66 protein-coding genes, 1 pseudogene, 3 riboswitches and 1 other annotated feature are annotated in these 57,061 nt (G+C 33.2%); of the genes and pseudogenes, 21 read left to right on the top strand and 46 right to left on the bottom strand.

Going from position 1 to position 57,061, the window contains the following annotated elements; all coding sequences use genetic code 11:
* Positions 1-63: 63 nt before the first annotated feature.
* The gene (locus AC3B6G_RS07630) at positions 64-624 is read right to left on the bottom strand and encodes an ECF transporter S component (protein WP_489849818.1); all 561 of its coding nucleotides are present in this window, start codon (positions 622-624) and stop codon (positions 64-66) included.
* Between the two features lie 104 nt (positions 625-728).
* A riboswitch (TPP riboswitch) is annotated at positions 729-821 on the bottom strand.
* Between the two features lie 121 nt (positions 822-942).
* Positions 943-1,035, top strand: a riboswitch (TPP riboswitch).
* A gap of 94 nt (positions 1,036-1,129) precedes the next feature.
* Here AC3B6G_RS07630 and thiD point away from each other — a divergent pair.
* The 5 genes from thiD (at position 1,130) to AC3B6G_RS07605 (ending at position 4,543) form a co-directional block, all read left to right on the top strand.
* Positions 1,130-1,942: a bifunctional hydroxymethylpyrimidine kinase/phosphomethylpyrimidine kinase gene (gene thiD, locus AC3B6G_RS07625; protein WP_489849817.1), complete on the top strand. Its 813-nt coding sequence runs from the start codon at positions 1,130-1,132 to the stop codon at positions 1,940-1,942.
* Positions 1,929-2,570 carry a thiamine phosphate synthase gene (gene thiE, locus AC3B6G_RS07620; protein ID WP_489849816.1) on the top strand — a complete coding sequence of 214 codons (642 nt, stop codon included), beginning with the start codon at positions 1,929-1,931 and terminating at the stop codon, positions 2,568-2,570. Before thiD ends, thiE begins: the two co-directional genes overlap by 14 nt.
* A gap of 2 nt (positions 2,571-2,572) precedes the next feature.
* On the top strand, positions 2,573-3,355 hold the full coding sequence (thiM, locus tag AC3B6G_RS07615; protein WP_489849815.1) for a hydroxyethylthiazole kinase: 783 nt from the start codon (positions 2,573-2,575) through the stop codon (positions 3,353-3,355).
* A gap of 275 nt (positions 3,356-3,630) precedes the next feature.
* Entirely contained in the window at positions 3,631-3,951 is a 321-nt protein-coding gene (locus AC3B6G_RS07610) for an ArsR/SmtB family transcription factor (protein WP_489849814.1), read from the top strand.
* Positions 3,941-4,543: a cation efflux transmembrane domain-containing protein gene (locus tag AC3B6G_RS07605; RefSeq protein ID WP_489849813.1), complete on the top strand. Its 603-nt coding sequence runs from the start codon at positions 3,941-3,943 to the stop codon at positions 4,541-4,543. Before AC3B6G_RS07610 ends, AC3B6G_RS07605 begins: the two co-directional genes overlap by 11 nt.
* Before the next feature lie 91 nt (positions 4,544-4,634).
* Here AC3B6G_RS07605 and AC3B6G_RS07600 read toward each other — a convergent pair whose 3' ends face one another.
* The 4 genes and pseudogenes from AC3B6G_RS07600 to AC3B6G_RS07585 form a co-directional block, all read right to left on the bottom strand.
* Entirely contained in the window at positions 4,635-4,877 is a 243-nt protein-coding gene (locus AC3B6G_RS07600; protein WP_489849956.1) for a helix-turn-helix domain-containing protein, read from the bottom strand.
* 18 nt (positions 4,878-4,895) lie between these two features.
* Positions 4,896-5,045 (bottom strand): annotated as a pseudogene (locus tag AC3B6G_RS07595) (helix-turn-helix domain-containing protein); the annotation flags it as partial.
* Between the two features lie 105 nt (positions 5,046-5,150).
* On the bottom strand, positions 5,151-5,438 hold the full coding sequence (locus tag AC3B6G_RS07590; RefSeq protein WP_489849812.1) for a putative quinol monooxygenase: 288 nt from the start codon (positions 5,436-5,438) through the stop codon (positions 5,151-5,153).
* 283 nt (positions 5,439-5,721) lie between these two features.
* Positions 5,722-6,663, bottom strand: coding sequence for an NAD(P)-dependent oxidoreductase (locus AC3B6G_RS07585; RefSeq protein ID WP_489849811.1), 942 nt, complete (start codon positions 6,661-6,663; stop codon positions 5,722-5,724).
* A 97-nt stretch (positions 6,664-6,760) separates the two neighbouring features.
* Here AC3B6G_RS07585 and AC3B6G_RS07580 point away from each other — a divergent pair, with 97 nt between their 5' ends.
* Positions 6,761-6,967: a hypothetical protein gene (locus tag AC3B6G_RS07580; protein ID WP_489849810.1), complete on the top strand. Its 207-nt coding sequence runs from the start codon at positions 6,761-6,763 to the stop codon at positions 6,965-6,967.
* 365 nt (positions 6,968-7,332) lie between these two features.
* On the opposite strand, the gene AC3B6G_RS07575 is transcribed toward AC3B6G_RS07580, so the two are convergent.
* The 4 genes from AC3B6G_RS07575 to AC3B6G_RS07560 are packed head-to-tail and all read right to left on the bottom strand — an operon-like array spanning position 7,333 to position 8,295.
* On the bottom strand, positions 7,333-7,578 hold the full coding sequence (locus AC3B6G_RS07575) for a hypothetical protein (RefSeq protein WP_489849809.1): 246 nt from the start codon (positions 7,576-7,578) through the stop codon (positions 7,333-7,335).
* Positions 7,579-7,595: 17 nt separating this feature from the next.
* Complete coding sequence (locus AC3B6G_RS07570) at positions 7,596-7,814, bottom strand: hypothetical protein (RefSeq protein WP_489849808.1); 219 nt, start codon at positions 7,812-7,814, stop codon at positions 7,596-7,598.
* Between the two features lie 15 nt (positions 7,815-7,829).
* On the bottom strand, positions 7,830-8,066 hold the full coding sequence (locus AC3B6G_RS07565) for a hypothetical protein (RefSeq protein ID WP_489849807.1): 237 nt from the start codon (positions 8,064-8,066) through the stop codon (positions 7,830-7,832).
* Positions 8,059-8,295: a hypothetical protein gene (locus AC3B6G_RS07560; protein WP_489849806.1), complete on the bottom strand. Its 237-nt coding sequence runs from the start codon at positions 8,293-8,295 to the stop codon at positions 8,059-8,061. The genes AC3B6G_RS07565 and AC3B6G_RS07560 overlap by 8 nt, the downstream gene beginning before the upstream one ends.
* Before the next feature lie 54 nt (positions 8,296-8,349).
* Between AC3B6G_RS07560 and AC3B6G_RS07555 the strand changes: the two genes are divergently transcribed.
* The 3 genes from AC3B6G_RS07555 to AC3B6G_RS07545 all read left to right on the top strand — a co-directional run bounded on the left by AC3B6G_RS07555 (position 8,350) and on the right by AC3B6G_RS07545 (position 10,804).
* Entirely contained in the window at positions 8,350-8,874 is a 525-nt protein-coding gene (locus AC3B6G_RS07555) for a methylated-DNA--[protein]-cysteine S-methyltransferase (RefSeq protein WP_489849805.1), read from the top strand.
* Between the two features lie 129 nt (positions 8,875-9,003).
* Positions 9,004-9,120, top strand: a complete 117-nt coding sequence (gene rpmJ / locus AC3B6G_RS07550) for a 50S ribosomal protein L36 (protein ID WP_489849804.1) — start codon at positions 9,004-9,006, stop codon at positions 9,118-9,120.
* 172 nt (positions 9,121-9,292) lie between these two features.
* Positions 9,293-10,804, top strand: a complete 1,512-nt coding sequence (locus tag AC3B6G_RS07545) for an MFS transporter (RefSeq protein ID WP_489849803.1) — start codon at positions 9,293-9,295, stop codon at positions 10,802-10,804.
* Positions 10,805-10,835: 31 nt separating this feature from the next.
* On the opposite strand, the gene AC3B6G_RS07540 is transcribed toward AC3B6G_RS07545, so the two are convergent.
* The 7 genes from AC3B6G_RS07540 to AC3B6G_RS07510 all read right to left on the bottom strand — a co-directional run bounded on the left by AC3B6G_RS07540 (position 10,836) and on the right by AC3B6G_RS07510 (position 16,834).
* Positions 10,836-11,150, bottom strand: coding sequence for a carboxymuconolactone decarboxylase family protein (locus tag AC3B6G_RS07540; RefSeq protein ID WP_489849802.1), 315 nt, complete (start codon positions 11,148-11,150; stop codon positions 10,836-10,838).
* 1 nt (position 11,151) lies between these two features.
* Positions 11,152-11,568 carry a cupin domain-containing protein gene (locus AC3B6G_RS07535; RefSeq protein ID WP_489849801.1) on the bottom strand — a complete coding sequence of 139 codons (417 nt, stop codon included), beginning with the start codon at positions 11,566-11,568 and terminating at the stop codon, positions 11,152-11,154.
* Positions 11,569-11,572: 4 nt separating this feature from the next.
* Positions 11,573-11,986 (bottom strand): MerR family transcriptional regulator, encoded by a 414-nt coding sequence (locus AC3B6G_RS07530; RefSeq protein WP_489849800.1) that lies wholly within the window; start codon positions 11,984-11,986, stop codon positions 11,573-11,575.
* A gap of 10 nt (positions 11,987-11,996) precedes the next feature.
* Positions 11,997-12,629: an NAD(P)H-binding protein gene (locus AC3B6G_RS07525; protein WP_489849799.1), complete on the bottom strand. Its 633-nt coding sequence runs from the start codon at positions 12,627-12,629 to the stop codon at positions 11,997-11,999.
* 100 nt (positions 12,630-12,729) lie between these two features.
* The gene (locus AC3B6G_RS07520) at positions 12,730-14,514 is read right to left on the bottom strand and encodes an acid phosphatase (protein WP_489849798.1); all 1,785 of its coding nucleotides are present in this window, start codon (positions 14,512-14,514) and stop codon (positions 12,730-12,732) included.
* Positions 14,515-14,677: 163 nt separating this feature from the next.
* Positions 14,678-14,890: a helix-turn-helix transcriptional regulator gene (locus tag AC3B6G_RS07515; RefSeq protein WP_489849797.1), complete on the bottom strand. Its 213-nt coding sequence runs from the start codon at positions 14,888-14,890 to the stop codon at positions 14,678-14,680.
* 15 nt (positions 14,891-14,905) lie between these two features.
* The gene (locus AC3B6G_RS07510; protein ID WP_489849796.1) at positions 14,906-16,834 is read right to left on the bottom strand and encodes a S53 family peptidase; all 1,929 of its coding nucleotides are present in this window, start codon (positions 16,832-16,834) and stop codon (positions 14,906-14,908) included.
* A gap of 208 nt (positions 16,835-17,042) precedes the next feature.
* Between AC3B6G_RS07510 and AC3B6G_RS07505 the strand changes: the two genes are divergently transcribed.
* On the top strand, positions 17,043-18,401 hold the full coding sequence (locus AC3B6G_RS07505) for a glutamate--cysteine ligase (protein ID WP_489849795.1): 1,359 nt from the start codon (positions 17,043-17,045) through the stop codon (positions 18,399-18,401).
* A 99-nt stretch (positions 18,402-18,500) separates the two neighbouring features.
* The gene (locus AC3B6G_RS07500) at positions 18,501-19,052 is read left to right on the top strand and encodes an NADPH-dependent FMN reductase (RefSeq protein WP_489849794.1); all 552 of its coding nucleotides are present in this window, start codon (positions 18,501-18,503) and stop codon (positions 19,050-19,052) included.
* Positions 19,053-19,091: 39 nt separating this feature from the next.
* Here AC3B6G_RS07500 and AC3B6G_RS07495 read toward each other — a convergent pair whose 3' ends face one another.
* The 13 genes from AC3B6G_RS07495 to AC3B6G_RS07435 form a co-directional block, all read right to left on the bottom strand.
* Entirely contained in the window at positions 19,092-19,754 is a 663-nt protein-coding gene (locus AC3B6G_RS07495; protein WP_489849793.1) for a hypothetical protein, read from the bottom strand.
* A 21-nt stretch (positions 19,755-19,775) separates the two neighbouring features.
* Positions 19,776-21,068, bottom strand: a complete 1,293-nt coding sequence (locus tag AC3B6G_RS07490; protein ID WP_489849792.1) for an NRAMP family divalent metal transporter — start codon at positions 21,066-21,068, stop codon at positions 19,776-19,778.
* Between the two features lie 37 nt (positions 21,069-21,105).
* Positions 21,106-21,411, bottom strand: coding sequence for a metal-sulfur cluster assembly factor (locus tag AC3B6G_RS07485; protein WP_489849791.1), 306 nt, complete (start codon positions 21,409-21,411; stop codon positions 21,106-21,108).
* 10 nt (positions 21,412-21,421) lie between these two features.
* Positions 21,422-22,825 (bottom strand): Fe-S cluster assembly protein SufB, encoded by a 1,404-nt coding sequence (sufB, locus tag AC3B6G_RS07480; RefSeq protein WP_489849790.1) that lies wholly within the window; start codon positions 22,823-22,825, stop codon positions 21,422-21,424.
* Positions 22,825-23,277 (bottom strand): Fe-S cluster assembly sulfur transfer protein SufU, encoded by a 453-nt coding sequence (gene sufU, locus AC3B6G_RS07475; protein ID WP_489849789.1) that lies wholly within the window; start codon positions 23,275-23,277, stop codon positions 22,825-22,827. The genes sufB and sufU overlap by 1 nt, the downstream gene beginning before the upstream one ends.
* On the bottom strand, positions 23,264-24,496 hold the full coding sequence (locus AC3B6G_RS07470; RefSeq protein ID WP_489849788.1) for a cysteine desulfurase: 1,233 nt from the start codon (positions 24,494-24,496) through the stop codon (positions 23,264-23,266). The genes sufU and AC3B6G_RS07470 overlap by 14 nt, the downstream gene beginning before the upstream one ends.
* Positions 24,489-25,766 carry a Fe-S cluster assembly protein SufD gene (gene sufD / locus AC3B6G_RS07465; protein ID WP_489849787.1) on the bottom strand — a complete coding sequence of 426 codons (1,278 nt, stop codon included), beginning with the start codon at positions 25,764-25,766 and terminating at the stop codon, positions 24,489-24,491. Before sufD ends, AC3B6G_RS07470 begins: the two co-directional genes overlap by 8 nt.
* 14 nt (positions 25,767-25,780) lie before the next feature.
* Entirely contained in the window at positions 25,781-26,578 is a 798-nt protein-coding gene (gene sufC / locus AC3B6G_RS07460) for a Fe-S cluster assembly ATPase SufC (protein ID WP_489849786.1), read from the bottom strand.
* 27 nt (positions 26,579-26,605) lie between these two features.
* A complete protein-coding gene (gene leuD / locus AC3B6G_RS07455) occupies positions 26,606-27,190 on the bottom strand; it encodes a 3-isopropylmalate dehydratase small subunit (RefSeq protein WP_489849785.1) in 585 nt (194 codons plus the stop codon).
* A gap of 2 nt (positions 27,191-27,192) precedes the next feature.
* On the bottom strand, positions 27,193-28,566 hold the full coding sequence (gene leuC / locus AC3B6G_RS07450) for a 3-isopropylmalate dehydratase large subunit (protein ID WP_489849784.1): 1,374 nt from the start codon (positions 28,564-28,566) through the stop codon (positions 27,193-27,195).
* A 13-nt stretch (positions 28,567-28,579) separates the two neighbouring features.
* Positions 28,580-29,611, bottom strand: coding sequence for a 3-isopropylmalate dehydrogenase (leuB, locus tag AC3B6G_RS07445; protein WP_489849783.1), 1,032 nt, complete (start codon positions 29,609-29,611; stop codon positions 28,580-28,582).
* Positions 29,611-30,777, bottom strand: coding sequence for a 2-isopropylmalate synthase (locus AC3B6G_RS07440; RefSeq protein WP_489849782.1), 1,167 nt, complete (start codon positions 30,775-30,777; stop codon positions 29,611-29,613). Before AC3B6G_RS07440 ends, leuB begins: the two co-directional genes overlap by 1 nt.
* Before the next feature lie 579 nt (positions 30,778-31,356).
* Entirely contained in the window at positions 31,357-31,659 is a 303-nt protein-coding gene (locus tag AC3B6G_RS07435; protein WP_489849781.1) for a hypothetical protein, read from the bottom strand.
* Positions 31,660-31,844: 185 nt separating this feature from the next.
* Between AC3B6G_RS07435 and AC3B6G_RS07430 the strand changes: the two genes are divergently transcribed.
* The 6 genes from AC3B6G_RS07430 (at position 31,845) to brnQ (ending at position 36,804) form a co-directional block, all read left to right on the top strand.
* The gene (locus AC3B6G_RS07430) at positions 31,845-32,414 is read left to right on the top strand and encodes a hypothetical protein (protein WP_489849780.1); all 570 of its coding nucleotides are present in this window, start codon (positions 31,845-31,847) and stop codon (positions 32,412-32,414) included.
* 108 nt (positions 32,415-32,522) lie between these two features.
* Positions 32,523-32,843, top strand: a complete 321-nt coding sequence (locus AC3B6G_RS07425) for a PadR family transcriptional regulator (protein ID WP_489849779.1) — start codon at positions 32,523-32,525, stop codon at positions 32,841-32,843.
* A complete protein-coding gene (locus AC3B6G_RS07420; RefSeq protein WP_489849778.1) occupies positions 32,836-33,462 on the top strand; it encodes a DUF1700 domain-containing protein in 627 nt (208 codons plus the stop codon). Before AC3B6G_RS07425 ends, AC3B6G_RS07420 begins: the two co-directional genes overlap by 8 nt.
* The gene (locus AC3B6G_RS07415) at positions 33,462-34,463 is read left to right on the top strand and encodes a DUF4097 family beta strand repeat-containing protein (RefSeq protein ID WP_489849777.1); all 1,002 of its coding nucleotides are present in this window, start codon (positions 33,462-33,464) and stop codon (positions 34,461-34,463) included. The genes AC3B6G_RS07420 and AC3B6G_RS07415 overlap by 1 nt, the downstream gene beginning before the upstream one ends.
* A 60-nt stretch (positions 34,464-34,523) precedes the next feature.
* Entirely contained in the window at positions 34,524-35,003 is a 480-nt protein-coding gene (locus AC3B6G_RS07410; protein WP_489849776.1) for a hypothetical protein, read from the top strand.
* Between the two features lie 47 nt (positions 35,004-35,050).
* Positions 35,051-35,279 (top strand) — a binding site (T-box leader).
* Between the two features lie 127 nt (positions 35,280-35,406).
* Positions 35,407-36,804, top strand: a complete 1,398-nt coding sequence (gene brnQ, locus AC3B6G_RS07405; protein WP_489849775.1) for a branched-chain amino acid transport system II carrier protein — start codon at positions 35,407-35,409, stop codon at positions 36,802-36,804.
* Positions 36,805-36,895: 91 nt separating this feature from the next.
* Here the strand turns inward: brnQ and AC3B6G_RS07400 are convergent, their stop codons facing one another.
* The 6 genes from AC3B6G_RS07400 to lysA form a co-directional block, all read right to left on the bottom strand.
* Positions 36,896-37,975, bottom strand: coding sequence for an aspartate-semialdehyde dehydrogenase (locus AC3B6G_RS07400; RefSeq protein ID WP_489849955.1), 1,080 nt, complete (start codon positions 37,973-37,975; stop codon positions 36,896-36,898).
* Positions 37,976-38,072: 97 nt separating this feature from the next.
* Entirely contained in the window at positions 38,073-38,843 is a 771-nt protein-coding gene (gene dapB, locus AC3B6G_RS07395) for a 4-hydroxy-tetrahydrodipicolinate reductase (RefSeq protein ID WP_489849774.1), read from the bottom strand.
* Positions 38,836-39,759, bottom strand: a complete 924-nt coding sequence (dapA, locus tag AC3B6G_RS07390) for a 4-hydroxy-tetrahydrodipicolinate synthase (RefSeq protein ID WP_489849773.1) — start codon at positions 39,757-39,759, stop codon at positions 38,836-38,838. Before dapA ends, dapB begins: the two co-directional genes overlap by 8 nt.
* Before the next feature lie 12 nt (positions 39,760-39,771).
* Positions 39,772-40,923, bottom strand: a complete 1,152-nt coding sequence (locus tag AC3B6G_RS07385) for an N-acetyldiaminopimelate deacetylase (RefSeq protein WP_489849772.1) — start codon at positions 40,921-40,923, stop codon at positions 39,772-39,774.
* Between the two features lies 1 nt (position 40,924).
* The gene (dapD, locus tag AC3B6G_RS07380) at positions 40,925-41,638 is read right to left on the bottom strand and encodes a 2,3,4,5-tetrahydropyridine-2,6-dicarboxylate N-acetyltransferase (protein WP_489849771.1); all 714 of its coding nucleotides are present in this window, start codon (positions 41,636-41,638) and stop codon (positions 40,925-40,927) included.
* Between the two features lie 14 nt (positions 41,639-41,652).
* Positions 41,653-42,951 carry a diaminopimelate decarboxylase gene (gene lysA / locus AC3B6G_RS07375; RefSeq protein WP_489849770.1) on the bottom strand — a complete coding sequence of 433 codons (1,299 nt, stop codon included), beginning with the start codon at positions 42,949-42,951 and terminating at the stop codon, positions 41,653-41,655.
* Positions 42,952-43,077: 126 nt separating this feature from the next.
* A riboswitch (Lysine riboswitch) is annotated at positions 43,078-43,261 on the bottom strand.
* A 208-nt stretch (positions 43,262-43,469) separates the two neighbouring features.
* Here lysA and AC3B6G_RS07370 point away from each other — a divergent pair.
* Positions 43,470-44,828 (top strand): aspartate kinase, encoded by a 1,359-nt coding sequence (locus AC3B6G_RS07370; protein ID WP_489849769.1) that lies wholly within the window; start codon positions 43,470-43,472, stop codon positions 44,826-44,828.
* A gap of 10 nt (positions 44,829-44,838) precedes the next feature.
* Positions 44,839-45,816, top strand: a complete 978-nt coding sequence (gene dapF / locus AC3B6G_RS07365; RefSeq protein ID WP_489849768.1) for a diaminopimelate epimerase — start codon at positions 44,839-44,841, stop codon at positions 45,814-45,816.
* A 53-nt stretch (positions 45,817-45,869) separates the two neighbouring features.
* Here the strand turns inward: dapF and AC3B6G_RS07360 are convergent, their stop codons facing one another.
* The 5 genes from AC3B6G_RS07360 to AC3B6G_RS07340 form a co-directional block, all read right to left on the bottom strand.
* The gene (locus AC3B6G_RS07360; protein WP_489849767.1) at positions 45,870-46,652 is read right to left on the bottom strand and encodes an alpha/beta fold hydrolase; all 783 of its coding nucleotides are present in this window, start codon (positions 46,650-46,652) and stop codon (positions 45,870-45,872) included.
* 52 nt (positions 46,653-46,704) lie between these two features.
* Complete coding sequence (locus AC3B6G_RS07355; protein ID WP_489849766.1) at positions 46,705-46,947, bottom strand: hypothetical protein; 243 nt, start codon at positions 46,945-46,947, stop codon at positions 46,705-46,707.
* 33 nt (positions 46,948-46,980) lie between these two features.
* The gene (locus AC3B6G_RS07350; RefSeq protein ID WP_489849765.1) at positions 46,981-47,331 is read right to left on the bottom strand and encodes a hypothetical protein; all 351 of its coding nucleotides are present in this window, start codon (positions 47,329-47,331) and stop codon (positions 46,981-46,983) included.
* A 68-nt stretch (positions 47,332-47,399) separates the two neighbouring features.
* A complete protein-coding gene (locus AC3B6G_RS07345) occupies positions 47,400-48,029 on the bottom strand; it encodes a C39 family peptidase (RefSeq protein ID WP_489849764.1) in 630 nt (209 codons plus the stop codon).
* Positions 48,030-48,079: 50 nt separating this feature from the next.
* Complete coding sequence (locus AC3B6G_RS07340) at positions 48,080-48,781, bottom strand: triose-phosphate isomerase (protein WP_489849763.1); 702 nt, start codon at positions 48,779-48,781, stop codon at positions 48,080-48,082.
* Positions 48,782-48,974: 193 nt separating this feature from the next.
* On the opposite strand from AC3B6G_RS07340, the gene AC3B6G_RS07335 reads away from it, so the two are divergent.
* Entirely contained in the window at positions 48,975-50,648 is a 1,674-nt protein-coding gene (locus tag AC3B6G_RS07335) for a glycoside hydrolase family 13 protein (protein WP_489849762.1), read from the top strand.
* A gap of 865 nt (positions 50,649-51,513) precedes the next feature.
* On the opposite strand, the gene AC3B6G_RS07330 is transcribed toward AC3B6G_RS07335, so the two are convergent.
* From AC3B6G_RS07330 to AC3B6G_RS07315, 4 genes are all read right to left on the bottom strand, one after another.
* Positions 51,514-52,194, bottom strand: a complete 681-nt coding sequence (locus AC3B6G_RS07330) for a CPBP family intramembrane glutamic endopeptidase (protein WP_489849761.1) — start codon at positions 52,192-52,194, stop codon at positions 51,514-51,516.
* Positions 52,195-52,699: 505 nt separating this feature from the next.
* Positions 52,700-53,398 carry a CPBP family intramembrane glutamic endopeptidase gene (locus AC3B6G_RS07325; protein ID WP_489849760.1) on the bottom strand — a complete coding sequence of 233 codons (699 nt, stop codon included), beginning with the start codon at positions 53,396-53,398 and terminating at the stop codon, positions 52,700-52,702.
* 383 nt (positions 53,399-53,781) lie between these two features.
* Entirely contained in the window at positions 53,782-53,991 is a 210-nt protein-coding gene (locus tag AC3B6G_RS07320) for a hypothetical protein (protein ID WP_489849759.1), read from the bottom strand.
* 607 nt (positions 53,992-54,598) lie between these two features.
* The gene (locus AC3B6G_RS07315) at positions 54,599-54,964 is read right to left on the bottom strand and encodes a carboxymuconolactone decarboxylase family protein (protein ID WP_489849758.1); all 366 of its coding nucleotides are present in this window, start codon (positions 54,962-54,964) and stop codon (positions 54,599-54,601) included.
* 82 nt (positions 54,965-55,046) lie between these two features.
* On the opposite strand from AC3B6G_RS07315, the gene AC3B6G_RS07310 reads away from it, so the two are divergent.
* Positions 55,047-55,424, top strand: a complete 378-nt coding sequence (locus tag AC3B6G_RS07310) for a MerR family transcriptional regulator (protein WP_489849757.1) — start codon at positions 55,047-55,049, stop codon at positions 55,422-55,424.
* A gap of 11 nt (positions 55,425-55,435) precedes the next feature.
* Here AC3B6G_RS07310 and AC3B6G_RS07305 read toward each other — a convergent pair whose 3' ends face one another.
* Positions 55,436-56,002, bottom strand: a complete 567-nt coding sequence (locus tag AC3B6G_RS07305; protein ID WP_489849756.1) for an NAD(P)H-dependent oxidoreductase — start codon at positions 56,000-56,002, stop codon at positions 55,436-55,438.
* Positions 56,003-56,194: 192 nt separating this feature from the next.
* Positions 56,195-56,692 (bottom strand): TetR/AcrR family transcriptional regulator, encoded by a 498-nt coding sequence (locus AC3B6G_RS07300; protein ID WP_489849755.1) that lies wholly within the window; start codon positions 56,690-56,692, stop codon positions 56,195-56,197.
* Positions 56,693-57,061: the final 369 nt, after the last annotated feature.

Here is a 57,061-nt window from a genome sequence, read left to right as displayed (position 1 = left end):
TCAAATCATTATAGGTATAATCTCAGCCAGCTGGCACCCCAAAATTAATTCAATTTAATTAAACTATTTGTTCGCAATCTGGCTTCGATTCAGCAACTTATTAATCAACAATGGGAATGGGTCACTGAAAATCCAAATTGAAATAAATCTAACAATGAACATAACCACTAATAAGCCAAATGCGTATTCGTTGTAACCGTTCTTAAACCAATCCCAAGCAAACGTGATGATGGTGGTAAAAACAGCCCCAAGTGTTAAACTCACATGATTATATTTCTTATATCCAGTTAGGGCAAAACCTGCTTCAGCACCAGCACCTTGAATAATACCAGATACAACAGCCATTACGCCCCATTGACTTCCAACTAACATTTCAACTACTGCACCAAGTACTTCTCCAAACAAAGCTGCACCAGGTCGTCTCAAAATCAATCCTGCTAATGGTCCCGCAACAATCCAAAGTCCTAATAGCATATCGTTCGATAATGGTTGTAATCCAACTGGGGTTAATGCTAATTGTAACAGATTATAAGCAAAACCAGCTAACCAAAAAATAATCCCACAAACAATTGAAATCAAAGTTAGTAAAATAATTGATTTCAAATTCCATTTTTTTAATGCCATAACTCTTGTCTCCCAACAAATAATTTATAGATTTCAAATTATAACTCACTAAAAAAGGCACTCCTCGAAAAGGAGTGCCTAAAAATATCACTATTAATACATCGATATTTAAACATTCACTTTCCTTCCGCTAGTCCTGACTAGTTCAAGTTCAAAGGGTTCAATCTCAGCTATTTATAGCGCCCCTAGTGATTTATTAATTTGATTTTTAACAATTAAAATCTTAACTTAAAAAAGAATTAAATGCAAGTTAAAATAAAAAAGTAAAGTCGACAATTTTTTTAGATTGTGATATATTATTTTCGTAATTAAATAAATTAATGTCCACTGGGGTGCCATTAGGCTGAGATCATACCCATTGAACCTGACTCTAGATAATACTAGCGTAGGAAACGTGGTTAAATAATCGAATGTATTAGGCGATTAATTATAAGCAAATTCTGGAGTTAGTGCGGAATTTGCTTTTTTATTTTTCAGTGGAAATAATCATTTAGGAGGAATTCAAATGAAAGAATACCCAGAAGCTCTTACGATTGCTGGAACTGATTCTGGTGGTGGTGCTGGTATGATGGCTGATATTAAAACGATGCAGGAATGCCATGTTTTTAGTACAAACGTTGTCGTTGGTGTCACAGCCCAAAATACGCTTGGCGTTCAAGATGTTTATCCTTTACCCTTGGAAATGCTAGATAAACAGTTCAAATCAATTGATGATGACTTTCATATTAAGGCTTGTAAGACCGGTGCTCTGTTTGATGCCGAACACGTGAGAAACGTTGCTCAAAATATTAAAAAATACTCATTCGGAACTTTAGTAGTTGATCCAGTAATGGTTGCCAAAGGAGGTGCCAAACTACTTAGTGATGATGCAATTAATGTTGTTATCAATGAACTATTACCATTGGCGACAATCGTTACTCCCAATCTACCTGAAGCTGAAACAATCGTGAAACATTCGATAAATAATGATCAAGATATTATTAAAGCTGCAAACGAAATTAAAACTTTAGGAGCTAATAATGTTGTTATCAAGGGTGGTCATTCAAACGGTCCAGTAAATAAAGATTACGTTTTACTCGCAGATCGAACTCATTTTTGGATGAGCGGTCAACACGTCAATTCAAAAAGAAAACATGGTACTGGAGATACCCTTTCATCAGTTATGGTTGCGGAACTTGCTAAAGGATCTACGATTGAAAAAGCAATTAAAAAAGCTAAGAGATACCTTAATCAAATTTTGCAACATGAAATTCATGTTGGCCAGGGCCATGGTCCGTTAAATCATTGGGGAGCTGAAGAGTCTAATGTTGAAATTTAAACCAGAATATCTACAAGTATATTTTGTTGGTGGAACCCAAAATATTGATGGTAATGTTGAAAAATTTTTAAACCAAGTTGAACTTGCTTGTCAAAATGGGATTACAATGTTTCAATATCGTGAAAAAGGGCCTCATTCATTACCTGATAATAAAAAATTAATCGTTGGCTCAGCCATCAGAAAAATCACTAGTAAGTACAATATCCCGTTAGTAGTTGATGATGATATTCAATTAGCACATCAAATTGATGCTGATGGCATTCACGTTGGCCAATCAGATACGCCAATTCAAGAAACAATTAAAGAAGCTGACGGTTTATTTGTTGGGTTATCTGTACACGATTTAAAAGAATTATCACAAAGTAATCTTAAAAATGTTAACTACCTTGGTGTTGGTCCAATTTTTCAAACTCATAGTAAAGTTGATCCAAAACCTCAGATTGGAACTAAAGGATTAAGAACTGTGATGAATCATGTTTCTTTACCAATTGTTGCAATTGGGGGAATTAAAAGCTTTAATGTCAAAGAGGTTCTTCAAACTGGTGTCCAGGGAATTTCAGTCATTTCAGACATTATGAAATCTAGTAACTTAAAGGATACAATTTCAATGCTAAAAGGAGAAAAATAATTATGACTTCAAGACTAGAGATAAAGCAAAAATCCCCTGTCATTTTAAATGTTGCTAACATGGTTACCCCACAAAGAGTGGCTGACGCCATTAATTTCTTTGGGGGCTCCCCTATCATGTTCACTGACTCAAGAGAAGCAGAAGACTTAACTGCGATTTCTTCAGCTGTTGTATTTAATCTAGGTTCAACGAATAAAGAACGAATCGATAATATTTTAAAAAGTGGAAAAGTAGCTAATAAAAATAAAATCCCTGTAATTGTTGATCCTGTCGCTGTTGGTGCAACTCAATTACGTCACGAAAATTTCATGTTAATTAGCAAACAACTTCATTTTTCAGTTATTCGTGGTAATGCCGGTGAAATTGCCCATTTAGCAAATGTTCCTTGGCATGCCAATGGAATCGATGCTGGCAATGGTTCTGCAGATATTGCAAAAATATCAAAAATCGTTGCTAAAAAATATAATTGTTTTGTTGTTACATCTGGCCAATACGACATCGTAACTGATGGAACAGAAACTTATGAAGTAAAAAACGGTCATCCTTTTTTTAAGACCAATGTTGGTTCTGGAGATATGTTGGATGGTGTAATTGCAGCTGCTTTAGCATGTACAAACGATTTACAAACATTAGCTTGGGGCACTTCTCTTTTCAGCATTTGTGGTGAAATAGCTGGCAAAAAATATCCTAATGATCCAGCTTCTTTCATGCTTGAATTTTTTAATCAATTAGCAAAAATAGATGATAAAAAAATCAATGAAAATCAAAATATAATTACAATATAGGGATTAAGTCAAATGAATAATAAAAACTTCTTCGTTAGTTTGAGCCAACGAAGAAGTTTTTTAATTAAATATACCGATAAATACTGAATCTATAGTTTTATATCGTCAATAATGAGATTAGCTTTATCATCAATAAACTTAAAATTTTCTATATTCTATAATCAGATTTAGTAGTTTTATTGATAATTTCACTGAAGAATTCGTTAATGTCATTATCATACTTAGGTTTATGAACAAAAATATATGATATAGTTTTCATATGAGGAGAAATTCATATGAAAATAAATATTGATCAAAATCACTTAGAAGAAGTTAAAGATATCTTTCAAATGCTTAGTAATATTAATCGTTTAAAAATACTATATTTAATTGACCACAATCCGTTACCAGTAAATAGCATTGCTAATCAATTAAGCTTAGAACAATCAGCTGTTTCACATCAGCTGAAAGTTCTTCGTGATTTTCAACTAGTAAGCGTTAAAGCCATAGGCAAAAGCAAGGAATATCAAGTTGATGATCCGCATATTTTCGATATTATAAATGAAGCAATCGAACATTCAGATCACGTTATTAGGGGTGTTAAACATGGAAAATAGAGAACGACTAAGTTACAAAGCAATTCATATTGAAATTTTTTCTAATTTTTGGATGGCATTAGAATTTATTATTGCAGTAATCGCAGGTATTCAAGCCCACTCAATCCTATTAATTGCTTTCGGCTTAGATAGCATTCTAGAAGTAATTGCTGGTTGTATTTTAATCTGGCGGTTACATAAGGAATTTAAAGGCGCTGATATCAATAACATAAAAAAAGCTGAAGAAAAAACAGAATTATTCATTAACTGGATATTATTATTACTGATTGCTTACATTGTTATTAATTCTATCTATAACCTATGGACTCATGAAGTCCCAGATAATAGTACAAGTGGACTATTGATAACTCTTGGGTCGATTATTGTAATGCCAATTCTAATTAAATTAAAAAGGAACCTAGGTAAGAAACTAAATTCCCATGCACTAATTGAAGATAGTATATGTAATCTTACTTGTTTTGCATTAGCTACAACTGTTTTAATTGGATTGTTTTGTAACCAATTCTTTGGTTTCTGGTGGGCAGAATCAATTGCATCATTATTTGTAGCGATTTTAATTGCAAAAGAAGCAATTAATGAACTAAGAGAATAATCAATATTAAATTGTATTTCTACTATTAACTCGTTTAACTTAAAAACAGATTTATATTTAGCCCAGAGTAAAGACACTACTTTCGTTTTTTCTACATTTTTCCTTCCTTCTTCAACTGGGCAATCATTTTTAACGCTATGTAATCGATTTGATAACCTCTCAATTCTTTCTTCATTTTAGGCGATCTCACTTTAGGAACAGGTTTTAAGCCTTTAATACCTTCGGCATTAAAAATTATAATCCAAGAGTAAAATTGAGAAGCATTAATATCAAACTTAGCAGCAAATTTACTTAGACCCATCTTATGATTTAAATAATATTTAATCGTCTTTATTTTAAAAGATAAGTCATATTAGATCTTATGGTGTTTTACACGAAGACCAATATAGCCCTGTTCTTTCCACGTATTGATCCATCTCCTAATAACAGAAGAATCCGTATCAAGTTCTCTAGCAATAGAGTTCATTGATTTATCGTCATTTAAATAGGATTTAACAGCTTGATATTTATTTTGAAAATTATATTAGTCATAAAAAAGTGCTCCAAAATTATTAGATTTTGTCTAACAATTTTAGAGCACTTCATAAATTATAAGGGATGCTTCATTTTATTTATTTTCGCTCATAAACAATAATTCAGGATCTTTTACGGTATAGTCATTAATATGTTCTTTAAAATTAATTAAATGCGGGGTTTTTAAATGTGCATCGAGATCAGCTTGATTATCCCAATGTTCTAAAATTAAATATTTTTCAGTATTATTTATATCTTGATAATGTCCATAAGCAAGATTTCCTTTGTCCTTAAGTGACTTAGTAACTAAGTCTTCAATAAATGAAAGATACTCTGCTCGTTTATTAGCATCGATGGTAATTCTTACGTTTACAATAATCATGAAATCACCTCATATATTATATAATGATTTAATTTTATCATTATTTATCATTTAAACAGTGTACAATCGTTCAAAATTAAGATGATATTAATAATTACAATATATAAATCAACAGCCAGTAAAATAAAAATTAATAATTATAATAGCAAGCATCAAAAAACTTCCTAAACACAGTATTATAAAAAGCTTTCTTAATTTAGTATTTATAAAAGATAATATTAAAGAAAAAATAAAAATCATAAAAATTGGCATTATCATAAAATCATCTCTTTAATTTTAAATATTACTTTACAGCATTGACCGCATTTTCAGGTTTTTTACCATTTAATACAGCTAAGACATTATTCAACGCTTGGTTAGCCATCTTAGTCCATCCTTCTATTGAATGGCCAGCACAATGAGGCGTTAAGAAGACATTATCTAACTTACGAATCGGACTATCCATTGGTAATGGTTCTTTGTCATAAACATCTAGGGCTGCTCCAGCAATTTCTTTGCTTTTAATCGCATCAACAAAAGCGTCTTGATCAACCAATGGACCACGACCTAAGTTCAACAAATAAGCTGATTTTTTCATCATCTTAAATTCATCTTTTGAAACAGTGTTAATAGTTCCTTTAACTGCTGGTAAGTGTAAGGTAATGTAATCGCTGTTCTTAAATAACTCTTCTTTTGAAACAAATTTACCATAAGTTGTATTCTTAGGAGTTCGATTATAAATTAAAACATTCATTCCTAAAGCTTGGGCGCGCTTAGCCACTTCTTGACCAATATGACCAAGACCAACTACTCCTAGGGTTTTATCAGTGATTTGAGTGCTCATGATGGTTTGACCATAATCGCTGTCTCCCTCACGCATCTTGTTAGAGATGGTATAGGAATGTTTAGACAAAATCAACATATCAGTAATTACATTTTCAGCAACTGAAACCGCATTACCACCAGGTGTATTAGTTACCCAAATATTATGTTCAGCAGCGGCTTGAGTATCCACATTATCATAACCAACCCCTTGACGAGCAATGATTTTTAATTTAGGCATTTTATCATACATAGAATTAGGAAATGGTAATTCCATTAAAATAGCTGCATCAACATCACTTGCTTTATCTAAAATGGATTTTTCATCTTCAGATTTCAAGATTACTGGATCCAGACCATTATCAATGATTCGTTGATGAATAAGATTATCGATAACTGGTGTTAATAAAATTTTTTTACTCAAAATAATCCCTCCTAGTTTTAATTCACTATATTTTATATCTTAGTTCTAAACAATAAATTATGTCTAATAAAACAACTTGAAGAAATGATGTTAGAGAATGAATAAATTATCAATTATTAATGGTGGTGTGGCCTCCTCATCAATTTGGCAAGAAATGTTAAAAATAATCATAGTATTGGTCATCATTAATTTATGTATCATTTATATGACATTAAAATGTATTGTTTTTGCATTAATCGGAATTCCAGCAAAGTTTAATATAACTCCAAAAGATAATCAGCATATTGGATTAGGTTTGCTCTAAAAATTTGATTGGTAACATTATCTTTTCAGTCATCACAATAACCGTTTGTACGTTAATTTCTGGTAACTCTTGGGTCCTTATGTCGTTTTTCCCTGGATGCTTTGGTTTCTTTATGTTCTTCAAGTCTAATCACCAAAGCAAGGCAGAAAAACAAGCTCGTTTTGATAAATAAAATCATTATGCATTATATTGAACCTAAAAAAGGTGCCGTGAAATGGCATGAATAAATTAGTTAAAAAAGAGAAGGTAACAGTTTATGCCTTTGTTACCTTCTCTTTTATACCTAAACTCATCTTTAATTAATTTAACAATAATAACCCGCGGTATAAATGATATTTATTATATATATTCTTAACCTAGTTCATTTAGTCATCAAACGCTAGTTTATATATTTTATCATCAATTCGTTCTACTTCTATATTCCATAATGGAATAAATTTTAGTGAGGTGTTGGAAAATTGAATGATGATATTTGCATCATCATAAAATTGAACGCCACCACTATTATTTAAAACCCTCATAAATAATACATTATTATATCTCTTATCAAAAAAATAAGTCATATTATCAGCATATAAAAATATATAGTCGTTTAGAATAACTTTCTTCATATATCTAATCTCCTATTCTAATAAGATGACTCAATTTGGTACAGATTATCCTCGACCTCATAAATATTAACACTAACTCCTGGATGAAAAACAACTTCATGATCAACTATATCTATAACTAACTGCATTTCAGAACCTTGAATAAATGCCGCACGCTGATTTGAGTTATCAAAAAAACAAACCATCTCATCTTCGTCGTATTGAAAAGTAAACTTTTCAATTTTAATTGTCCTCATTTTTTACCTCGTTAATTATAATGAAATAATCTTATATTGAAAACCTAATAACGCAACTATTTTAAATTTTTGTATATCTACATGTTCAGTTGGAATAAACTCAACCTCATTTTCTGAAACAACAATTTTCAATAGCACATTTGAATAATCATCATCAAGAACTAATAATAAATTGTTATTATTGGTTATTAACGGATTATTTTCTTCATCGTAAAGAAATGAATACTTCCCAACTTTTATGTTATTAATCATCGTTCCCTCCATAATCTTCATTGGACATCAATATATATTCTCTAGTTTTACTTTTCCGAATGGTTACGCTATTTCTGGGTCTAAATAATAATTTACCATCATCAATTGAAATATTAATTCTTACTTCATCATCAAAATTAATTAGTGTTAAATTATTACTATAAATAATACAATTAGAAAGTGAATAATCGTAATAAAACGTGTATTCTTTAAATTTTATTTTTTTCATAAATATACCTACATTAATCTAAAATATCCCCTAGTCTATTTAAGGAGTGAAATCATGCTATTCAAAAATTTTTACAAGTCACCGATTGGTGAAATTGTATTATTAAGTGATGAATCAAATTTATTGGGATTATGGTTTAAAGATCAAATTAATTTCGGTGGAAGCTATAAGTTATCTGATGCCAAAGTCTATGCATCCACCCCCATCAAGATAGCAACAAAATGGTTAAACCTTTATTTTGATGGACAAAATCCGAATCCATTCAACGTCCCGGTCAAATTAAATGAAACCCCTTTTCGAAACAACGTTCTTAATAAATTAAAAAGGGTTTCCTATGGTCATACAGTAACCTATAAACAACTATCAGACAAAATGCAGGAAAACATCCCACATAAAGTCAATAAAGCTCGCGCAACTGGAAATGCAGTTGGTCACAATCCCATTTTGTTAATAATACCATGCCATCGTGTAATTGGAAATGATGGCAAATTAACCGGATACGCTGCTGGGATTCAAAGAAAAAGTTTCTTATTGGAACTAGAAAAGAACACCATTCATAATGGCCCTAATTCACTTTAGGTATAATAAATTTGCTTTCAATTTTATCATGTAAAATTATTTTGTGAGCGTTATATTAACTAATATTAAAAAAGTATGCTATTATAATAACTGCTTACAAATAATAAGTAATTTTTAGGAGGCCATATTATGAAAGTTAGAGCATCTGTGAAGAAACGCGATAAAGATAGTCAAGTTGTTCATCGTCGTGGTCATGTTTTTATTATCAATAAAAAGAATCCAAAGTTAAATCAACGTCAGGGATAAACCTATCAAAAGACTGCTAATCAGCAGTCTTTTTTAGTCTAATCAACTTAACGTGATATACTTATTTTATTAAATGACTTCCTAATTTCCTCGGCGGGTAAAAAACCAATTAATTGGCAGGCGGGTTCGTGTTAGATAGGCACGAAGGAAAATTTATTAAGGGAGTTTTATTATGCAAGATCGTAAAAAATGGTTTGCTTTAATTGCGGTTTGTTTAGGTTTTTTTATGGGTTTACTAGATGTAACTGTTGTTAACGTTGCTCTACCCACTATCCAAAAAAGTTTTAATAGTAGTTTTAGTCAACTTCAATGGGTAATTAATGCCTACACGTTAATTTTTGCTGCCATCCTATTTTTAATTTCAAAGTTAGGGGATTTAATCGGAAGGAAAATTATTTTTATTGCTTCGCTATTAATTTTTTCTACCTTTTCGCTTGCTTGTAGTTTAGCCCCTAGTATCTGGTTATTAATTATTTTTCGTGGCTGCCAAGCAATTGGTGGAGCTGGGATGCTTAGTCTTTCAATGAGCATTATTGCAGATACATTTACTGGTCGTTCAAGAGGCCTTGCCCTAGGAATCTGGGGGAGTGTAGCTGGGTTATCCACAGCATTAGGTCCTTTAATTGGTGGAATCTTACTAAGTTTCTTTAGCTGGGAATCTATTTTTTTAGTCAATCTGCCAATTGGAGTTATCGCTTTAATCATGAGTATTAGTTTCATTCCAAAATCAAAGACTTTCAATAGTGGAAAAGTTGATATTATTGGAATGCTTCTCTCAGTTGCATTCATGTTCTGCTTAATTTTAGGATTGATTCAAAAAGAAACCCATTATAATTATTCTTGGTTAAATTATCATGTTTCTTCATTATTAATTACGGGAATTGTTCTAATTATCATTTTTATTTTCTTAGAGAGTAGGATTCAAGCTCCAATGTTAGATCTAAGTCTATTTAAAAATAAGGCCGTTGTTGGTTGCGCAATTTCAAACTTGACCTTAGGAATGGCTATTTACGCTCTCTTTAGTTATCTAATTGTTTTATCTCAAGACTATATGGGATATTCTGCATTAGAAAGTGGATCTCAATTAATGGTAATAAGTGCTTTTTCTTTAGTTCTTGGACCTATTTCTGGAAAAATAGCTAGTCGAATTAATCCCGGTTACGTTATTACTGCAGTCTTATTTTTAGCAGGATTTGGAATGTTCATTTTACCTAAAATACTAGGTAATCATAATTCGTGGTTATTGTTTATTCCAACGTTCATTACAATTGGAATGGCAAATGCATTGATTAATCCACTATCATCTAATATTGCAGTTAGTGCTGTTAAACCTCAAGAAATTGGAATGACATCTGGGTTATTAAATGTTGGTAAACAATTTGGAACGAGTTTAGGATTAGTTATTTTAGGTCTCGCAATGACTAACACCTATGATGCTCATTTAGCAAGTTCCGTTTTACCAGGTAAATTAATTACTGTATTACAAAAAGCCGGTCCATTTTCAGGAAGTTCCTTAGCTCAAAAGATCGATCACTTTAACATTCAAAATATTGTCCACACTGCTTTTTTCAGAGGGATGGATAGTGTTTCACTTGTCGCAGGAAGTTTCTTTATTATATCTGGAATCATTTGTTATTTCTTATTATGCCATGGTAATAAAGTTATCCAAAAATCCAATTATTAAATAAAAAGCCCAACCAAATGGTTGGACTTTTTTAATATACTTCTTTTGCAATTTTAAATGCTGACCATGCCTTTGGCCACCCAACATAAAATGACAAGTGGGTAATAATCTCACTAATTTCTTCCTCAGTTATTCCATTTTGCTTACCAAGTGTTAAATGTGCTTTTAACTGAGCAAAATTACCACCACTAATAATTGCTGAAATTGTAATCATACTTCTGTCATGAGCAGATAACTTATCAGTTCTCGACCAAATTTGACCGAACAATACATCATCATTAATTTTTGCAAATTCAGGTGCAAATGATCCTAAGTTATCTCTTCCAGCCGTTTGTTTCTTTACCATTTTAATTCTCCTTTACTTGTTCAAAAGCTTCGCTGAATTGTTCATCGGAAACAATTTCTAGCCATTCTGGTGTTCCTGTAGTGATTGCCACATGAGCGAACCAACTATTTGGTGTTGCTCCATGCCAATGCTTAATTCCATCATGAGTTACCACTACATCACCTGGATTCAAAAGACGAGCTGGTTTGCCAGCTTCTTGATATAATCCCTGTCCATCAGTAACTAATAAGATTTGATATCCATCATGATGAATATGCCAATTATTTCGGCACCCAGGTTCAAAAGTTACATTTCCCACTCCAACATTTACTTCATTTTGTGCTTTTACTAACATTTTTAAATAACTTTGTCCTTGAAAATACTTAGCATAAGCATCATTTTTTTGTCCTAATCTGAATAAACTATCATTTTTTGTCATTTTGTCATTCCCCTTCATTAAATTGTTTTAAATAATTTTCAAAATCCTCAGAAATCGTATGATTTAACTTTCCATCATACCAATCAATTTTATGCGTAAGAATTTTTAAATTAGCTTTAGTTTCCCTAATTTTATCCTCGCTTCGTGCTTTAACATTTGATAGTAGAGACCGGCGCTCGGAAATAGTACTATCTCCTTGTGATCTTAAACGAACATATTTAATCATTTCTTGCATAGTCATCCCTGTCCCCTTCAAATGTAACAAAAATCCAATCCATTTAATATCGTGTTCAGTGTAATAACGATTATTATTGCTATCCCGATGAGGAAGAATTAAATGTTCTTTTTCATAATATCTAAGAGTATATGTTGTTAATCCTACATGACTAGCAAATTCGCCAATTGAATATTTCTTCATCTCTAACTCCTTAGTAAGGGCGATCCCCATCTGTACCAGGTTGATCAATACCAACACTACTTCTTTGATCTATCTCAGGATTTTGAATTACTTTAACGATATAATCAGCGATGCTTACCCTAGAAACAATTGTTCCTTTAAATGGCTCACCTTTCTGAGTTGTTTCATAATTAATTTTGGAATTATTATTCATGTATGCTGCTCTAATAATCGTATAGTCCAAGGTTGATGCTTCAATGATTGCAGCAGCTCTTCTTGTATCATCCATGATGACACTTCCAAGACTCTTTTCAATCCAACGACCAAATTCACCTGGGACTTCATGATACAATCCCAATCCTGTAACATAAATTAATCGTTGAACTTTGTCTGTCTGCATTGCTTTAACAATGTTCTTAGCCATTGGTTCAAAACGACCACCTAAATTAGCATAAACGATATCTTGACCGACGATTGCTTTAGACAACGTTTCAAAATCATTCACATCACCCTCAACTACTTTTTCTCTTTTTAAATCAACATCCTTTAAACGCGATGCATTTCGTAAATATAGTGTCAGTTGAACATCTGTTTCTTTTAATAGGCGTTGTCTTACAATCCGTGCAATTTGACCATAAGCACCTAAAATAATTATCTTTTTCATAATGACTCCTCCTTTATTTATTTCATAGTGTATTCCTTAGAGTTAACTGTAAGTCAATTAAAAACAAAAAACAATCTGAATTCAGATTGTTTTTTGTTGGTTATTTTTTAGCAATACTAATGTCATGACCCTTGTAAATAATGTGTAAGTGCTTACTCAATCCAGATACCTTACTAAATTTACCCTTCCGTTGATTGTAATGAATAATCTTATCACCTGCTTTAAGATGATCACCATTCAATTTAAGGGTTCCACCTAACTTTGCTGTTTTTTTAGTTACTAAACTATCACCATTTGAAATTTGAGTTATTCCCTTTTGTGATTGACTATAATTTCCCTTGATAACAACTCCTTTTTGGCTTAATTTTAAGGTTCCTTTATTAACGTTTACATTACCAGTACCCAATGCGTGCTTATTATTAGCTACAATTACTCCATTCTTAAGTACCAAGCCACCCTTATAAGTATTATTTCCATTAAGCGCTAAACTACCAGTGCCAAGCTTAGTTAATTTACCAACTCCTGAAATGTCATTACTCCAGTCATCGTTAGCATTAAATGTCCCCTTCTTGGCATCCATGTTAACGGTTGTATTAGATACTAATTGACCATATCCATTAGCTGCATTATAAAGGTTTAAACGACCCCATCCTTCTCCATCATCAAGAATTGGATAACCGGTTGGTAATTCTGTAGTAGCTAGAATTGCTCTTCTTTGCGTTGCATTTAGATATGGGAATCTAGTTGCTAATAAGACTTCCGCTCCTTTAGGAACCTTATAAGTATGGGTAGAATTAGCAATTTTAGAAAATCCATACGTTAAGCGGTAATTGTATTGTTTAGCATTTTTATCAGAATTATTCATTCCATAAGAGTCATTATCTCCTTTGGAATCCTTTAAAACGGATTGAGCTTCTTTAAACGCATCCGTTTTTAAATCCTTATTCGCTGGATCATTTAAAATCGAAGCAGCTAAGGCTGTTCCCAACACTCTTCCTCCGATAACATCTAATGGTGAATGCCGACCTGCTAAGATTCGATCATTTCCAACTTCTGATGCTCTCGTAAGTAAACTTTGAAATTTTTGAGGATATGCATACGCTAATGCAAATGCTGTTAAATAAGAACTATTCGTGTGCCCACTTGGAAAGCCATAATCATTCGTTGGATCTGCTTTAGCAGATAGTTTTAACGTTGGTAAAATTACGCCGTTATCTTGAGCATTTGTAACCGTTGTCCCATCCCATCGAAATGGTCTCGGATATTTAAAATAAAGCTTAGCAGAACTACTGGAAGAGTTATTACCATCTTTCAATGTGTCAGCTAATTTTACAACAGCTCCTAATGCTGAATTAGAATCACCAGTAACTTCCTCTTTATCCCAGTTGGTGTCATAATCCTTAGTTTCAGCATCATTTGGCACTTCTTTATATCCACCAGTAATATTAGCTTCTTTTCTAAAGTAGTCGGTTAAATTACCAAGCCCTTCTTGAACTGAATAGTCCATATCATTCTTATCATCTAACCAGGCTTGTTTTGCTTCACTACTAGTTCTATTCTTAGCAATTGATTGAGCAAGATTAATATTTTCATCCAATATCTTGGTATTTAATCTTTTTCCATTATCCCAACTAGAACCGGGTTGCCATAGTTTATTCATTTGTGACAACAAATCGATCGAAGCATTGGTTTCTGGAGTTGTATTGCTTTTATCATTTGTTTTATAGTCTTGAATAAAATATCTTCCCGCATCTGACTTACGATCTTCATTTATTTCCTGAAGTGCATTTTTATCATCATGCTTAGATGCATGGACTTTATTCGAAACGTTGATACTTAATAAAGCTAATCCTAAAAATATACTTGAACCAATTGCTTTCTTCATCTATATTCCTCTTCTCATATTTATTAATTTACAATTATTATTCTAAAAAATTAATTTGAATTTCTTGTAGAAGGAAAGTAAATGATTTGTAAAGATTTTATTGAAGCAACGGAAAACGACTCAATCCAGGTAATTATCTGAATCAAGTCGTTTTTTAGTTCAATTATTTATTATTTTTTTGTAAATTTTGACCAAACAATGTATCTAAATCCGTATTTAAATGTTGTGCTAAACTTAAACATAATTTTAAACTTGGATTATAATCATATTTCTCAATCAAACTTAACGTCTGGCGGGAAATCCCCACTTTAGACGCTAATTGCTTTTGCTGTAATCCTTCTTCAACTCGGATAATCTTAACTCGATTTTTAATCATTCTTTCCCACCTCAATCACTTTTGATTGGAAAAAGCTTGATTTAATTTCGTAAAGTTAACGGTTCCTAATCCCGTTGCTTGATTATATATCTTACCAGGTTGACCAGTATAGAACATATTATCATCATCAGTACTATTTAACGGAGTAAATGGCGATTCACTTGTTTTAGCAAAACGATAGATTTGTGGATTCCAAAATCCAGTTCTTTGGCCCTGAGCACTATTGATCACTGCTGCCATCGCTGCCATTTGTGGTGTCACAACACTGGTTCCACCACCACTAGAAACAAGATTTCCAAGTGCATAAACATCATATCCTGTTAATGGATCTGCATTTCCAGAAATATCTGGGACGTTCCGACCCTTAGTATAACCAGAAAATACTGGCGCTGTAACATCAATTTCCATCTTTTTAAGATTTAAAATATCCTTAGCATTATATCTTCCAACACCACTAACGCCTCTTTGATATTCAGGAAGGGGTTCAACTCTACTAAATCCGCCTCCGCTTGCTTGAACATTTTTTAATTGTTCTTGGAAAATTGCTCTTTTTTCCTTAGCAGTTAATTTCTTATTCCCAATTCTCAATGAGTTAATAGCTTCAGTGTACTTTGCATTCGCTTTTGAGCTTTGTTGATTAACATAACTATTCCCATATAATTGATAAAGTAATGAATAAGTCCAGGAATGTTCTTTAGAAAGGGTTGCCAATTTATCATTTTGAACGTTTGATTCCATTACATCAGAATATGGAACGTTTTTAAATGGTAATGTTGTTCCACCTACTGAAGTAACAAATTGAGATGTAGATGGGAAAAAGAGTCCTTTATTATTACTACCAAAAGCAAAAGCATAAGCTCCATTATCACCACTACATGCAAAAGAAGTAATTCCTTGAGCAGCAGCTTGCTTCATTAAGCGATCAATCGTTTGATAATAACCCTTATAAAAATTATTTTTGGTCAATGATTGTTCATACATTCCCCAACTAAGAGATAATACACTAGCTTGGTTAGAACTAATTGCTGTTGCATAATCAGTAACAAAATCGTCACCAATATATGCATTTATCTGCGCTTTAGGTGCTAATGCAGATGCTTGTTCCACATCCATCGATGATTCGAAGGGACCATAAAAAGCATTATCACCACTTAATTTAGGTTTATTTACCATTATTTTGTGGAATCGACTAGCATCATAATTTAAATGTTCTAAATTAAAGTAGTGTTGAACATCACTTTGACGATAGTTAGATAAGGTAATAATTCCAATCGTTTGATTCTGACCTAATGCATGATTTTGATAAAGACTACTAGCATTATAGTTACGAACAAATTTATTAGTTGTCCGATCTTGAATATTAGGATCCTTAGATTTAAATGTCCATTTTTTAGTTTTAGATTGTGCTGAAGCTCCTGTTGTTGTAGCATTCTTACCATCGAAAGTTTTTGAAAGTTCTAAAACATATTCAATATTCTTAGCCACTTTTTTAGGAAGTTGATAATGACGGTTTGGAACTTGATAATTAGTTCCCTTCTTATAATTACTTTGTTTTAATTTGATTTTCAAGGCTCGATTAATGTTCTTAGTTTTTCCGGAAATTTTCATTAATACATTTCCTGCATACGGAGTCGCCTTTAAATGATATTTCCGAAAATAATTTCCAACCACTTTTACATTAGCAGATGATAATCCATATTTACGACCAAAAGAATTAGGGGTCAAATATTTGTGAAAGTTAGCACTTCCTGGGGTGACAGTTTGATAAATAAAATTAGTCAACTGTGAATTATTTTGCCCTTTTAATGTTAAAAAGAACGTTTGCTGATGGTTACCACGAACATTTACAATTCGTTTACTTGCCTTTGCTCCCGTTGGAGTCATTAAAATCAAGCCGGTAGATATCAATAACATTCCAATAAATCGATTTCGTTTTAAAAACATGTTTTAACTCCTCTTATGCGTTCTATATTACTCTTAACGTTATGAAGTAAAATATAATTGACGGTTTATATAATTTGTATTTTACGCTCATCAAAAAAAAAATCAATATCATTAATATTAATGTAAGAATCATGAAAATTAACTTTACTTGTAATGCCTTTCGAATTAAGATAGGGACAATGTATTTAAAAAGGTAGGTGCCCAATTTATGTTTAGTAAGATTGGTCAATTAATTTTTGACAACGAAGCGGTTGCAAAGACTTCAGATTTTAAAGTTGGTCTAGAAGTTGAAATGGATCGTGCTGATGAAAGTGGTCATCTTAGTACGGAACCTTATCCTGATACAATTGGCGATGAAACCACCAATCCTTGGATAACTAATGACTTCCTGGAAGCAATGTCAGAAGTCGTTACTCCTCCTGCTAAGAATGCTACAGATGCAATTCACTTTCTATACAGTATCAATACAACGTTAAGAACTGCATTATCCCCAGGTGAAATTTTATGGCCTCTCTCAATGCCACCAATTATGCCAAAAGAAAAGAATATGAATTTAGTTGCAAAAACGACTCCTAAAAAAAGAAAATACTTTGAAACTTGGTTAAAAAAACACAGTATTTCAGAAGGAGCTCCTTGTGGAATTCATATCAATATGAGTATTAATGATCATATTATTGATTTAGTTTTCAACAAGTTTAAAAATCGGTTTAAGACCCGGGACGAAGCTCAAACGTATCTTTATCTTAAGATGGGTCAAGGTTTCATTAGATATCGTTGGTTAATCACCTATTTATTTGGAGCAAGCCCGATTGCAGAAGAAAATTACTTCGATAATGATGCCAAGCGCCCTCATCATCCCGTACGAAGTCTAAGACAAAGTACTAACTTTGGTTTTGGCGCTAAGTTCTTTGCTAACTATACTAATCTTAATACCTATGTTGATTCAATGAACGATGCCGTTAAAAACAAAGTTTTACTTAGTACTGCAGAGGGTCAAGGTCCCGTTAGATTCCGTGGTAATAACGATTTGAATAAGTTAAAAACTGAAGGAATCAAATACATTGAACTTAGAATGCTTGATTTAGACCCAAGCAGTTCTGTTGGAATTAGAACTGGAACGATTCGTTTCATGCGTTTATTAGCAACGTATTTTATTATGAGTCCTGGACTCAAACCTAGTGAGGTCGATAAAGCCCTTAAACGTGCTAACGATATGAATAATACGGTTTCATTAGAAAAACCTGATGAATGTACTTATCACGTTCAAGCTAGGTCAATGATCAAACAATTAAAATTCTTTATTAACTCGATTCAAGCTGGTCCTGAATATCAAGAAATTATCCAAGACATGGAATTAAGAGTTAAATACCCTCGATTAACCCCAAGTGGTCAATTGGAAGAAGAAATTAAAGACAATTCTTTAGTTGATTTTGCTGTAAAGAAGGGTGAAGAATACCAAGATGGTGCTCTTCAAGCACTTCGTCCATTTCGTGGTTTTGAAGATGACGGTAAAATGTCAGAAAAAGATCTTCGTGATTACCTATTTGGTGGTAGTTGGGAAGTATAATATTTTAACCATTACAACAAAAATGTTGTAATGGTTTTTTATTTATATTTTAAATTCATTAGAGTAAAATTAAATTGTACTCAACACAGGAGGAAAAATATGAATAAAAAAGTTGGAATTATCGTTGGATCAACACGCCCCACTAGAATTGGACTTCAAATTGCTAAATGGACTAAAACAATTCTTGATAAAACTAAGATTCAATATGACATTATTGACCTTGCAAAAATAAACTTACCAATGTTAGATGAACCAGAAATGCCAATGAAGGGTAACTATCAAAAGGATCACACCATTAAATGGCAACATCTTATTGATAGTTATGAAGGAATTATCTTCTTATTTCCACAATATAATTGGGGATTGCCAGCACCCTTAAAAAATGCAATCGATTATTTAGGATCAGAATGGCGAGATAAACCAGTTGCTTGTATAACCTATGGTTTTCATGGTGGAAATCAAGCTTATTCTACTATGCTATTAGTAATGAATGCTCTCAAAATGAAAAGAATGGCTGTTAATCCACCTCTAAACATTAACGGTGAAATGTTCGATGATAAGAATAATTTTAAGGATATTGACAAAGCATTTACTAAAGAAAGTTTTAGTATTCAACTACTTGGAAAAGATTTTGAGAACATCCTTAAATAAAAATAAAACCCGTTTCCGAATTTAATTTGGAAATGGGTTTTATTTCATATTACTTAAAATTGCATCTTGTACAGTTACATCATCAGCAAATTGATCAGCAACTTCTTGAAGCCGTGGTTCAGATAAAAAGTTTGTTGCATTCTTAATTCTTTGAACAAAAGCTTGTTTAGCTTCCATATCATTGCTATCATCGCCAACGTATTTCTTACCATTAATAAAATATGAATTAAAGTAATCTTTCATACTGCCATCACCAGTTCCATAAAGCAGGTCTGAATCAATGTCATTATAGACATGATCCACTGTCGATAGATAATACCAGTAGTTGCCATTATGGAAAAAGCCTCTGATGTGCTTGGACATACTTAAAGCGGATTCTTTGCTAGTGATACCTAAATCACGACCATACCAATCACGCATATATTCAGTTAGGGTTGAGTGGCGTTTAACTTCATTCAATAAGACATGATGTTGTTCCAAGTATTCTTCTGCCATTTTAGCTTGATTGGCAGCTTTTGATTTGTTATCCATTGCCATAATTTCATCTTCAGAAAATTTATCTTTTAAATTCATTTCACGTTCAATTGCAATGTGTGAAATCATGATTAAATCTTGGCGATGCTTTTCTTCCCGTAATTTTTGAATATCATAACTTCTGATATTTTCTAATGGATCACAATATGTCTTATTTGATATTTTCATTTTAAAACCAACCTTTCAAATTTAAATCCCCAAAACTGGGAAAATCATGTAAACACCGAATGCCATCACAATTAGCGAAAAGATAATCGTTGCGTACTTATAAATTCCCTTCATTCGATAACGTTTAGGCAATGCCTTTGCTTCTAGAATCAGAAGGAATCCCAAAACAATTGGCACCATCAAAGCATTAATCACTTCAACTGTAATTGTAATTGAAACCATATTCGTATTGAACAATACCAAAATGGCACTAAAAACAAATACAATCACATAAATACTATAGAATCCAATATTCTTACGATTAACCTTTTCATTCAAACTGTGTTTCCAGTTCAATACTTCGGTCAATCCCCATGTTCCTGATAGAACAACTACAATTGCTGCTACCAAAGCACCACCCAAAATACTTGATCCAAAAATTGCTTTTGCAGCATCTGGACCAATATATTGAGCAATTGCCCCAACCAATTCTTTAACAGAATCTACGGTCTTATTAACATGGTCTTTAAAAACAGTTGCAGCAAAGAGAACTACAAAGCCAATCATGATTCCCTGAGTGATGAAAGTGCCAACGAAAGTATCCGTTTGTTCTTTTTTAATCATTCTTGGCTTGAGTCCCTTATCGATCACAGCACTTTGTTGATAAAAAATCATCCATGGCATGATAACCGATCCAACATTGGCAGCAATTAGATAAATATAGGAAGAATCATGAATTGGAATCGACTTCATTCCTTCCATCATTGAACTAAAACTAGGATGGACCATAAAAATTCCAATGATAAAAGTAAGTTCAAATAATCCGAAAATGATGCCGATTTTTTCAATCCGACGATAACTACCCATAAATGCAATTGCAATCAAAACAATGGTACTAATTGGGATCGTGAACCATTTTGAAATGCCAAATAGTTCCCCGACACCGGCGATTCCGATGAATTCAGTCAGCAAAGCACCAACACATGAAATCATCAACGTAATTGCAGAAATGTATGCCCATTTTTTACCAAAATACTCACGAATCAATTCTCCATGCCCTTTTTTTGTAACAATTCCTAGTCGAACTGTAATTTCTTGGACCATGAAGAGAACTGGGATCAACAATAATTGTGGTAAAACCATTGAATACCCATAACTTGTTCCTGATTGAGCGGCGGTAATAAGGCAACCTGCATCAGTATCAGCTAACATTACGATCAATCCAGGGCCAACAACCATTAACCAATTTCTCACCCTTTGCATAATCTTGTTAAACTTTGATTGATAAGCAACGTTGCCCATCGAAATGACATTTCCGTCGTTGTTTGATTTCATTTTGACACTTCCCTTCTAAATCTAAATTAATTATTTTTTAATGAATCCCTAGTTGCATTCTTGCTTCGCGGGACATATTATCGATGCTCCAAGCTGGTTTCCAAACTAAGTTAACATCAACATCTTTAATTTCTGGAAACCCGATTAATTGTTTTTTGATTTCGCTGAACAAGTAATCACTCAATGGACATCCCATAATTGTTAAGGTCATCGTAACGACACAATGTCCATCTTTATTAACTTCGACTCGATAAATTAATCCCAAATTAACAATATCAATGTAAAGTTCTGGATCGATTACGTTTTCAAGGGCATCAACATACTTATTTCTTTTAATCTCCATAATTATTCTCCTATCCGATTGAACCTTCCATTTCAAAACTAATCAAACGGTTCAATTCAACAGCATATTCCATTGGCAATTCTTTCGTAAATGGTTCAATAAAGCTCATGATAATCATTTCAGTCGCTTTTTGTTCTGTAATCCCACGTGACATTAGGTAATATAATTGTTCTTCTGAAATTTTAGAAACTTTCGCTTCATGTTCCATTGAAACATCACTATTGTAAATTTCATTATAAGGAATCGTGTCACTAGTTGATTCATCATCCATAATGATCGTGTCACATTCCACATGACAATGAGAACCGGGACTGTTCTTGGCAAAGCGTACTTTTCCACGATAATCAACAGAGCCACCATCTTTTGCAATTGATTTTGAAATAATTGAAGAAGATGTATCTGGAGCATTATGAATCATTTGGGCCCCTGTATCAGATCTAATATTTTTACCTGCAACGGCAATGGAAAGCATAGTTCCTTTGGCTCCCCGCCCGTTCAAGTAAACGGACGGATACTTCATTGTAACTTTAGATCCAAGATTCCCATCGACCCATTCCATAACAGCATCTTCAAGAGCTTGAGCTCGTTTAGTTTCCAAACTATAAACGTTATTGGACCAATTTTGAATCGTTGTATAACGACAATAAGCATGGGGTAATACGTTCACTTCAACAACCGCAGCGTGCAGACTATCAGAATTATATGTTGGAGCAGTACATCCCTCAACGTATTCAAGATGAGCTCCCTCATCAACAATAATTAAGGTTCTTTCAAATTGACCAGAGTTTGCAGCGTTAATTCTAAAATATGTTTGAATTGGTGCTGAAACCGTTACTCCTTTTGGAACGTAAATGAATGTTCCACCAGACCAAACTGCACCGTTCAATGCCGCAAATTTGTTATTGGTAGGTTTAATCAACTTTCCGAACCACTTTTTAAATAATTCCGGATACTCTTGCAATGCTGTATCGGTATCAGTAAAAATGATTCCCTGCTTGGCCAATTCTTCCTTCATGTTATGGTAAACAGATTCAGATTCGTATTGAGCAGATGATCCAGCTAAGTATTTTCGTTCGGCTTCTGGTACCCCAATTCGATCAAAAGTTTCCTTGATTTTTTCAGGAACATCATCCCAATCACGATACTTTTTATCAGTTGATTTTTGATAATATTTCATATGATCTAAATCAAGGCCACTTAAGTCTGGACCAAAAGGAGGATCTTCAATCTTTAAAAACGTTTGATATGATTTCAAACGATAATCTAACATCCATTCTGGTTCGTTTTTTTCTTTTGAAATTTGACGAATGATATCTTCGTTCAATCCTTCTCCAGTGGAGAATACTGGTTTCACATCATCGTGAAAACCAAACTCATAATCGTTATCAGGAAGTACTTCTTTAATGTCAGTCATTATTCGTTCACCTCTTTATTATTGTTCAATAGGTCATCTAAGGCATGCCAACCTAATGTGGCACATCTAATTCTAGTTGGAAACTTAGCTACTGTACTTAGAACTAAGGCATCACCTAATTGTTCTGAAGCATTAACATCAACTGTTTTATTAACAATGTTGTCAAAAAACATTTTGATGATTTGATTACTTTGTTCAATCGTTTTCCCTTTAATTACATCGGTCATCATGCTTGTGGAAGCCATTGAAATGGTACATCCACTACCTTTAAACTTAATTGCGTCTACTTTATTATTCTCAACTTTAACTTGAACATTGATGATGTCACCACAACTAGGATTTCGAAGCACTAAGCTGTCAGTACTATCTTCCAAAGTGCCGAAATTTCGGGGATGACCTGCGTGATCCATCACAACGCTTTTGTATAACTGATTTAAACTACTCAAGCCCATTTTGAAAGAACTCCTTTACATTTTTTAATGCTGAAATAAAATCATCAACGTCTTGTTCATCATTATAGAAATAAAAACTAGCTCGGACCGTTGATTCAACTCCTAAATAATCCATCAATGGTTGAGCACAATGGTGACCGGCTCGGACTTCAATTCCTTCCATGTCCAATCCGGTTGCAACATCATGAGGATGAATACCTTTAATATTAAAAGTTACAACTCCATTATGATCTTGACCACTTTGCTTCCCGTAAATAATAATGTCATCAATTTGTTTCATTTTTTGAATGCAGGATTCTGATAATTCATTATCATGTTCGTGAATTTCGCTTAAACCCATTTGATTTAAATAATCAATTGCAGCATGAAGACCAATTGCTCCAGCAATATTAGGAGTTCCAGCTTCAAATTTTGTTGGCACAGGGGCAAAAGTGGCCGATTGTTGAGTAACTTCATCGATCATTTCACCACCAAATTGAACTGGTTGCATTTGATTCAGTAACTCGGCTTTTCCGTATAAAACTCCAATTCCTGTCGGTGCCAACATCTTATGACCAGAAAAAACTAAGAAGTCTGCATTAATTTTTTGGACATCTATGGGCATATGAGGGGCTGCTTGAGCTGCATCGATAATCATTTTAGCATTCATATGATGAGCTAATGAAACGACCTCACTAACGGGATTTTCAGCTCCCATGACGTTGGAAACATAATTGATTGAAACGATTTTAGTCTTGTTTGTAATCTTTTGCTTTGCATCTTCCAAGTCCAACTGACCATTTGGTTTCAATTGAATGTATTTTATTTTTACACCTTTTGCTTTAGCAATTTGTTGCCAGGGAACGATGTTACTGTGATGTTCAGCAATCGTTAAAACGATTTCATCCCCTTGATTTAAGAAATGTTTAGCAAACCCATCCGCAATCCAGTTAATACTTTCAGTACTGGATCGTGTGAAAACGATATTCTCAGCAGCTGGGGCGTTAATGAACTTCGCAACTGCACTTCTTGCTTGTTCATATTGTTCAGTTGCTTGCATTGAAATTGTGCTAACCCCACGATGAACGTTGGCATTGGTATTAAAATAGTAATCATTAATGGCTTTAATTACTGCGGTTGGCTTTTGAGAAGTTGCCGCATTATCAAGGTACACCATATGTTCATCGTTAACTTGCCGCTTTAAAATCGGAAAATCGTTCTTCACATTTGGATTAATCATTCGCTAACTTCCTTTCAATAATATTGATCATTTGTTGACGAATCGAATCTGAAGGAATGTGAGCTAAAATAATTCCAAGGAATCCTCGAATTACTAATTTTTTAGCCACATCAGGACTCAATCCTCGACTCATTAAATAATAAAGTTGTTGTTCATCAATTTTTCCAATACTTGCTTTATGTCCGGCAACAACATCGTTTTCATCAATAAGCAAAATTGGATTAGCATCTCCACTAGCATCATCAGAAAGCATCAAAACACTGTTTTCTTGTTGATTATTAGCGCCATGAGCACCATGAGCAACTTTCCCAATTCCGTTAAAAACGATTCGGGCTTTATCTAAAATTGCCCCTCTTTGACTAATTTCACCATCAGAATGACGACCGTAATTAGTAATTCGTGTATTGACTCCATGTTGTTGACGACCATTGGCAATTGAAACAATTCTTGTATTGCCTACAGAACCTTCTCCAATTAAATCCGTTGCAACATCAGAAATCGTATTCCCATCATTGAACGATCCAATCATCCAATTGAACTTAGCATGATCATCAACCTTTGCATAACGATAAATGAAGGTCGTGGTTTTAGGATTCATTGAATCAAGTGAGAAAAATTGAACATGACTATTCTTTTTAGCATATACATCGATATTGATATGGGAAGTTTTCTTTTTATCACCCATACTTGCCAATTTTTGAACAACATCAAATTCGCTATTATCTTCAGCCACAATAATTACTCGACTAAAAGTACTTGCTTGGTTGAAGTTATTTTCCATCATTAATAAATTAATTGGGGCATCTAAAACAACATCCTTAGGAACGTAAACGAACATCCCACTATTAGTAAGTGCCGCTTCAAAACTACCTAATCTATTATCGGTAACGTGTTTTTGAGCTGTAAAATAAGGTCTAATTTTTTCTTCATGTTCTCTAATTGCAGTCGCAAAGTCACAACAAATGACACCCTTCTTTTTCATTTCATCAGATGAATTGTCATAACTCATTTCATGACCAACAGTAGTTAGATTATAATCTTGAAACTCTGCTTGAACGTCACTTGGAATTTGAACACTTTCTTGTCCATCATCCTTAGTAATAAATTTCCAAGTATGATAATCGAATTTTGCAACTTCAGGTAATGATAAGGTGGCGAGCTTATCAAAAGTTGTCCGTCGAAAGTCGGTCATCCAGGTAGGTTCATCAACAAAGACTGCTTCATCGATCATTTGCGGATTAATTTGCCGCATAAACTTGTCTTTAATCATTACCATTCATCTCCTTAAACATCTTCATCGGTCAAATCAATATCTAAGCCTAATTCATCACGAAGGGAAGCATAACCATTATTTTCTAGTTCAGATGCTAAGCTAAAGTCACCTGTCTTAACGATTCGGCCGCCCATCATAACGTGAATAAAATCTGGTTTGATATAATTTAAGATTCGTTGGTAATGAGTAATCATTAAGGTTCCCATTTTAGATTGATCCATTGAATTAACTCCACGAGAAACAACTTGAAGGGCATCAATGTCCAATCCAGAATCAATTTCATCTAAAATTGAGAATTTTGGTTTGATCATCATCATTTGAAGAATTTCATTTCGTTTCTTTTCTCCACCTGAGAAACCTTCATTTAAATATCTTTCAACCATTGACTCACTCATATTTAAAATTTCTAGATTATGGTCTAATTCTTTTAAGAATTCACGAATAGGAACTGGATTATCTTCTCCACGTCGTGCATTTACAGCAGCTTGAATAAATTCAGCATTGGTGATTCCCTTTATTTCAGCTGGATATTGCATTGCTAAGAACAATCCAGCACGCGCTCTTTCATCGACAGTCATTTCTAAGATGCTCTTTCCATCAATGGTAATGTCACCACTTGTAACAGTATAATTTGGATTTCCCATAATCGTTTCTGATAAAGTTGATTTTCCAGTCCCGTTTGGTCCCATAATCGCATGGGTCTCACCAGTTTTAATGGTTAAGTTGACCCCTTTTAAGATCTCTTTTTCTGTTTCCATTTCTTCATCAATGAAACTAACATGTAAGTCTTTGACTTCAAGCGTTGGCATTAAATCACTTCCTCTTTCTTTATGTTATTAGTTAAAATCTGGCATTTTGGCTTCATAAGCTTTAATTTGATCCATATATCCCATCGTAATTGCAATATCATCAAGACCATTCACCAGTTTATGTTTGATCTTATCTTCAATATCAAAGTGAAAAACTTGATCGTTTACTGAAACGGTCTGTTTTATTAGATTAACGGTAATTGGTTGTTCAGCAGGAACCTTAGCGAGATATTCACGTTCATCACGGGGTAACGTAATTGCTAAAACACCATTCTTAGTACTATTCATATAGAAAATATCACTATATCCACCGGCAATAATGACTTTAAAACCATAATCCTTTAATGCCCAAACGGCATGTTCACGAGAAGATCCGCAACCAAAGTTTTCGCCGGTAACTAAAATATGAGCGTTCTGACGTTCTGGTTTATTTAAAATAAAATCAGGATTAGGATTATTAGGTCCAATGTAGCGCCAATCATACAAAAGATTCTTGCCAAATCCAGTTTTCAAAATATTTTTCAAAAATTGTTTGGGAATCAATTGATCAGTATCAATGTTGTCATTCATAAGTGGAACTGATTTTGAACTTAGGACTGTAATTTTTTCCATTTTTAAATTGCCTCCTTGCGAATATCAATAAAGTGACCATGAATGGCAGCAGCAGCAACCATTGCTGGACTTGCAAGATGAGTTCTAGACCCAACTCCTTGTCGCCCTTCGAAGTTTCTGTTAGAAGTTGATGCACAATGAACACCTGCTGGAACATGATCTGGGTTCATTCCCAAACATGCTGAACATCCAGGTTCACGCCATTCACAACCGGCATCTTTGAAAATTTTATCAATTCCCATTTTTTCAGCGGTTTCCTTAATTGTTCGTGATGCTGGAACGACCCATGCCGTCAAACCTTTTGCAATATGATGTCCCTTCAAAATATTAGCTGCAATCTTCAAATCTGAAAGTCGACCATTGGTACATGATCCAAAGAAAATCCATTTGATATCAATATCCTTAGGTGATTCTCCTGGATGTAACCCAACATAATCATATGCTTTTTGATCATCATCATTCTTGATTTCTGGCATTGTATCATCAATTCTAGTTGCCATTCCCGGATTAGTTCCCCAAGATACGTAAGGAGCTAATGAGGCAGCATCCAGGTCAATAATTTTGTCATAAGCACTTTCATCATCAGTATAGAATTTCTTCCAATACTCGATTGCTTCATCCATCTTCTTAGGAGCATATTTACGACCGCGAACATAGTCATAAGTGGTTTGATCGGATTGAACACATCCCATCTTAGCTCCCCCTTCAATGGCCATATTACAAAGAGTCATTCTTTCTTCCATACTCATGTTTCGAATGGTATCTCCGTAGAATTCAACGCCATATCCGGTTCCAAAGGATACCCCTTCGCGAGCAATAATACTCATGATAACGTCTTTAGCATAAACACCTTTAGGCAATTTACCATGAACCCGAATTCCCATATTCTTTGGTTTCGTTTGCCAAAGAGTTTGAGTGGCAAGAACGTGTTCAACTTCACTTGTTCCAATTCCAAATGCAATTGAACCAAACGCCCCATGAGTAGCGGTATGAGAATCTCCACAAACAATCAACATTCCTGGTTGAGTCAAACCAAGTTGAGGCCCAACAGCATGAATAATTCCTTGATCTGGATGACCCATGTCAGCAAGGCGAACGCCAAAATCTTTACAGTTCTTTCCCAACGTTTCAATTTGTTTCTTTGAAATCATATCTTTAATATTAAAAATATCAACAGTTGGAACATTATGGTCCATTGTGGCAAACGTCCTGTCAGTTCTACGAACGGGACGGTTGTTCTCACGCAAACCTTCAAAAGCTTGAGGAGATGTAACTTCATGGAGAAGATGTAGATCAACATATAATAATTGTTGTTCACCTTCTTTACCGGTAATTACATTTTTGTTCCAAATTTTATCAATCATTGTGAGTGCCATAATCTTTCCACCTTTACATATTTTTAATTACTTCTGCTGTAACTTCTTTAGTAGTACAATTACCACCTAAATCTTTAGTTACAATATTATTTACAACTGCTTTATTAACTGCGGCTTCAATCTGATCAGCCATATCTTTACGGTCAAATGAATTTGTTAACATCATTTTTACTGAGTTAATCATTGAAAAAGGATTCGCAATTCCTTTTCCGGCAATATCTGGAGCAGAACCATGAATTGGTTCGTATAATTTAACCGATGAATTTCCTTGGCTCATTGAAGGAATTGTTCCTAGTGAACCAGTAATTTGAGCCGCTTCATCGCTTAAAATATCTCCAAATAAGTTTTCTGTTAAAATAACATCGAATTGTCCAGGACTACTGATCAATTTCATGGATGCTGCATCAACATAACTATAGTTAAGTTCAACATCTGGATAATCTTTTGCTATTTCAGCAACTACTTGACGCCATAACTTACTAGTTGCTAGGACGTTCGACTTATCAACTAACGTTACTTTATGGTTTCTTCTCTGAGCCATTTCAAAAGCAATTTTAGAAACTCGTTCAATTTCTTCTCGTGTATATCGCATCGTATCAAATGCAAAGTCTGAATGTAATTCTCGTGGTTCACCAAAGTAAATTCCACTAGTTAATTCTCGAACAATCACAAAATTAACTGGTTCTTCATTTTTAATGGGTGAATATTTAATCATTTCTGAACTAATTTCAGTTGGTCTGATATTTGCAAATAGATTCAATGCTTTTCGAATTGCTAATAATCCTTGTTCTGGACGCTTGGGTGCATCATCCCATTTAGGTCCACCAATCGCAGATAATAAAACTGCATCGCTATTCTTACATTGGTCAATCGTTGATTGTGGTAAAGGTTCACCGCAATGATCAATTGCATATCCACCAAATGGAGCAATCTTTGTTTCATATTGAAAATCGTTTTTATCAGCAACAGCTTTTAGAACTGCTAACCCAGCTTCCATAATTTCTGGTCCAATGTAGTCACCAGTTAAAACCGTGATTTTGTTCATTAAGCTTCAACTCCCATTTGTTTCATAATTTTCTTCAAATCATCATCATCAACGATTGGTTGTTTATCTGCCACTGCTTTAAAACGTGGAAAAATCGTTTTCATATCTTCTCGATCAACTTTGTAACCAATCTTGTTCAATTCTTGCATTACGGCGTGAGAACCAGAAAGTTTACCAAGCACAATGTGAGTTGCATCCATTCCAACTGATTCAGGAGTTAGAATTTCATATGTGTTTCTGTTCTTAAGCATGCCATCTTGGTGAATTCCAGATTCATGAGAGAAAGCATTTTGACCAACGACTGCTTTATTATTTGGAATTGCCATGTTAGTAAAGTGACTGATCATATCACATGTTCTCTTTGTTTCCTTCATATTAATGTTAGTTTTAATATTGTAGTAATCTTTTCGAACCATGTAAGCTGTCGCAACTTCCTCAAGAGCAGAATTTCCAGCTCGTTCTCCAATTCCATTTACAGTTCCTTCAATTCGACGAGCACCATGTTGCACCCCGGCTAGTGCATTTGCATCTGCCATTCCCAAATCGTTATGGCAATGAACTGAAAAGATAACATCATCGAAATGCGGAATGTTTTCGCGCATGTAATCGAATAATTGACCGAATTCAACGGGATTAGTATAACCAACCGTATCGGCAATGTTGATTACCGTTGCTCCAGCATCAATTGCAGTATTGATTGCTTGGACCAAATAGTCACGTTCCGTTCTAGTTGCATCTTCTGGAGAAAATTCAACTTCGTCAAAGAATTGTTTAGCATAACTGACCCATTTATGAATAGCAGCCATGTTTTCTTCTTTCGTTTGATGCAATTTATATTCACGGTGGATTGGACTAGTTCCGATGAAAACATGAATTTGTTTGTTCTTAGCATTTTCAGTAGCCTTTACACAAGCATCGATATCAGATTTCTTAGCTCTAGCTAATCCGGTAACCCGAACATGATCCACGCTTTCAGCAACGGCTTTTACCCCTTTAAAGTCATCGGGGGAAGCAACTGGGAATCCTGCTTCAATTACATCCACACCCCATTTTTCAAGTTGTTTAGCAATTTGAATCTTTTGTTCAATTGAAAAGTTAACACCGATTGTTTGTTCACCATCACGAAGGGTTGTATCAAAAATTTGAATTTGTCTTTCTTTTGTCATTGTAATCACTCCATTTTTAAATTTAGATATAAAAAAAGTCCTTTCCTAAGTTCAACTAATTAAATAGTTAAGTTTAGGAAAGGACGTTTTAACGCGGTACCACCTTTATTCGCCAATCACTCTCATGACTGACCTCGTTGAGTACGTTATCATCACTGACAATTATACCCAGACGATCTTAAAGGTCGTCACCCCTAATTACCTCGAAAAGTAATCCACTAAAATATTTATTTTTTCTCATAAAAGTTAATACAACATTTCACCAACCTGTTGTTCTCTGAAAAAAACTTGAATGATACTGATTTAAATATCTGATGTGTTTATATCTGTTTTTTTAATATGTTATTAGCATACATTAGCTATCCTTATTCGTCAATCGTTTTTAGATAAGTTATTCTAATGTTAGCATTACATTCATATTCTAATACTTATGTATCAAGTGATCAGCACACAAATAAATCCAAAAATATTTTATAAAAAAGTTTTGATAGTAATAAACTATATCATACAAGATGCTTAAATATCTACTTTTTAAACTAATAAATTAAAAAAGAGCCATTATGATGAATGACTCTTTTCCTATTTAAATTTAATCGTATATCTTTTATCCTGCCAATCAAAGATAACTTTGACTGTAAAGATATCTTTCATTTTAAAATCAGTTGTGTGAATTTCTTTACCATTATCATCTCTAATAATGAATTTCAGCTTAGTATCATCATTTGGATGTTGCATAACCGATTCATTTGTCATATTTTTGTCTGCTGGCACCAAATCGAACGTAATCCCTGACAATTCATCGATTCCATCAAAAATAACTGCTGGTTCAATTTTTTGTTTTCTCAAACAAATTAAAAATGGAATTACTAAATCACTATTCAATCAAAACACTCCCTACTATATACTTTCTTTATTTTTATTATAATAGATTTTATCAAATTAAAAAAATATATGTTATTCATAAATAAAACAAACTGTAATTTAAATTAATCTAATGGTAACTTAAACTTTATCTTCATTGTGTTAAACTATGTTTATACAAACTTACATTGAAGGGTCGTAATAAAATGAAAAAAACTTTATTATCAATTGCAACTGCTGCTGCATTATTAGCAGCTGGAAATGGAATTGCTCACGCTGATACCCCAAACACTACTAACGATAATGCTCCTACTACTAATTCAGCTACTTCTAACTCCGCTGCACCAAGTTCTAACAGTAATAATACAGCCGCACAATCCAATAATGGAAATCAATGGACTAAGGCTGATGAAGCAAAAGATGATGCCAGTTTACTTGATGATATGTATGGAATTAATGATGATTCATCTAGTAGTAATGACGATACAGATCAACCAGTAAAGAAAACTACTAAAAAAACAACTACTAAGAAAACTACTAAAACAAATAAAAAGACAGTTAAGAAAAATACCAAGAAAACTAAGAAGACAACTAAAAAAACTACCAAGAAAACAAACAAAAAAAATTTAAAGAACAATAATACTACTAAGACAAATAAACAAACTACTAAGAACCAGAAACCTGCTACTAAGAAGACTTCAAATAAACAAAATACCGATTCTCAGAATACAAATCAAAATACGAAGAACACCAAAAGTAACTCTACTAACAAATAATTTCTAACTTTCAAACATTCCCTTTTAATTAGGAAATGTTTTTTTATTTGCTTTTTTATATTATACGCTGTATAGTATATATCATATAATATTAGTGAGGCGATAAAAATGGCAATTAAAATTAGCGCTGACTTATTAGATGGTTGTGTCCTTGGTTTATTAATTAAAGAAGACTACTACGGTTACGAGTTAACTAAACGAGTGCAAGAATCTGTTCCCGTTTCAAACTCAACGATGTATCCCGTAATGCGTCGCCTTAAAAAAGAAGAACTATTAACGACATACGATAAACCATATAAGGGGCGAAACAGGCGTTATTACCAAATTACTGACGAGGGTAAAAAAAGATGGTCAGAAATTTGCAATGATTGGCTGGATTTTAAAAATGGAATTAACGAATTATTATTAGGAAGTGAATATCATGAATGATTATATTAATGCTTTAAGTACTCATTTAACAAAGTTAAGCTATGAAGATCGCCAGGACATTATTAATTATTATCAAGAATATTTAGACGATGCTGGGATTAATAATTACGCTGATTGCGTTAAAGAATTAGGTTTACCAGAAACACTTGCCAAAAAAATAATGGCTGATGCGTCTATCAAAACTGTTAATAACTTTAAAAGTAATAAGCAACAACCTGTCTTTAAAAAGAGTCATGCTGCAACCTCTATTTGGTTAATTGTTTTGGCCATTATTGGTTCTCCCATTTGGTTTCCATTAGCCATTGGAGTTATTTTCTTAATCTTTGGAATGGGAATTGCTGCATTTGCAATTATTGTTTCAATCTTGGCTATTATTGCTGCTGGTTTTTTTGGATCAATCGTTTCTTTAGGTTGGGGAATCACACATTTATTTAGTGCTTTTCCAATTGCTTCTCTCTTTTTAGGTGGCAGTTTAATTGTTATTGGGATTTCAATCATGTTGATTCCCATTTTAATTTGTGTTTCTAAAAATTTAACCCTTGCTGTTCATCGAGCAAGTAGCTGGTTCTATAAAAAAGTTACAAAACGAAATCATGCCGAAGAAGAGAGGAATAAATAATGAAAAAGACACTATGGACAGGGTTAAGTATTTTTGTAATTGGTCTTATTTTTTTAATGATTGGACTAATTAAAAATGATTTTTCTTTCAATAATATTGAAAGAAATGTTATTCGAACTGAAAACCAACATTATGGAAATCAATATACAAAAAATTTCAAAAAAGTTAATGGAATTGTAATTAAAGCGAATGCTGCTGTTACTGTTAAGCATAATACAAATAATCGTTTTCAAATCGTTGGATCTAATGGGGTTAACAAAAATATTAACTATCAACTTCATAATGGTAAATTAATAATCACCCAATCAGGACATTTCCAAAATCATTTTCACTTTAATTTAATGAATAATGGAATCTATCACAATGCTAAAATTAAAATTTTAATCCCTAAAGATCAAAAATTAACCAGTTTCCAACAAAATAATTCATTATCAACCCTGCATATTGATGGCATAACTTTTAAGAAATCAATCCAGTTATCAAATGTCGGCGATTTCTATCTTGAAAATGTAAATGCTAATTCCTTAAATGCTAATTCTAGTGATGGTGATGGTGGAATTCACCGTTGCCGATTCATGAAACAAAGAAGCTCATTAGATACTGCTAGTGGTGACATTTATATCGTTAATAGTAACTTCAAAGCCCTCAAGGCTACTTCCAGTGACGGTGATATTGCTGCTAAAAATAATGTCGTTACTTCAGGAAAAACTTTAGTCCATTCAGACGATGGAGATATTTCATTAGGCATTAATAAATGGAACCAACTTCACTTAACGTCAGAAGATGGTGATATTGCGTTTAGACATCAAAACATCAAGAATAATTTTTATGCTTATACTTCTGATGGGGACATTAGAGGACATGTTAATCCAAATGACAATGCTAAAATCATAACAAGAACAGCTGATGGAAGTAAACACCTTAAAAAGAATTTAAGTAAAGATAATTCAAATAAGATTTACCATTTTGGATCTAGTGATGGAGACATTGTAATCATTTAATTCTACTCATGTTGGCCCTTTCTTAATATGTTAGAATTAAAAATAAAAGGAAGGTCTATTATGGAAATATTCATTACTTGGTTAGCTTTTTTGGGAGATTGGTTACTATTTGTATTCCCACTTTTTCAAGGGGTTCTAGATGTTACAGATGGTGCTGAAATGCTGACAAAAGTTAAAACCAAGAAATCATACCATCGGAAACAAATTTCAAATCTTCTTTGGATCATACCGCCATTAAAGATTATGCTAGAACGAAAGAAAATGAATCAAATTGCTAAATATGCCCTTGAAAAAAATGTTGATTGGGATTTAATTTACCGAAAAATGAACATTTCAACAGCTTGGGTATATGTATCGTTCGCTGGGCTATTAAATGGAATCGTCGTTACAGAAGAATTATTAGAAAAATATGGCTTAGGTGATAATTGGTGGGCTCTGATTATCGTTACAACCATTATTGTTACTATTGGTGTGCACATTGTAATCTACTTTACTGATCCAAAACGAAAAGATAAATTATATAACCAAATAAAAAAATAATTGACATTTTCTTAACTAACAGTTATTATTATTTACAACTTAATAAACGAACCGCATTGAGAAAGAAAAGTAATTTTGAACTTTGAAGAAAGCGAACTCCGTCAGGTGAAAGGGAGGATTTAAATTCAGAACGAAAAATCCCTTTCGAGCGATAAGATGAAACATAGTAATCTACATTGGGTACGCCCATTACAGCGTTAGCATATTATCTGTATGTGAAGTGACTAGTCTTTTTGACTAGTAATTAAGGTGGTACCGTGTGAAAGCACCCTTATTCAATTTACGAATAAGGGTGCTTTTTTATTACATTTAAGGTGGTGGTTTTCATTGGAAAGTGACATTAGTGAGATTCATATCATGTCGATACAAAATACTTATTTAAATTATTTGGAGGAAATTAATTATGCAAGAAACAGCTTTAGAAAACGATTTAAATCCCAAGCCATTGACTTGGAAAGAATATTTTACCGTCAGCTCATTACTATTTGCTCTTTTCTTTGGAGCCGGAAACCTGATTTTTCCACTTCATCTTGGACAATTAGCTGGTGCTAATTGGTTCGTTTCATCTCTCGGGTTCCTATGTACAGCAGTCGTCTTACCACTACTTTCTGTTCTAGCAGTTAGTGTTACTCGTGCTGAAGGTGTTTACGACATTGGAAAACCATTAGGACCTGTCTTCGCGGTCACATTTATGGTTTTAATTCATGCAACTATCGGTCCGTTATTTGGAACTCCCCGGACAGCTTCAGTCCCATTTGCTGTTGGAGTTCAACCATTCTTACCAGCTAAGGATGCTCAAGTTGGCTTATTAGTATTTTCGGCACTATTCTTCTTATGTGCGTACATGGTTTCATTCCGTGAATCATCAATCATGGATAAGGTTGGAAAAGTTTTAAACCCACTATTCCTATTATTACTATTCGTTGTTTTCTTATTGGCGTTCCTCAGTCCAATGGGCAATGCTGCTAAACAACCAGTTAATGCAGTTTACAAAAGTGCTGGTTTCTTAAACGGTTTTCTTCAAGGATACAATACGATGGATGCCTTGGCTGGCTTAGCATTTGGCGTAACTGTTGTTAAAGCCGTTCGTCAACTAGGCAAAACCAAACCAAGTAGTAATGCTAAAGTAACTGCACGAGCAGGTTTCCTTGCAATGGGCGTTGAAGCAGCTATCTATCTTGTTTTAATCTGGTTAGGTGCAACTAGTTTAAACCACTTCAAACTAGGAGTTGATGGTGGCGGTACCTTTGCTCAAGTCATGAACTATTATCTTGGTAGTGCTGGACAAGCTGCTCTAGCTGCATTAATCACCCTTGCTTGTTTAACAACCGCTGTTGGTCTAGTTGCTGCATTTGCTCAAGATTTTCACAAGCACTTCCCTAAATTTAGCTATAAAACATGGCTAACATTTATCTGTTTTGCTTCATTCTTTACTGCTAATTTTGGTTTGGAACAAATCATCTTATGGTCAACTCCAATGTTGATGTTCCTTTACCCATTCTCAATGGTATTAATCTTACTTTCCGTTACTTCCCCACTTTTCCATCGTGATCCGGTTGTATATGGTTCAGTTGTTGCTTTTACCGTTGTCCCTGCTTTATTAGATATGTTAGCTGCTTTCCCACCAGTTGTTAGTCAAAGTGGTGTTGCATTATCACTTGCTAAGTTCCAACACAGTTTCTTGCCATTCGCTAGTGTGGGAATGGATTGGGTAGTTCCTGCTCTTGTTGGTGCCGTTGTTGGGGTTGTTTGGCATTTAGTCAAAGTTAGAAGTACTAGTGTTGTAACTTCCGAAGATTAAAAATAAAATTAGATTCAACATAGCACCACTCATATTTGAAATAACATAAAAAAGATCATTGATTTAATATCAATGATCTTTTTTTATTTAATTAAGCTTCGTAATGATCTTCAGGAACTCGAACTAAATCTTCCTTAACTAAGTATTCAGCATTTTCAACGGTGTTCCAAGCAGCACCCTTTAAGAGGTTGTCAGAAACGACCCACATATCAAAAGCACCCTTAGTTTCAAGATCTGGACGTAAACGACCAACGAACACGTCACGCTTACCTTCCGCATTAACTGGTTGTGGATAAATTTGATGAGCTGGATCATCTTGCATTGTAACCCCAGCACCAGCAGCCATTACCTTGCGAATATCTTCTGTTGTTGCACTTTCATCAGCAACTTCAAAGTATACAGATTCACCATGAGCAATAGGAACTGGAACCCGAACACAAGTAGCATTGACCTTAATATCATCAGCATTCATGTCATTTAACATAATCTTCTTTGTTTCATGGATCATCTTCCATTCTTCATGAGTATAACCATCATCTTCAAAAACATCGATTTGAGGGAGAAGGTTAAATGCTAATGGATAGTGCTTCTTGTCGCTAGCGGTTGGTAGAATCGTAGACTTCATTGGCTTACCATCTAACTTGTCTTGAGCTTGTTGGTAAAATTCCTTCATTGCAGCCCCACCAGCACCTGAAGCAGCTTGGTAAGTTGAAACGATAATTCGCTTTAAACCAAACTTCTTGAAAACTGGTTGGAGTGGTACCAACATTTGAATCGTGGAACAGTTAGGATTAGAAACAATTCCTTTATGATGTTTTAATGATTCAGGATTTACTTCTGGAACGACCAATGGAACTTCTGGATCCATTCGGAATGCACTTGTGTTATCAACACAAACGGCTCCACGTTTTACAGCCTCTGGTAAGAACTTCTTAGAGGCAGCTCCACCAGCAGATGCTAATACTAAATCGATTCCATCAAAGGAGTCAAAAGTAGCTTCTTCAACTGTTAAATCTTCACCCTTGAACTTCATAGTTGTTCCAGCAGAACGCTTTCCTGCTAAAAGCTTCAAACTTTTTACAGGAATCGTTGATTGTTCTAATTGTTCAACCATTCTTTGACCAACGGCACCAGTTGCACCTAAAATTGCTACATTATATTCCTTCATTATTGAGGACTCCTTTAATTTCTTAATTCTTATTTATTATTGTATACTTTTTACTTTTGTTTGTAAACAATGAACATATGTTCATATCTAATAAACATAATTATAAAACATTTTCAAGACCTACGACCAATTGATTTAATTGCCCTACTTTTTGAACTGCAATCTTAACACCCTTCATGAATGATTGACGATCAAAAGAATCTTGACGAATCGTTAAAGCTTCACCTTCACCACCAAAAAGAACTTGTTCGTGTGCTACATATCCAGGAAGACGAACGGCATGAATGTGAATTCCATGATAATCACCACCACGTGATCCAGGTAAACTTTCACTTGTGTTATCAGGAGTATCTGGCTTACGAACTTGATCGATCAATTTAGCCGTATTCAATGCAGTTCCAGATGGTGCATCCTTTTTATCTTCATGATGCATTTCGATAACTTCAACATCTGGGAAGTATTCTGCGGCCTCCTTGGCAAACTTCATCAATAAAATGGCAGATAATCCGAAGTTTGGCGCAATAATTCCACCTTGATGCTTCTTTTCGGATAATGTTTGTAATTCACTTAATTGTTCATCACTCATTCCACTAGTTCCAATCACAGGTGCAATACCATGTTCAATTGCGAATTTAGTGTTCTCAAATGCTGCCGTTGGAATTGTAAAATCAATCCAAACATCAGCATCAACGTCAATATTATCTAATTGATCGAACACTTTTACATTATCATCAAGGCCGTAGGCAGCTGCTTTTTGATTTGCACTTGGTGAATAAACTCCAACTAATTGAGCATCTTCCATTGATTCAATCAACTTAACTGTCTTTTGTCCCATTGCACCATTAAATCCGGCGATTATTACTTTAGTCATTAATTGTAACCTCTTTCGTTAATGTCTTTAATAAAGCATCTTCTGGTAATTCTAAGTTAGTAGCTAACTTCTTCTTTTCATCATCGTTCAATGATGATATTGGTAAACGACAACTACCAACTTGATATCCTTGGGCATTTAAGACGGCTTTAACTGGAGATGGTGATGGATACATGAATAATGCTGCCATTCGAGGAGTTAATTCACATTGTAACTTCCCAGCTAATTTAACGTTTCCAGCATCTAATGCATCATACATTTGGCGCATTGCAGAACCATAGATATGTGAAGCAACCGAAATCACTCCGTTAGCACCAACTGTCTTAGCAAATAATGCTTGAGCATCTTCACCACTGTAAACTGCAAAATCATCAGCGGTATGTTGCACTAAATATTCCAAGTCTGCCATATCTGTACATTGTTTAACACCAGCAATCCGATCTAACTTTGATAGTTCAACAATGGTATCATTGTTCATTGTTACACCAGTTCTTCCTGGAATATTGTACATAATAATAGGAAGGGAAGTATTTTCTTCAACGGCTGTAAAATGAGCAATCATACAACGTTGATTAGGCTTATTGTAGTATGGAACAACGACTAATGCAGCACTAATTCCATCGATTTTAGCAACTTCATTATCAAAGCTAATCGTTTCTGCCGTATTGTTACTTCCAACTCCAGCAATAACTGGAACACGACCATTAACTTGTTTTGCAAAGTGACGGTATAATTCCAGTTTCTCATCATGGGTCAGTGTTGGCGTTTCACCAGTTGTTCCACCAACAACAAAGCCCTTACTTCCAGTCTCTAACATTCTTTCAATTAATGTATCTAGAGCATCATAATTAATTTGGCTACCATCTTCAGTAAATGGAGTTATGATAGCGGTCATTAAGTCAACATTTTCAAACATTAAGTTCACTCCTTATTTAGCTTGCATTCGATAATCTAAAAAGCTTGTAATTGCTTCAATTCCCTTACTGATTGAAGTTTCATCAGGGGTTAAAGTTGCTGAATGAAGTTGGGAATCATCCCCTACTCCTAACCAGAACATCGTTCCATGAATCTTAGAAAGGAGATATCCGAAATCTTCACCCGTCATCGCTGGTTCCGTTTCAATAAAGTTAACGTGTTTATTTTTCTTCATATATTCAATGAAGCGTTTCGTTAATTCAGGATCATTTTCCACTGGGAGGTATCCACCCTGATTTAATTCAACGTTAACTTTCGCATCATAACTGGCTGCAATTCCATTAGCTACTTGTTCAATCTTCTCGTCAATTCGTTCGATCATGGTTTGAGTCAATCCTCGAATTGTGCCTTCCAATCTTGCTTTCCCGGCAATCACATTTCTAATCGTTCCAGCTTCAAATTTTCCAAAGGTAATGACACCACTTTGAATTGGATCGACCATTCTTGAAATAATCGTTTGAATTTGATTAATAAATTGACTTCCAGCTACAACCATATCGTTCGCATCTTGAGGATAAGCCGCATGACCAGATTTACCAATTAAATCAACATTAACTTCGGTCGTTCCGGCAAACAATGTTCCCATTCGACATCCAATTGCACCCGCGGGTAAGTCAGGATTGTCGTGTAATCCATAAAATTCATCGGGACGCCATTCACCTTCAAAGACACCCATTTCGTAAGCTCTTTTACCACCATATTCACTTTCTTCAGCTGGTTGAAAGAAGAAAATTAAATTATCAACTGGTTGATGTTCAGCAAAATAACTTAGGACCCCTAATGCAACCGTCATATGGATATCATGTCCACAGGCATGCATTTTACCAGGATGTTTAGATTGGTATGCTAACCCAGTTTTTTCTGTGACTGGTAATGCATCAATATCTGTTCGATAACCAATTGTACGAAGCGGATTAGAACCAGCCACTTTTACTAGTATTGCCGTTGGTAACTCATCAATTTTACGAATCGTTAGATTGGTTTGTGGCATCTGCTTAATAATTTCAACTAAATACTTGCTAGTTTCAAATTCATGAAGTGCAAGTTCAGGAATCGTATGCAAATGTCTTCTAATATGAATTAAATCTTCATTAGATAATGTCATCTTATTTCAACTTTCTAAGAGCATCTTGTAAGCCAGTCTTTGACTTGGTCTTTTCATCAACATCCTTGATCTTACGAGCAGGGGTTCCGGCTACCAAAGTATATGGTGCAACATCTTCAGTAACGATGGCTCCGGCTGCCACAACTGCTCCTTTTCCTACATGAACACCTTCAATAACAACGGCATTAGCACCAATTAAAACATCATCATCAATTTGAACTGGCTTAGCTGAGGCTGGTTCAACAACTCCAGCTAACACTGCACCAGCTCCGATATGAGAATGTTTTCCAACTAAGGCACGACCACCCATAACAACTCCCATATCAATCATTGAACCTTCACCAATTTCTGCACCAATATTAATGATGGCCCCCATCATAACAACTGCATTGTCTCCAATAACAACTTGATCACGAATAACGGCACCTGGTTCAATTCGTGCATTAATGTTCTTTAAGTTCAATAAAGGAACAGCTGAATTACGACAATCATTTTCAACTTTCAAGTCTGTAATAGATTCTTTATAGGCTGATAAAACTGGTTGAATATCCGCCCAATCACCAAAAATAGTGGCACTAGTGTCAGAACCAAATACTTTTACACTATCTGGAAATCCTAACTTACTAATTGGTCCATTTAAGTAAACCTTTACTGGGGTCTTTTTCTTTGAGTTCGCAATAATATCGATAATTTTTTGTGCATCTAATTGTGTCATAATTTTTTTGCTCCTTAATTTAAATTGAGTGGTTCGTCTAAGTTAACTAAATCTTGGTAAGTTTCACGTTTCGTAACTAATTGTGATTTCCCGTTTTCAACGAAAACAATTGCTGGCTTAGGATTTAAGTTATAATTGGAAGCCATTGAATATCCATAGGCCCCCGTAGCAAACATTACTAATATATCTCCAGGATGAGTTTCAGGTAATGCTTGATCTTGAATCAATATATCACCTGATTCACAATATTTTCCAGCGATTCGAGCATTTTCAACAGTTGGTGCATTGGGATGATTTGCTACAGCTGCTTCATATTCAGCTTGATATAATGCAGGACGAATGTTATCTCCCATCCCACCATCAACACTTACATATGATTCAATTCCATCAACATCTTTTCGACTTCCAATAGTATAAAGATTATACCCTGCCGGACCAACAATTGAGCGTCCTGGTTCAATCCAAATTGCTGGCATTGTTAAATGTTTTTCATTAATTTTATTCTTAATCTTTTCAACAATTGAAGCAACAAATTCTTCAGGAGCTAATGGATGATCTTCTTTAGTATAACGAATTCCAAATCCACCACCAACATTAATGATATTAGTTTGGTAATCATACTTTTGTTTCCATTCATCAGCGATAGAAACTAACTTATCAGCAACCATGTCAAAGCCAGCAAGTTCAAAAATTTGCGAACCAATATGAGCGTGAATTCCTTGCATTGTCATCCGTGAATTTGAATTTACAATCCGAAATGCTTCTTCCGCAGCTCCTGATTCATAATCAAAACCAAACTTACTATCAACTTGACCAGTTTGAATATATTCGTGGGTATGAGCTGAAATTCCAGGAGTAATTCTTAACATTACATCGGTATTGGCATCTTGTTCTTCAAGAACTTGATTCAATAAATCAATTTCATGAAAATTATCCAACATAATCATTCCAACATGATGCTTAACTGCCATTGTTAATTCATCATACGATTTGTTATTCCCGTGGAAACTAATTCGATCTGCAGGAAAACCAGCATTCAAAGCCATGTATAATTCACCACCAGAAACAACGTCTATATGACAGCCTTCTTCTTTTACTAATTGATAAATTGCGGTGTTTGCAAAAGCCTTACTAGCATAGCAGACAGCGGATTTAACGTTCTCTTCTCTAAATACCTTTTGGAAATTCTCAATTTGAGATTTAATTTTCGTTACATCATACACTACTAATGGGGTTCCATATTTACCTGCTAACTTAACAGCATCACATCCCCCAATTACCAAGTGACCATCTGCATTAACATCGTAACTCATTCTTATTCGCTCCTTTTTTAATTGGAAAGTATAAGTACAAAAAAGGACTTCTTTGTGTGAGTGTGGAGGCACTCATTCAAAGAAGTCCAAAATTTATGTATCATAAGGATTTATTTTGGTATTCGTTCGTTTGAAAGCTCTCCACAAGTCCTTGCGACTTATGACAGTCCGTAGTCTATTAAACTACGTCCCAGCTAATTACGACCTGTAACATCGTAATGCCTCGGCAACCGCACCTTTCAATCAACTTCTTCGTTTTTACAGGAACTCGTTTGATTTACTTATCTTGGTTGCAACCTCTTTTCAATTTATAATCATCATATCGCTATAATCATTTCATGTCAACAATTACATTGAATAAAATTATCGCATATTTTTATTAGTAATTTTCTTCTATAATATGACCAATAAATATGATTTTTAAAATTAGCTTCAATGGTTGCACTTATTAAAATTCATGTTAAAATCAATTTCAATTAAGTCTTTGTGTGAATAAAACAAAATAGGACGTGGAATTTATGACAAAGGTAATTAAATTTGGTGGAAGCTCTTTAGCAAGTGGAGAACAATTTCAAAAGGTTTTAGATATCATCAAGGATGATGTGGAAAGAAAAGTTATTGTTGTCTCGGCTCCTGGAAAACGCTTCGCTAATGACACCAAAGTTACCGATTTATTGATTCAGTATGCTAATCGGGTTTTAGCACAAGAAGATTCAACGAATGTATCTAATGAAATCCAATCTCGTTACCAAAACATTGGTGAATATTTCAATTTGAATATTCAAGATATGCAATCAATTTATGATCAGATCAATTCTTTAAAAGATCAAAAATATCCAAATAATGAATATTTAATGGCTGATTTTAAGGCCCATGGTGAAATGTTGAATGCTCAGTTATTAGCTAAAGTGATGAAACATCTTAATTATCCTGCTAGATTTATTGATCCTAAAAAAGTGGGAATCGTTCTATCAGGAGAACCTAATGATGCGACCGTTTCAGAAGAAACCTATGATAATTTAGCACAACTAGATTATGAACCAAACGAATACCTTGTTTTTCCTGGTTTCTTTGGTCGAACAAAAGATGGTCATACTGCCACTTTTGCACGAGGGGGTTCTGATATTACAGGATCTATTGTTGCCCGCGGATTAAAGATTCCAACATACGAAAACTTTACTGATGTGGATTCTATTTACACCGCTAATCCAAACATTATTGAAAACCCAGAACCAATTAAAGAGATGTCTTATCGTGAAATGCGAGAACTATCATATGCTGGTTTCTCAGTTTTCAATGATGAAGCAATTATTCCTGCCATTCAAGGAAACGTTACTATTAACGTTAAAAACACGAATCATCCTGCTGCAAAGGGAACGTTGATTGTTCCAACAGAAGGATATAAACCTGCTCACCCAATTACTGGAATTTCAGGGTCTAATGATTTTGTTGCCCTATACCTCCATAAATATCTTTTAAATAAGGAAGTTGGGTTTACAGTTAAAATCTTAGAAATTATTGCTAAACACGGCGTTTCGTATGAACATATGCCATCAGGAATCGATGATTTAACTATTATATTTAATTCGAAAAATATTTCTGCTGATAAAATGAAAATGATTCAATCCGAAATTGAAGAGGTATTGCATCCGGATAGTATTTCATGGATCATGGATTATTCAATTTTAATGGTAGTTGGTGAGGGGCTCTATCATGAACAAGGTGCTACAGCAAAAACAATCAATGCACTAAATGATGAAAAGATTAGTATTAAAATGCTTAATCAGGGTGCTTCACAAACTTCACTTATGATTGGGACCAAAATGAAGGATTCTAATAGGGCAATTAAGGCAATTTACAATACATTTTTTAATTAGGAGGTTCAAAATGCAATTATTAAAAGTTCATGGTTCAGAAAATCAATTTTTTATTTTAGATCAAACTGAACTTTCCAACCCATTAAATGAAAATGAATTACAGACTTTAGCACAAACCATTTCAAATCCTAAAACAAGTGTTTTAAATGGTGCAGATGGATTATTAGTCGTAAACAAGGCTAATGATGACAATGCTTTAGGTCAAATGCGCGTATTTAATGCAGATGGTAGTGAAGCGTCCATGTGTGGGAATGGTTTAAGAACCGTTGCCAGATATTTAAGTGAAAAGTACGACCAAACCGATTTTTACGTTGAAACTAAACAAAAAGCTCTTCACGTTAAGAAGACGAATGATTTTGCTCCTAATGTTCCTGCATTCAGTGTTGAAATTGCACCTATTCACTTTGATGCAAAAGCATTCCCATTCCAAGATTTACTCTATCACAAAATCATTAATCGCCAATTACCCCCTATTAATGATCATTTAAAATTCACAGCAATTGCTGTTCCTAATCCACATTTAATTAGTTTCGTTGATAATGATACTGATTTAAATCAAACTTTAGGAAAAATTGGTAAAACTTTAAACGGTAAGAATCCTTACTTTCCAGATGGAGTTAACGTTAATTTTGCAAAAATCATGGGGCCTAACCAATTATTCGTTCATACCTACGAACGTGGAGTTGGCTTTACAAATGCATGTGGGACTGGAATGTCAGCTACTTCATTAGCATTTGCAATCAACTATCCAAAAGATGTTGACCTTTCAAAACCAGTCCTAGTTAAAAATCCTGGAGGCATGGTAAAAGTTGATGTTAGTGAACATCAAGATCAATATAATCTTGCCTTAATCGGGAATGCCACTTTTACTAATAAAGTCGAAATTAGTGAAAATGATTTAAAGAATAATGAAATTAATGAAAACACCACGACTGTCACTCCAACTGGTGAAGAAAATAGTTATCAAGAATTTGTTAAAAGCTTATAATCAAAAATAAATTATAAATAATAAAAAAGAATTGGCATTTAAACCAATTCTTTTTATTTTAAAAATTTTACCATTGCACGATTAAAGGCCTCTGGTTGTTCTGCCATCACTAAATGACCACTTTCAGGGACAACTTCAATTGTAATCTTGGACGATAATTCTTTAACCTGTTGAACATAATCTGAATTAAAAAGTGGTGAATCTTTACCAGACACTAGTAAGAGCGGACATGTTAACGATGCTAAGACGTCTCGCCAATCCTGTTCTGCATGATCTATTAATAATGGAAGGTTCAATTGTTCATCATATGGATGTAGTTCTTTTGCAGCCGATACTTTTTCAAAAATTGATTGAACAATTCCATTTTTAGTGGTTTTACCTAATGGCTTTTCCAATTCATCAATAAAGTTTGACCACTTTAATTTTTTATACCCATAGTGCCAATTTTGATCATTTATCATCTTAGGTGATTGGTCAACTGAAATAATTCCTGAAATATCTCTATCCCCAAACAAAGAAACGTAAGCGTAGCAAGTTGCCCCACCCATAGAATTTCCCATTAAATAAGGTTGTTTTAAATGTAGAGCATTGACTAATTCAAAAACATCCATAGCATGTTTAGACATCCGACGACCTTTAACTGTATGCTCAGCTGCTCCTTGATTACGGGCATCAACGTTGATGACTCGAAATCCAAGTTTAACTAGTTCGTCAATTTGAGGTTGCCAAATAACTCTTGTCCCACCAATACCAGATAAAATGACAATGCTTTTTTCTGCAGCAGAATTAATATCATCATAAGCTAATCTAACCCCATCATTAGTAATAAAATTCATTTTTTATCCCCGCTTTAATTTAGTGTAAATAAAAAGAGTGCTCTTGCACTCATTATTTTGCATTTTTTTCTTCTTTATTCGTTCTACGATTCCAAGGTTTCTTCCACCAGTCATGAATTAACACAACTTCCACGATTACCAAAATGGCAGTACTAGCAAAATAACCAATTCCAATTACATCTACGCCCACCATATTTTTAGGCTTTGGGTTATAGTATTGGGCAACATAAGTTGTTCCCACAATAATAAATGGAATAATAATAGCAATAATTGCTTCTAATTTTCTTTTTAACAATGGTCGAGTTGCTCCTTTGATTGGAAATTAATTTTATAAATTAATTGTTTTCGTATAGGTATTCCCTTTTTTAACAAATCCTAACGATTCATAGAAATCTTCATCTTCGGGTAATGGGTTTAAAATCACTGCCGGTTTTGGATCAACAATTCGTGAAATTACGCCAAAGGCACGATAAGCAGTTTGAGCTCGATACTTTGGATTCCGATTATTTGAAAAATCCAAAACTAATCCTGCGTCCAAATTAATAATTGTTGCACTCACTAAGACTTTAGAATCATTTTCACCCCAAATATAGTAGTTACTTCTTCTATCAATGGGTTGCAATAATTCTTCATCTTGAGCCGTTAATTCTTTAGTTGGTTTTACTTGCCACTTAATCATGTTCTCACACCTTTACTGATTCCACTATACTAAAAGTCACGTCATGAAACAATAGTTTTTAGCAAAGTTTAACCAATTTCTACTGCTCTTTGATGCCTGAATTTAGCATTAAATATTTTCTCAAAATGAGTATTTGTAACCCAGTAAACTTTATTGGAAGCCGTTTGATTCATGTAAGGATCTGCAATCAATAATGATCCTGGACGATATCCAACAATAACCGGAACATGATATGAACTAGTATTCTTCATTCGGGAAGCCCCAACAAAAATAACTGGATGCCCATGTTTTAATTGTTGAACGATTTGTTTTAAACTGTCCTTACTAATATTTTTGGCATGGAATCCCAAATTACGTGCATACCTAGCTAATGGTTTAGGATAAATCGTTCCAACATTCGTTTTAGGACTAACGTGATAAGGGCTACCTGTGAAACCCTGATTAGGATTGCTTTTTGATTTAGGCATTCGATTAATTACCTGTAATAAACTTAGGTGAAAGTTTGGCTTACTCACACTTAAGGCCATTTTTAAGCTTGCTGCTTCACAAGCGTCATCAGCATTCAATGGATACAATTGACTAGTGTAGGTAAACGGTAGAATATGTGTCGCTCTTTTTTGTTGAAATTGAATATTTATTTCTATTAATAAAGTAATAATCAGGATGCCACTAATGAGCAATCGTTTTCCCAACCCCATTTAAAACCTCCTATATAAAAAGAGCGAGCCACGAATGGTTCGCTTTTGATTTATTTTTCATTGGTTTTTTCATTAACTGTTAATGGTTTTAAAATTGTATTTAGTTCTTTAAAATTCTTGAACCGATCACCAATTAAAACCCCATCTAAATTAAGTTTCTTTGCTAGTTCAACTTCCTTAGGCTCAACATGACCACCAAGAACCAATCTATACTTTAAGTTCTTGTATTGACTTAGCAATTTCTTTAATTCCTTAAACACAGTAGCAGCTTCTTCATCAGAATATAACCGTTTCCCACGTAATGTTGATTCAATTGATTCCCAGGAAACAATAATTTCTTTATTATCCAAATTAGTTCCGCAGACAATTTTTTCAAATTCGTTCTTAATCCCCATTTTATCTTGTCTAGAGCCCATACAAATAATTGGGATAATGTTATTATCCAAAGCATTAACTAAACGAGCATGAATAATATCATATTGTTCGTGAAGTTGGATCCGACGTTCCAAATGACCTACGAATGCATATTTAATTCCTAAATAATGTAGTTCATCGGCAGAAACTTCACCAACCGTTCTCTTAGAAATCGTAATGTCTTGACTAGCTTCTTCAAAATTTCTAAAGAAGTTAGGTTCCAACATCGTTGGTGAAATAATCAGATCTGGTTGAAAATCATGTTTTTGAATATCATTCATTGCGTCCAATTGAGTCTGAATTGGCATTTTAGTTTTAAAGTTCATAATACATAACATATTAGTCTCTCCTTATATATAAACAAACAATTTTATAATAAAGCTTCATAGGGTTAAAAGCAATCAATAAGCCCTCACAAAAGCACACTAGTAAGTAATTATTAAAAACTATGCTAAAATATGAATGTAATTATTGTTTTCTGAAAAGAAAACGCTTACAATATGATTGTATTAAAGTTTAGGAGGAATCGATATGAGCAAGAAACAATGGTTTAAAGATGCAGTTGTCTACCAAGTTTATCCAATGAGTTTTCAAGATAGCAACCATGATGGTATTGGTGATTTGGGCGGAATTCGTCAACGTCTTGATTACATTAAAGAATTAGGCGCCAATACTATTTGGTTGAATCCAATTTATAAGTCACCTAACAAGGATAATGGTTACGATATTGCTGATTACAAATCAATTCAACCAGCTTATGGAACAATGGAAGACTTTGATAACTTACTTAAGGATATGCATTCTAAGGGCCTAAAGTTATTGATGGATTTAGTTGTTAACCATACTTCTGATCAATGCGAATGGTTCCAAGAAAGCAAGAAATCTCAAGATAACAAATATGCTGATTACTATATTTGGCGTGATCCAGTAGATGGTCACGAACCTAACAACTGGGGCTCTAACTTTAGTGGTTCAGTTTGGACATATGTTCCTGCTAGAAAACAATACTACTTACACTGTTTTGCTGAAGGACAACCTGACTTGAACTGGGAAAATCCAGAAGTTCGTCAAGCAGTTTACGACATTATGCGTTTCTGGTTAGACAAGGGTGTTGATGGTTTCAGAATGGATGTTATTAATTACATTTCTAAACCTCTTGGTTTACCTGACGGCCCAATCATTGAGGGCCAAGAATATTCTCCTGTTGAACCATTAGTTACTAATGGTCCCCGTTTGGGCGAATACTTAAGCGAAATGCACAACGAAGTTCTTTCCAAGTATGATTGCATGACTGTTGGTGAAATGCCTAACACTGAACCAGAAAATGCGATTGATTATGCTAACTTAGATGGTAGTCGTTTAAACATGATTTTCCAATTCGAACACGTTAGTTTAGGTACTAATCCTGACCGTCGTTTTGGTAAGTGGTACGATTCTGATGTTCCATTAAGAGATTTAAAGCAATCACTATCAAGATGGCAAGTTGGTCTAGATGGTAAGAGTTGGAATAGTCTTTACTGGAACAACCATGATCAACCTCGTGCTGTTTCTCGTTTCGCAAATGATGCTCCTAAATACCGTGTTATTTCTGCTAAAATGTTAGCTAACACCCTTCACATGCTCCAAGGTACTCCTTACGTTTATGAAGGTGAAGAACTTGGAATGACAAATGGTCACTTCAAGAAACTTGATGAATATGAAGATATCGAATCAATCAACGCATATCATCAATTTGTTGATGATATGAAGATTGCTAAGGATAGCCAAATGCTCAGCTACCTTGAAAGCCGTTCTCGTGATAATGCTCGTACCCCAATGCAATGGGATGATGGCGAAAACGCTGGTTTCTCAGATGCTACCCCATGGTACGCATTGAACAAGAATTACAAGGATATCAATGCTAAATTAGAAGAAAAAGATCCTGATTCAGTTTTAAGTTACTACAAGAAGGTTATTAAATTACGTCGTGATTATGACATTATTCGTTATGGTGACTTTGAACCTCTTGACTTGGATGACGATGAAGTATTTGCATACAAGCGTCATTATCAAGGCCAAACCTTATTAGTAATCAGTAACTTTAGTGCTAAGGAAGTTACACGTGATTACGATCAAAAAGATGCTGAATTATTAACCAGTAACTACGATGATGATAAGGACACTACTTTCCGTCCATACGAAAGTAAGGTTTACTTATTTAAGTAAAATTATGGTTATATAGTTAAATGATGTGAAAAACATTCTGAAGTGATCCCCATATATTGGACAGAAAATGTTCAACATATGGGGGTCTTTTTTGACAAAATATGAAAATGAAGATATAAACAATTAGTTTTATTTGTATAATGATATCTTTTTGAATTTCTTAAACAAAAAAACGAGTATTTCTACTCATATATGTTTAAATTCAATTGTTCATTCATCAGTATGTAATATATTTCTACGATATAATTGGACTCCTGTTATCCAAATTATAATAAATACGATGTATATAACAAATGCTATCCAACTAATCCTAAAATCAATACTTGAGTCGGTTGCACTAATGATAGTTCTTAATCTCAAACCCATGAAACTGATATTAACACTATTATCAGATGAAAATAATATCTTGAACATAAAATCACCCGTTAAGAAGATAACCCAAATGACTGATCCAATGGAAATGTCCTTGTCAAAATTATTAAATTTCATTATATTGGCCACCCTTTAAATCGATTTATCATTTTCAAAAACAATTGTATATTAACAAATCAAAATTATTATTACAACAAAAAGGCTTCCACCTATGTGAAATCTCTTTACTTTTCGTTCATACCAAAAGAATTGTTACTTTTCTACACTTAGATTTAGATACTAATAAGAAGGATTCGTTATTTCTAGATGATGATTCAACCTAGGGATGTGTTTTAATATTAAAGGAGCTTTTCATCTGAATGGTGGAGCTTCTTTTTTGTTATGTTGATTAGGGGTAATTTCACAAGTTTAGGACACATAACCAATAAAGATCAAAATATCTTCATTATAATTTGGAATAGCAATGGTCACTTTATCAATCAAAATACATTTATCAAAAAAATTGATGAAGCATTGATATTGTAATCAAAAAATTATTTATCCCATGAAGTAACATTGACGTTTTTAAATTATTAGTTTTCTTGTAAACATATGCTAAAATAACCCCTGCACTAAAATACATTAAAAAAGTAGCAATATTACTATAACCATGTGCAAAAGAAAATATTACTCCACTTATTACAATTGGAAGAACAATTTGACTAGATTTAAAGAATGCATTCATTATGAATCCTCTATAAAGCGTTTCTTCAACTATCGGAGTTAAAAAAGTAGCTATAATTACTAGAGTAATTAGTGCGATGTGACTACTTTTCGCTAGGTCATTAAGTGCAATTTGATTTGAAGAGGTCTCGGAATTATAAAAGAGGTAATCTAATAAAGCTAAAATAGCATTCGAAACGCAGATTAGTATATAACCCATTACTACGTATTTGTAGTTTCGACTAGAAAATGGGGTTTCATCTATATTTTTATTTTTACGATAGAAGTACATAATAATAAAAATTAAGGGTATATACAAAATTAGAGTTAAAAAAGAGCCCCAGAATTGATCAAAATTAGAATGCATGAATGATGATATGGTCACCGGTAGCATTACCAATTGCGATAATATAAACAAAAATACAAATAAACATATTTTATTAAACCACTGTGATATCGTTAGTTTTTTCATTAAGAAACTTCCTTTATTTCTCCCTAATATTAAATAAGTTAATTCATAATAACATTCTTTATAAATCAAAATTAAGGCATTCTTTAAACTAGAATATTATCTTAATGAATCTACACTTTTAGTCCCAGAATGATGCTTTTAACAATTATATTTACACGTATGATATTTAAAATATAAAAAAGAGCACAATAAATGTGCTCTTAAATCTATGATGACTAATTCATATCATTTTATCCTAAATGATGTATGAAACATATATTGTTATTTCATATTTCTGTTATTATTTTTATTAATAATGTTCACCCATCATTTCTGCATTTAATTCAATAAACAATACAACCAAGAATCACATATCGTGTTTAAGAAAATAAAAAACTATTTCTAAAATAATTTCAATAACTTCTAACATTTAAAGACATAAATCATATCTAATCGTGTATTTATATTATGGGATTTTACATAATAAATTAATATATCTTAGTTTCTTCCAAAATAACGTTTGTCTTTATAATGTTTTATTTCTAGTATTCATTTTGTTCATTGTTAACAGAATAATAGTTGCAAAAATTATTAAGACCACAAATTGAATACCTGCATATGAATTATTATCTGATATTAGAGGATTATTCACTACGACAGCGGCAAAGTCAATCCCAATATGAGTAATCATGGCAATAAATATGTTACGAGTTACTAAATAGATTAATGCTAGGATAATTCCAATAACAGCAGCAGATGTTGCTTGAGCTATTGTATCAGATAATGATTGATAACTAACATTGAGCATGTGAATCAAACCAAATAGCATGCTGCTTAATAATATCGAAAAAAATACATTAAATCTATATTTATTAAACGTCCTTAGAAATGCTTCTAAGATAACTCCTCTAAATACATATTCTTCAAAAATACCTGGGCCAACAGAAAAACAAATTGCAAGGGTCAAAGAATGATGCCAATCACTAAATCTAACACCAAGCCACTGCATTCCTATAAAAATAATTACAAGTAAAATCATTAGTATTTTTTGTTTAAGATGATCATTATTGAATTCTATATGAATAGGTTCATCTAATAGCCATTTGTTTAAACCAAATGCCACTAACATTCCTAAAATATATCTAGTTCCTATAGATTCGTACTGATTTTTAATTGTTAATCCGGTAATTACTGCTAACACTAATAAGATTAATGTAGCTAACAAATAAAATGAAATGATTCTTGTTATTGACTGTTTTTTGATAAGAAGTCTTTCCTTTATAATAAATTTAATATATATAATTGTAGTACAATTAAACAAAATTTAAGTATAACACCACAAGAAAATGATAAATTAATTAAAATTGCTAAAAATCAATACTAATAAATAAATGTTTAAATTTTAAGGGCCTATTCGATATTCAATCGTATAAGTCCTTTCTAATTAGTAAATATGTTTGAGAATAATAAACATATTTACTAATACTTTTTATTTTATAACAAAATATTAATGTAGCACATTGGATTAAAAGATAGATGTGATATTTTTATATCCTTGTTATCTCGGTTGAATAATTTAGTATTCTAAAGTTTTTGGGTTCTTTTATATTATTTCATATGCTTACCATACACCAGATCTACTAGTAATGAGAAGTTCGCTATAATAGCTACTGCAATAAGAATTACAACTGTATCATTATAACCATATAAATATGCCATAAATAAACAAACGATCATTTCCAATAATGTGAATCCTAAGTAGTATTGAATTGGATAATTAGATTTCATTTGTGATTTTATATGTATCATTTTATTCATTCTAAATATTCCTCCAGTAATAACTATTCCTTAAATAAATATTTAATGATGTTGAAAGCCATCTTTAGAACAGCAATGGCAAGAAGTAATAATACTGCTTTAATAATAAAATTATTATAGTATTGCGAAATTACTAGCACTATTATAAATGCAAGAAAAACAAATGGATAGAATTTAAATGTTTTCATTATGTCACTCCGAAACGAATTAAATAATATATTGACGCTCTTTTAAGTTTATCATAGGAGCACGTTTTTTATTGTACTTATTAATTAAAAGTCCAAATAATGTTGATTCAATTGAAAAGCAAACTGCATAGATAGTTAATAATGTTTTATTTTTTAACATATATAATGATGATCCTCTCATTTATTAGAACTTAAATCTTATTTAGTATTCCATCAAGTGAACAAATTATTACTAGGTAACAAATGACTGTTATTGATACCTAATTTGTCACGAATTCAAAAATACCATAAAGCAAATTTTCAAATAAATGAAAGAATAAAAAATAACTTATGTTTATTAAATTACAATCATCTTTTGCCAAAATAAGGATTTCCATATGCTGAATAATTTTTGTTCAAGATATGGGAATCACTTCACATTACAATTTTTCAAAAACCTTCTTTGCAACAGAAATAGCATTCAGAACTTTAGGAAATCCTACATATGATACTAAGTGTATAAGTGTTTCAATTATTTCGTTCTTTGTTATTCCTACGTTTAGTCCTGCTTTAATATGTACCATTAATTGCCTTTCAGTATCGCCTTGCGTTACTAAAGATGAAATAGTAATCAATTCTCTTTGTTTCATATTTAAAGCATCCCTATGTTCAATTTCATCAAAACCAGCCATAATTTTCTTATCCAGTATGGGTGCAATATTTTTTAAATTATTAGTAACTATATCACTTGTCTGCTTACCAATAACTTTTCTTCTAATTTTTAAACCATTTTCATATTTATTCAACATATGTCTCTCCTTTATTAAGATATAATAAGAATAAACTATGAAGTTAAGTTCATAGCAAATAAAAATAAAGGAAAGTAAAATGACAAAAACATATAAAATATCAAAAGTATCTACTATAACTAATTTACCAATATCAACTTTAAGATATTATGAAAAAATCAATTTATTAAACCCTAAACGTGATTCAAATAATTATAGAGTTTTTACTGATAGAGACTTACGTTGGATTAAATTTATTGAACGTGGTAAAAAATCCGGAATAAAACTAACAAAAATAATTGAATATGAAAGGTTAAGAAAAAGAGGAGATAGTACAATTGATAAAAGAATTGAAATACTAAATAAACAAAAGAGCATTTTAAATCAACAACAAAATGAAATTCAAGAACATATTAATTTTTTAGAAAATAAAATAAAACATTATAAAAGTTACAAAAAGAAAATGAGAATTAGATAGTTAAATGTTTATTATAAACGATTTAAAGTATCAGAACACTTTCGCATGAACTCCACTCGACGTTCATTTGTATCAATTTTACTTTCCATTTTCCCCATAATCTGCTTTTGTGTTAATCTTATACCACAAAAACCAAGAATCATATGCTTCCACCTTGTTATCACTCCACCATACAATCCATAAAAGAATGTTGGAGCATGAGCAGTTATAAACACAGACGCAGTTTTACCTTTTAATAGTTTTTGAATATGCTTTGAAGTATATTTATATGCAAATCCTGGGGTCAATGTCCTTTCTAACCAACCTTTTAAAATAGATGGCTCTGCAGACCACCAAACTGGAAAAAAGAACGTTAAATGATCTGCTTTATTAATTAATTCTTGCATTTGTTCAGGATAAGCTTCATTGCCCATGTGTTTACGATATCCGTATCTTAATACTGGTTCAAATTTATCCTTAGATAAATCAACAAATGTTACATCGTATCCCATTCTTTTAGCAACTTCCATGTAATTAAGTGCATTGGAGTGACAAAAGGATCGTTCATCAGGGCTTCCTTGAATAACTAGAATCCTCATTATTATACTTCCTCATTTCATTAGCTTTAATTAATTTTTATTCTAAAGTAAATCAAAAAGTATTCAATAAACAATTTTAAACATTTGTCGCATTTTAAGTTAAAAGTGCTACTAGTTTAATAAATAGCATGTTCCATTTTGAGTAACAGAATGAATGAATTTAACAATTAAATCATCACTGTATTCAGGATGCTATAACCATATTTTAATCACTCCCATAATTCCTGATGAATGATAGCTACATACTAATTCCACTTCTGTTTTGTTAGCTTTAGGATTTAAGTTTTGAATAGAATTACTAATAATTTTGTTTATTTCATTCTCTAAGAACGTATCTACATTAGTATCAGATCCATTTTTCATTAGAATCTTTAGTGAAATCCAATGTTTTTTTATAATGCCTAAAATAATCCTAATATTATTATCCTCACTAGTTAATGAATCGGATTTAGATGTATTGGTAAAATCGTCATTTCCTTCTTTTAAACTGGTTATAATACGATTCTCCATTAGTTCAATAACAGCTTGCTTATCATAAAAATGCCGATAAAAAGTACTTCGATTAATATGTGCTAAATTAACAATTTCATTAATTGAAATTTTGTTTAATGGATTAGATTTTAATAAATGCAAAACCGATTGAACAATTTTATCTTTGGTTTGTTTAGACTTTCTTTCATATACACCCAATTAATAAACCTCATTTTTTAATTTATTGTACAAAAAAAGAGCCATTATAGGCCCTTTAATACTCTTTGCGACAAGTAATCAACTGATCGCTCAAGCGGAGATAAATCCCCATGTCTTTTGCTACTTTTATATTAACATTAAATCTAATTAAGTCAATAAACACATCTATTATTTGATATAATATTTATCAGGTGTCGTTTAACCCAATCAGTTGAACAATCAGCATCTAATAGGAAGTGATTCCTGTGTCTTTTGCTATAACAATCACTATTAGTGGTATTATCGTACCTGTAATCAGTGGTGTGCTAACTCACATCATTATTACTTATATTGACAATCATCACAAGAAGTAGTGTTAAAGCGTATCTT

The sequence above is a fragment of the Nicoliella sp. ESL1149 genome (genome assembly GCF_058107265.1).
This window is presented reverse-complemented; position numbering and strand designations above follow the sequence as displayed.

Bases quoted from the DNA above. Each gene is read 5' to 3' on its own strand.
- sufC (WP_489849786.1), bottom strand. From the start codon at position 26,578: ATGCCAACGCTTGAAGTCAAAGACTTACATGTTAGTTTCATTGATGAA.
- AC3B6G_RS07545 (WP_489849803.1), top strand. From the start codon at position 9,293: ATGCAAGATCGTAAAAAATGGTTTGCTTTAATTGCGGTTTGTTTAGGT.
- AC3B6G_RS07570 (WP_489849808.1), bottom strand. From the start codon at position 7,814: ATGAGGACAATTAAAATTGAAAAGTTTACTTTTCAATACGACGAAGAT.
- AC3B6G_RS07415 (WP_489849777.1), top strand. From the start codon at position 33,462: ATGAAAAAGACACTATGGACAGGGTTAAGTATTTTTGTAATTGGTCTT.
- AC3B6G_RS07515 (WP_489849797.1), bottom strand. From the start codon at position 14,890: ATGATTAAAAATCGAGTTAAGATTATCCGAGTTGAAGAAGGATTACAG.
- AC3B6G_RS07305 (WP_489849756.1), bottom strand. From the start codon at position 56,002: ATGAGGATTCTAGTTATTCAAGGAAGCCCTGATGAACGATCCTTTTGT.
- AC3B6G_RS07340 (WP_489849763.1), bottom strand. From the start codon at position 48,781: ATGTTATGTATTATGAACTTTAAAACTAAAATGCCAATTCAGACTCAA.
- AC3B6G_RS07440 (WP_489849782.1), bottom strand. From the start codon at position 30,777: ATGACAAAAGAAAGACAAATTCAAATTTTTGATACAACCCTTCGTGAT.
- dapD (WP_489849771.1), bottom strand. From the start codon at position 41,638: ATGACACAATTAGATGCACAAAAAATTATCGATATTATTGCGAACTCA.
- AC3B6G_RS07310 (WP_489849757.1), top strand. From the start codon at position 55,047: ATGACAAAAACATATAAAATATCAAAAGTATCTACTATAACTAATTTA.
- AC3B6G_RS07590 (WP_489849812.1), bottom strand. From the start codon at position 5,438: ATGATTATTGTAAACGTAAGAATTACCATCGATGCTAATAAACGAGCA.
- AC3B6G_RS07580 (WP_489849810.1), top strand. From the start codon at position 6,761: ATGAATAAATTATCAATTATTAATGGTGGTGTGGCCTCCTCATCAATT.
- lysA (WP_489849770.1), bottom strand. From the start codon at position 42,951: ATGAGTTACGATGTTAATGCAGATGGTCACTTGGTAATTGGGGGATGT.
- AC3B6G_RS07525 (WP_489849799.1), bottom strand. From the start codon at position 12,629: ATGAAAAAGATAATTATTTTAGGTGCTTATGGTCAAATTGCACGGATT.
- AC3B6G_RS07540 (WP_489849802.1), bottom strand. From the start codon at position 11,150: ATGGTAAAGAAACAAACGGCTGGAAGAGATAACTTAGGATCATTTGCA.
- AC3B6G_RS07490 (WP_489849792.1), bottom strand. From the start codon at position 21,068: ATGAAATCAAACAACGACGGAAATGTCATTTCGATGGGCAACGTTGCT.
- AC3B6G_RS07330 (WP_489849761.1), bottom strand. From the start codon at position 52,194: ATGAAAAAACTAACGATATCACAGTGGTTTAATAAAATATGTTTATTT.
- AC3B6G_RS07610 (WP_489849814.1), top strand. From the start codon at position 3,631: ATGAAAATAAATATTGATCAAAATCACTTAGAAGAAGTTAAAGATATC.
- AC3B6G_RS07510 (WP_489849796.1), bottom strand. From the start codon at position 16,834: ATGTTTTTAAAACGAAATCGATTTATTGGAATGTTATTGATATCTACC.
- AC3B6G_RS07370 (WP_489849769.1), top strand. From the start codon at position 43,470: ATGACAAAGGTAATTAAATTTGGTGGAAGCTCTTTAGCAAGTGGAGAA.
- AC3B6G_RS07485 (WP_489849791.1), bottom strand. From the start codon at position 21,411: ATGGAGATTAAAAGAAATAAGTATGTTGATGCCCTTGAAAACGTAATC.
- rpmJ (WP_489849804.1), top strand. From the start codon at position 9,004: ATGAAAGTTAGAGCATCTGTGAAGAAACGCGATAAAGATAGTCAAGTT.
- leuB (WP_489849783.1), bottom strand. From the start codon at position 29,611: ATGAACAAAATCACGGTTTTAACTGGTGACTACATTGGACCAGAAATT.
- thiE (WP_489849816.1), top strand. From the start codon at position 1,929: ATGTTGAAATTTAAACCAGAATATCTACAAGTATATTTTGTTGGTGGA.
- AC3B6G_RS07410 (WP_489849776.1), top strand. From the start codon at position 34,524: ATGGAAATATTCATTACTTGGTTAGCTTTTTTGGGAGATTGGTTACTA.
- AC3B6G_RS07420 (WP_489849778.1), top strand. From the start codon at position 32,836: ATGAATGATTATATTAATGCTTTAAGTACTCATTTAACAAAGTTAAGC.
- AC3B6G_RS07630 (WP_489849818.1), bottom strand. From the start codon at position 624: ATGGCATTAAAAAAATGGAATTTGAAATCAATTATTTTACTAACTTTG.
- AC3B6G_RS07535 (WP_489849801.1), bottom strand. From the start codon at position 11,568: ATGACAAAAAATGATAGTTTATTCAGATTAGGACAAAAAAATGATGCT.
- thiD (WP_489849817.1), top strand. From the start codon at position 1,130: ATGAAAGAATACCCAGAAGCTCTTACGATTGCTGGAACTGATTCTGGT.
- leuD (WP_489849785.1), bottom strand. From the start codon at position 27,190: ATGGAAAAAATTACAGTCCTAAGTTCAAAATCAGTTCCACTTATGAAT.
- sufB (WP_489849790.1), bottom strand. From the start codon at position 22,825: ATGACTGACATTAAAGAAGTACTTCCTGATAACGATTATGAGTTTGGT.
- AC3B6G_RS07320 (WP_489849759.1), bottom strand. From the start codon at position 53,991: ATGAATAAAATGATACATATAAAATCACAAATGAAATCTAATTATCCA.
- AC3B6G_RS07500 (WP_489849794.1), top strand. From the start codon at position 18,501: ATGAATAAAAAAGTTGGAATTATCGTTGGATCAACACGCCCCACTAGA.
- sufD (WP_489849787.1), bottom strand. From the start codon at position 25,766: ATGATTAAAGACAAGTTTATGCGGCAAATTAATCCGCAAATGATCGAT.
- AC3B6G_RS07605 (WP_489849813.1), top strand. From the start codon at position 3,941: ATGGAAAATAGAGAACGACTAAGTTACAAAGCAATTCATATTGAAATT.
- thiM (WP_489849815.1), top strand. From the start codon at position 2,573: ATGACTTCAAGACTAGAGATAAAGCAAAAATCCCCTGTCATTTTAAAT.
- AC3B6G_RS07385 (WP_489849772.1), bottom strand. From the start codon at position 40,923: ATGACATTATCTAATGAAGATTTAATTCATATTAGAAGACATTTGCAT.
- AC3B6G_RS07575 (WP_489849809.1), bottom strand. From the start codon at position 7,578: ATGAAGAAAGTTATTCTAAACGACTATATATTTTTATATGCTGATAAT.
- AC3B6G_RS07345 (WP_489849764.1), bottom strand. From the start codon at position 48,029: ATGGGGTTGGGAAAACGATTGCTCATTAGTGGCATCCTGATTATTACT.
- AC3B6G_RS07350 (WP_489849765.1), bottom strand. From the start codon at position 47,331: ATGATTAAGTGGCAAGTAAAACCAACTAAAGAATTAACGGCTCAAGAT.
- leuC (WP_489849784.1), bottom strand. From the start codon at position 28,566: ATGGCACTCACAATGATTGATAAAATTTGGAACAAAAATGTAATTACC.
- AC3B6G_RS07520 (WP_489849798.1), bottom strand. From the start codon at position 14,514: ATGAAGAAAGCAATTGGTTCAAGTATATTTTTAGGATTAGCTTTATTA.
- AC3B6G_RS07565 (WP_489849807.1), bottom strand. From the start codon at position 8,066: ATGATTAATAACATAAAAGTTGGGAAGTATTCATTTCTTTACGATGAA.
- AC3B6G_RS07425 (WP_489849779.1), top strand. From the start codon at position 32,523: ATGGCAATTAAAATTAGCGCTGACTTATTAGATGGTTGTGTCCTTGGT.
- AC3B6G_RS07555 (WP_489849805.1), top strand. From the start codon at position 8,350: ATGCTATTCAAAAATTTTTACAAGTCACCGATTGGTGAAATTGTATTA.
- AC3B6G_RS07560 (WP_489849806.1), bottom strand. From the start codon at position 8,295: ATGAAAAAAATAAAATTTAAAGAATACACGTTTTATTACGATTATTCA.
- brnQ (WP_489849775.1), top strand. From the start codon at position 35,407: ATGCAAGAAACAGCTTTAGAAAACGATTTAAATCCCAAGCCATTGACT.
- AC3B6G_RS07335 (WP_489849762.1), top strand. From the start codon at position 48,975: ATGAGCAAGAAACAATGGTTTAAAGATGCAGTTGTCTACCAAGTTTAT.
- AC3B6G_RS07505 (WP_489849795.1), top strand. From the start codon at position 17,043: ATGTTTAGTAAGATTGGTCAATTAATTTTTGACAACGAAGCGGTTGCA.
- AC3B6G_RS07430 (WP_489849780.1), top strand. From the start codon at position 31,845: ATGAAAAAAACTTTATTATCAATTGCAACTGCTGCTGCATTATTAGCA.
- AC3B6G_RS07360 (WP_489849767.1), bottom strand. From the start codon at position 46,652: ATGAATTTTATTACTAATGATGGGGTTAGATTAGCTTATGATGATATT.
- dapF (WP_489849768.1), top strand. From the start codon at position 44,839: ATGCAATTATTAAAAGTTCATGGTTCAGAAAATCAATTTTTTATTTTA.
- AC3B6G_RS07495 (WP_489849793.1), bottom strand. From the start codon at position 19,754: ATGAAAATATCAAATAAGACATATTGTGATCCATTAGAAAATATCAGA.
- AC3B6G_RS07530 (WP_489849800.1), bottom strand. From the start codon at position 11,986: ATGAAGAAATATTCAATTGGCGAATTTGCTAGTCATGTAGGATTAACA.
- dapB (WP_489849774.1), bottom strand. From the start codon at position 38,843: ATGACTAAAGTAATAATCGCCGGATTTAATGGTGCAATGGGACAAAAG.
- dapA (WP_489849773.1), bottom strand. From the start codon at position 39,759: ATGTTTGAAAATGTTGACTTAATGACCGCTATCATAACTCCATTTACT.
- AC3B6G_RS07470 (WP_489849788.1), bottom strand. From the start codon at position 24,496: ATGATTAATCCAAATGTGAAGAACGATTTTCCGATTTTAAAGCGGCAA.
- sufU (WP_489849789.1), bottom strand. From the start codon at position 23,277: ATGGGCTTGAGTAGTTTAAATCAGTTATACAAAAGCGTTGTGATGGAT.